Annotated in this window: 60 protein-coding genes and 4 tRNA genes (1 of these 64 only partly in view); 7 read left to right on the top strand and 57 right to left on the bottom strand. The window is 57.4% G+C overall.

Annotation, left to right across the window (positions count from 1 at the left end; translation table 11 throughout):
• Positions 1-262: the start of a sugar nucleotide-binding protein gene (locus JFT58_RS19850; protein WP_054896955.1), read on the bottom strand. The gene continues 623 nt to the left of window position 1, outside the view; the window shows 262 of its 885 coding nt (coding positions 1-262); its start codon is at positions 260-262; the stop codon falls past the left edge of the window.
• Between the two features lie 166 nt (positions 263-428).
• Between JFT58_RS19850 and JFT58_RS19845 the strand changes: the two genes are divergently transcribed.
• Entirely contained in the window at positions 429-4,676 is a 4,248-nt protein-coding gene (locus JFT58_RS19845) for a DEAD/DEAH box helicase (protein WP_054896943.1), read from the top strand.
• 107 nt (positions 4,677-4,783) lie between these two features.
• On the opposite strand, the gene JFT58_RS19840 is transcribed toward JFT58_RS19845, so the two are convergent.
• The gene (locus JFT58_RS19840; protein WP_054896944.1) at positions 4,784-6,871 is read right to left on the bottom strand and encodes a mechanosensitive ion channel family protein; all 2,088 of its coding nucleotides are present in this window, start codon (positions 6,869-6,871) and stop codon (positions 4,784-4,786) included.
• A gap of 188 nt (positions 6,872-7,059) precedes the next feature.
• Here JFT58_RS19840 and JFT58_RS19835 point away from each other — a divergent pair, with 188 nt between their 5' ends.
• Genes JFT58_RS19835 through JFT58_RS19820 form a run of 4 tightly spaced genes read left to right on the top strand, consistent with a single transcriptional unit; the run spans position 7,060 to position 10,973 of the window.
• On the top strand, positions 7,060-7,986 hold the full coding sequence (locus JFT58_RS19835; RefSeq protein ID WP_054896945.1) for a DUF72 domain-containing protein: 927 nt from the start codon (positions 7,060-7,062) through the stop codon (positions 7,984-7,986).
• The gene (locus JFT58_RS19830) at positions 7,983-8,759 is read left to right on the top strand and encodes an endonuclease/exonuclease/phosphatase family protein (protein WP_032895083.1); all 777 of its coding nucleotides are present in this window, start codon (positions 7,983-7,985) and stop codon (positions 8,757-8,759) included. The genes JFT58_RS19835 and JFT58_RS19830 overlap by 4 nt, the downstream gene beginning before the upstream one ends.
• Complete coding sequence (gene clsB, locus JFT58_RS19825; RefSeq protein ID WP_054896946.1) at positions 8,756-10,018, top strand: cardiolipin synthase ClsB; 1,263 nt, start codon at positions 8,756-8,758, stop codon at positions 10,016-10,018. The genes JFT58_RS19830 and clsB overlap by 4 nt, the downstream gene beginning before the upstream one ends.
• The gene (locus JFT58_RS19820; RefSeq protein ID WP_054896947.1) at positions 10,008-10,973 is read left to right on the top strand and encodes a lysylphosphatidylglycerol synthase domain-containing protein; all 966 of its coding nucleotides are present in this window, start codon (positions 10,008-10,010) and stop codon (positions 10,971-10,973) included. The genes clsB and JFT58_RS19820 overlap by 11 nt, the downstream gene beginning before the upstream one ends.
• Positions 10,974-11,085: 112 nt before the next feature.
• Here the strand turns inward: JFT58_RS19820 and JFT58_RS19815 are convergent, their stop codons facing one another.
• The 3 genes from JFT58_RS19815 to JFT58_RS19805 form a co-directional block, all read right to left on the bottom strand.
• Positions 11,086-11,841: an alpha/beta hydrolase family protein gene (locus JFT58_RS19815; RefSeq protein WP_019818878.1), complete on the bottom strand. Its 756-nt coding sequence runs from the start codon at positions 11,839-11,841 to the stop codon at positions 11,086-11,088.
• Positions 11,831-12,940 (bottom strand): DUF3182 family protein, encoded by a 1,110-nt coding sequence (locus tag JFT58_RS19810; protein ID WP_054896948.1) that lies wholly within the window; start codon positions 12,938-12,940, stop codon positions 11,831-11,833. Before JFT58_RS19810 ends, JFT58_RS19815 begins: the two co-directional genes overlap by 11 nt.
• A 169-nt stretch (positions 12,941-13,109) precedes the next feature.
• Positions 13,110-14,081 (bottom strand): GlxA family transcriptional regulator, encoded by a 972-nt coding sequence (locus JFT58_RS19805; RefSeq protein WP_054896949.1) that lies wholly within the window; start codon positions 14,079-14,081, stop codon positions 13,110-13,112.
• A gap of 96 nt (positions 14,082-14,177) precedes the next feature.
• Here JFT58_RS19805 and JFT58_RS19800 point away from each other — a divergent pair, with 96 nt between their 5' ends.
• On the top strand, positions 14,178-14,741 hold the full coding sequence (locus JFT58_RS19800) for a cysteine hydrolase family protein (RefSeq protein ID WP_054896950.1): 564 nt from the start codon (positions 14,178-14,180) through the stop codon (positions 14,739-14,741).
• A 21-nt stretch (positions 14,742-14,762) separates the two neighbouring features.
• Here the strand turns inward: JFT58_RS19800 and tam are convergent, their stop codons facing one another.
• The 3 genes from tam to JFT58_RS19785 form a co-directional block, all read right to left on the bottom strand.
• Positions 14,763-15,524 carry a trans-aconitate 2-methyltransferase gene (gene tam / locus JFT58_RS19795; RefSeq protein WP_054896951.1) on the bottom strand — a complete coding sequence of 254 codons (762 nt, stop codon included), beginning with the start codon at positions 15,522-15,524 and terminating at the stop codon, positions 14,763-14,765.
• A 186-nt stretch (positions 15,525-15,710) separates the two neighbouring features.
• Positions 15,711-16,226: a single-stranded DNA-binding protein gene (locus tag JFT58_RS19790; protein WP_003232445.1), complete on the bottom strand. Its 516-nt coding sequence runs from the start codon at positions 16,224-16,226 to the stop codon at positions 15,711-15,713.
• 9 nt (positions 16,227-16,235) lie between these two features.
• The gene (locus JFT58_RS19785) at positions 16,236-17,630 is read right to left on the bottom strand and encodes an MFS transporter (RefSeq protein WP_014720149.1); all 1,395 of its coding nucleotides are present in this window, start codon (positions 17,628-17,630) and stop codon (positions 16,236-16,238) included.
• A 178-nt stretch (positions 17,631-17,808) separates the two neighbouring features.
• Here JFT58_RS19785 and uvrA point away from each other — a divergent pair, with 178 nt between their 5' ends.
• Positions 17,809-20,643 (top strand): excinuclease ABC subunit UvrA, encoded by a 2,835-nt coding sequence (uvrA, locus tag JFT58_RS19780; protein WP_054896952.1) that lies wholly within the window; start codon positions 17,809-17,811, stop codon positions 20,641-20,643.
• A 67-nt stretch (positions 20,644-20,710) separates the two neighbouring features.
• Here uvrA and bfr read toward each other — a convergent pair whose 3' ends face one another.
• The 49 genes from bfr to birA all read right to left on the bottom strand — a co-directional run bounded on the left by bfr (position 20,711) and on the right by birA (position 56,114).
• Positions 20,711-21,175 carry a bacterioferritin gene (bfr, locus tag JFT58_RS19775; RefSeq protein ID WP_003176400.1) on the bottom strand — a complete coding sequence of 155 codons (465 nt, stop codon included), beginning with the start codon at positions 21,173-21,175 and terminating at the stop codon, positions 20,711-20,713.
• Between the two features lie 155 nt (positions 21,176-21,330).
• The gene (locus tag JFT58_RS19770; RefSeq protein ID WP_044269390.1) at positions 21,331-22,779 is read right to left on the bottom strand and encodes a catalase; all 1,449 of its coding nucleotides are present in this window, start codon (positions 22,777-22,779) and stop codon (positions 21,331-21,333) included.
• Positions 22,780-23,016: 237 nt separating this feature from the next.
• Positions 23,017-23,403, bottom strand: coding sequence for a 50S ribosomal protein L17 (rplQ, locus tag JFT58_RS19765; RefSeq protein ID WP_003176402.1), 387 nt, complete (start codon positions 23,401-23,403; stop codon positions 23,017-23,019).
• A gap of 41 nt (positions 23,404-23,444) precedes the next feature.
• Entirely contained in the window at positions 23,445-24,446 is a 1,002-nt protein-coding gene (locus JFT58_RS19760) for a DNA-directed RNA polymerase subunit alpha (RefSeq protein WP_003176403.1), read from the bottom strand.
• Positions 24,447-24,468: 22 nt separating this feature from the next.
• On the bottom strand, positions 24,469-25,089 hold the full coding sequence (gene rpsD / locus JFT58_RS19755) for a 30S ribosomal protein S4 (RefSeq protein WP_003176404.1): 621 nt from the start codon (positions 25,087-25,089) through the stop codon (positions 24,469-24,471).
• An 18-nt stretch (positions 25,090-25,107) separates the two neighbouring features.
• A complete protein-coding gene (rpsK, locus tag JFT58_RS19750) occupies positions 25,108-25,497 on the bottom strand; it encodes a 30S ribosomal protein S11 (protein ID WP_002555466.1) in 390 nt (129 codons plus the stop codon).
• Between the two features lie 30 nt (positions 25,498-25,527).
• Complete coding sequence (rpsM, locus tag JFT58_RS19745) at positions 25,528-25,884, bottom strand: 30S ribosomal protein S13 (RefSeq protein ID WP_003194635.1); 357 nt, start codon at positions 25,882-25,884, stop codon at positions 25,528-25,530.
• A gap of 129 nt (positions 25,885-26,013) precedes the next feature.
• Positions 26,014-26,130: a 50S ribosomal protein L36 gene (rpmJ, locus tag JFT58_RS19740; RefSeq protein WP_002555468.1), complete on the bottom strand. Its 117-nt coding sequence runs from the start codon at positions 26,128-26,130 to the stop codon at positions 26,014-26,016.
• A 28-nt stretch (positions 26,131-26,158) separates the two neighbouring features.
• Entirely contained in the window at positions 26,159-27,487 is a 1,329-nt protein-coding gene (gene secY, locus JFT58_RS19735; RefSeq protein WP_003194637.1) for a preprotein translocase subunit SecY, read from the bottom strand.
• Positions 27,488-27,925, bottom strand: coding sequence for a 50S ribosomal protein L15 (gene rplO, locus JFT58_RS19730; protein WP_003176407.1), 438 nt, complete (start codon positions 27,923-27,925; stop codon positions 27,488-27,490).
• A gap of 3 nt (positions 27,926-27,928) precedes the next feature.
• On the bottom strand, positions 27,929-28,105 hold the full coding sequence (rpmD, locus tag JFT58_RS19725; RefSeq protein ID WP_003176408.1) for a 50S ribosomal protein L30: 177 nt from the start codon (positions 28,103-28,105) through the stop codon (positions 27,929-27,931).
• A gap of 2 nt (positions 28,106-28,107) precedes the next feature.
• The gene (rpsE, locus tag JFT58_RS19720) at positions 28,108-28,608 is read right to left on the bottom strand and encodes a 30S ribosomal protein S5 (protein WP_003176409.1); all 501 of its coding nucleotides are present in this window, start codon (positions 28,606-28,608) and stop codon (positions 28,108-28,110) included.
• 3 nt (positions 28,609-28,611) lie between these two features.
• The gene (gene rplR, locus JFT58_RS19715) at positions 28,612-28,962 is read right to left on the bottom strand and encodes a 50S ribosomal protein L18 (protein WP_003186037.1); all 351 of its coding nucleotides are present in this window, start codon (positions 28,960-28,962) and stop codon (positions 28,612-28,614) included.
• Positions 28,963-28,972: 10 nt separating this feature from the next.
• The gene (gene rplF, locus JFT58_RS19710; RefSeq protein WP_003194640.1) at positions 28,973-29,506 is read right to left on the bottom strand and encodes a 50S ribosomal protein L6; all 534 of its coding nucleotides are present in this window, start codon (positions 29,504-29,506) and stop codon (positions 28,973-28,975) included.
• Between the two features lie 12 nt (positions 29,507-29,518).
• A complete protein-coding gene (gene rpsH / locus JFT58_RS19705; protein ID WP_003176413.1) occupies positions 29,519-29,911 on the bottom strand; it encodes a 30S ribosomal protein S8 in 393 nt (130 codons plus the stop codon).
• Between the two features lie 208 nt (positions 29,912-30,119).
• A complete protein-coding gene (rpsN, locus tag JFT58_RS19700; protein WP_003176414.1) occupies positions 30,120-30,425 on the bottom strand; it encodes a 30S ribosomal protein S14 in 306 nt (101 codons plus the stop codon).
• A 13-nt stretch (positions 30,426-30,438) separates the two neighbouring features.
• The gene (rplE, locus tag JFT58_RS19695) at positions 30,439-30,978 is read right to left on the bottom strand and encodes a 50S ribosomal protein L5 (RefSeq protein WP_003194642.1); all 540 of its coding nucleotides are present in this window, start codon (positions 30,976-30,978) and stop codon (positions 30,439-30,441) included.
• Positions 30,979-31,000: 22 nt separating this feature from the next.
• The gene (rplX, locus tag JFT58_RS19690; RefSeq protein ID WP_003176416.1) at positions 31,001-31,315 is read right to left on the bottom strand and encodes a 50S ribosomal protein L24; all 315 of its coding nucleotides are present in this window, start codon (positions 31,313-31,315) and stop codon (positions 31,001-31,003) included.
• Positions 31,316-31,326: 11 nt separating this feature from the next.
• A complete protein-coding gene (rplN, locus tag JFT58_RS19685; protein WP_002555479.1) occupies positions 31,327-31,695 on the bottom strand; it encodes a 50S ribosomal protein L14 in 369 nt (122 codons plus the stop codon).
• Between the two features lie 23 nt (positions 31,696-31,718).
• Positions 31,719-31,985 carry a 30S ribosomal protein S17 gene (gene rpsQ, locus JFT58_RS19680; RefSeq protein ID WP_003194644.1) on the bottom strand — a complete coding sequence of 89 codons (267 nt, stop codon included), beginning with the start codon at positions 31,983-31,985 and terminating at the stop codon, positions 31,719-31,721.
• 2 nt (positions 31,986-31,987) lie between these two features.
• Positions 31,988-32,179, bottom strand: coding sequence for a 50S ribosomal protein L29 (gene rpmC, locus JFT58_RS19675; RefSeq protein WP_002555481.1), 192 nt, complete (start codon positions 32,177-32,179; stop codon positions 31,988-31,990).
• Positions 32,179-32,592, bottom strand: coding sequence for a 50S ribosomal protein L16 (rplP, locus tag JFT58_RS19670; RefSeq protein ID WP_003176421.1), 414 nt, complete (start codon positions 32,590-32,592; stop codon positions 32,179-32,181). Before rplP ends, rpmC begins: the two co-directional genes overlap by 1 nt.
• Positions 32,593-32,604: 12 nt before the next feature.
• Positions 32,605-33,291 (bottom strand): 30S ribosomal protein S3, encoded by a 687-nt coding sequence (gene rpsC / locus JFT58_RS19665; RefSeq protein WP_003176422.1) that lies wholly within the window; start codon positions 33,289-33,291, stop codon positions 32,605-32,607.
• 13 nt (positions 33,292-33,304) lie between these two features.
• Positions 33,305-33,637 carry a 50S ribosomal protein L22 gene (gene rplV / locus JFT58_RS19660; protein WP_003103908.1) on the bottom strand — a complete coding sequence of 111 codons (333 nt, stop codon included), beginning with the start codon at positions 33,635-33,637 and terminating at the stop codon, positions 33,305-33,307.
• Between the two features lie 11 nt (positions 33,638-33,648).
• Positions 33,649-33,924: a 30S ribosomal protein S19 gene (gene rpsS / locus JFT58_RS19655; protein ID WP_002555486.1), complete on the bottom strand. Its 276-nt coding sequence runs from the start codon at positions 33,922-33,924 to the stop codon at positions 33,649-33,651.
• A gap of 16 nt (positions 33,925-33,940) precedes the next feature.
• Positions 33,941-34,765 (bottom strand): 50S ribosomal protein L2, encoded by an 825-nt coding sequence (gene rplB, locus JFT58_RS19650; protein WP_003186055.1) that lies wholly within the window; start codon positions 34,763-34,765, stop codon positions 33,941-33,943.
• A gap of 14 nt (positions 34,766-34,779) precedes the next feature.
• Positions 34,780-35,079: a 50S ribosomal protein L23 gene (gene rplW, locus JFT58_RS19645; protein WP_002555488.1), complete on the bottom strand. Its 300-nt coding sequence runs from the start codon at positions 35,077-35,079 to the stop codon at positions 34,780-34,782.
• Positions 35,076-35,678, bottom strand: a complete 603-nt coding sequence (rplD, locus tag JFT58_RS19640; RefSeq protein WP_003176424.1) for a 50S ribosomal protein L4 — start codon at positions 35,676-35,678, stop codon at positions 35,076-35,078. Before rplD ends, rplW begins: the two co-directional genes overlap by 4 nt.
• Before the next feature lie 12 nt (positions 35,679-35,690).
• Entirely contained in the window at positions 35,691-36,326 is a 636-nt protein-coding gene (gene rplC, locus JFT58_RS19635) for a 50S ribosomal protein L3 (RefSeq protein ID WP_003194649.1), read from the bottom strand.
• A gap of 81 nt (positions 36,327-36,407) precedes the next feature.
• Positions 36,408-36,719, bottom strand: coding sequence for a 30S ribosomal protein S10 (gene rpsJ / locus JFT58_RS19630; protein ID WP_003186070.1), 312 nt, complete (start codon positions 36,717-36,719; stop codon positions 36,408-36,410).
• Between the two features lie 158 nt (positions 36,720-36,877).
• The gene (tuf, locus tag JFT58_RS19625) at positions 36,878-38,071 is read right to left on the bottom strand and encodes an elongation factor Tu (protein WP_005791980.1); all 1,194 of its coding nucleotides are present in this window, start codon (positions 38,069-38,071) and stop codon (positions 36,878-36,880) included.
• Positions 38,072-38,101: 30 nt separating this feature from the next.
• A complete protein-coding gene (gene fusA / locus JFT58_RS19620; protein ID WP_003194651.1) occupies positions 38,102-40,207 on the bottom strand; it encodes an elongation factor G in 2,106 nt (701 codons plus the stop codon).
• Positions 40,208-40,237: 30 nt separating this feature from the next.
• Complete coding sequence (gene rpsG / locus JFT58_RS19615; protein WP_002555493.1) at positions 40,238-40,708, bottom strand: 30S ribosomal protein S7; 471 nt, start codon at positions 40,706-40,708, stop codon at positions 40,238-40,240.
• Positions 40,709-40,826: 118 nt separating this feature from the next.
• Positions 40,827-41,198: a 30S ribosomal protein S12 gene (rpsL, locus tag JFT58_RS19610; protein ID WP_002555494.1), complete on the bottom strand. Its 372-nt coding sequence runs from the start codon at positions 41,196-41,198 to the stop codon at positions 40,827-40,829.
• Positions 41,199-41,414: 216 nt separating this feature from the next.
• Positions 41,415-45,614, bottom strand: a complete 4,200-nt coding sequence (rpoC, locus tag JFT58_RS19605; RefSeq protein WP_003194653.1) for a DNA-directed RNA polymerase subunit beta' — start codon at positions 45,612-45,614, stop codon at positions 41,415-41,417.
• Between the two features lie 64 nt (positions 45,615-45,678).
• Positions 45,679-49,752 carry a DNA-directed RNA polymerase subunit beta gene (gene rpoB / locus JFT58_RS19600; RefSeq protein ID WP_010206926.1) on the bottom strand — a complete coding sequence of 1,358 codons (4,074 nt, stop codon included), beginning with the start codon at positions 49,750-49,752 and terminating at the stop codon, positions 45,679-45,681.
• Positions 49,753-49,971: 219 nt separating this feature from the next.
• Positions 49,972-50,337, bottom strand: coding sequence for a 50S ribosomal protein L7/L12 (gene rplL, locus JFT58_RS19595; RefSeq protein WP_020302454.1), 366 nt, complete (start codon positions 50,335-50,337; stop codon positions 49,972-49,974).
• 78 nt (positions 50,338-50,415) lie between these two features.
• Complete coding sequence (gene rplJ / locus JFT58_RS19590; RefSeq protein ID WP_003232405.1) at positions 50,416-50,916, bottom strand: 50S ribosomal protein L10; 501 nt, start codon at positions 50,914-50,916, stop codon at positions 50,416-50,418.
• A 199-nt stretch (positions 50,917-51,115) separates the two neighbouring features.
• Entirely contained in the window at positions 51,116-51,811 is a 696-nt protein-coding gene (gene rplA, locus JFT58_RS19585) for a 50S ribosomal protein L1 (protein WP_003176434.1), read from the bottom strand.
• Positions 51,811-52,242 carry a 50S ribosomal protein L11 gene (gene rplK / locus JFT58_RS19580; RefSeq protein ID WP_003176435.1) on the bottom strand — a complete coding sequence of 144 codons (432 nt, stop codon included), beginning with the start codon at positions 52,240-52,242 and terminating at the stop codon, positions 51,811-51,813. The genes rplA and rplK overlap by 1 nt, the downstream gene beginning before the upstream one ends.
• Positions 52,243-52,358: 116 nt before the next feature.
• A complete protein-coding gene (gene nusG, locus JFT58_RS19575; RefSeq protein ID WP_003176436.1) occupies positions 52,359-52,892 on the bottom strand; it encodes a transcription termination/antitermination protein NusG in 534 nt (177 codons plus the stop codon).
• A 9-nt stretch (positions 52,893-52,901) separates the two neighbouring features.
• On the bottom strand, positions 52,902-53,270 hold the full coding sequence (gene secE, locus JFT58_RS19570; RefSeq protein WP_003194658.1) for a preprotein translocase subunit SecE: 369 nt from the start codon (positions 53,268-53,270) through the stop codon (positions 52,902-52,904).
• A gap of 45 nt (positions 53,271-53,315) precedes the next feature.
• Positions 53,316-53,391: transfer RNA gene (locus JFT58_RS19565), tRNA-Trp, on the bottom strand.
• Between the two features lie 143 nt (positions 53,392-53,534).
• Positions 53,535-53,610, bottom strand: a tRNA-Thr gene (locus JFT58_RS19560).
• Positions 53,611-53,636: 26 nt separating this feature from the next.
• Positions 53,637-53,710 (bottom strand) — tRNA-Gly (locus tag JFT58_RS19555).
• 24 nt (positions 53,711-53,734) lie between these two features.
• A tRNA-Tyr gene (locus JFT58_RS19550) sits at positions 53,735-53,819 on the bottom strand.
• A gap of 142 nt (positions 53,820-53,961) precedes the next feature.
• On the bottom strand, positions 53,962-54,408 hold the full coding sequence (locus JFT58_RS19545) for a hypothetical protein (protein WP_054896953.1): 447 nt from the start codon (positions 54,406-54,408) through the stop codon (positions 53,962-53,964).
• A gap of 7 nt (positions 54,409-54,415) precedes the next feature.
• Positions 54,416-55,165 carry a pantothenate kinase gene (locus JFT58_RS19540; protein ID WP_054896954.1) on the bottom strand — a complete coding sequence of 250 codons (750 nt, stop codon included), beginning with the start codon at positions 55,163-55,165 and terminating at the stop codon, positions 54,416-54,418.
• Positions 55,155-56,114, bottom strand: coding sequence for a bifunctional biotin--[acetyl-CoA-carboxylase] ligase/biotin operon repressor BirA (birA, locus tag JFT58_RS19535; RefSeq protein WP_054896956.1), 960 nt, complete (start codon positions 56,112-56,114; stop codon positions 55,155-55,157). The genes JFT58_RS19540 and birA overlap by 11 nt, the downstream gene beginning before the upstream one ends.
• Between the last annotated feature and the right edge of the window lie 223 nt (positions 56,115-56,337).

The following is a 56,337-nucleotide window of genomic DNA, read 5'->3' as shown; positions in this document are numbered from 1 at the left end:
CGGCCAGGCGTTCGATGGCGAACTCCTGGGCGGCCAAGCGGGTTTCGCTCACGGCTTCGGCCTGGAACCAGTCGAAATAGTAGGCGAGGTTGATCAAGGCATCGGGACGGGTGTCGTCGAGCAATTGGGTGAGGCTTGCGGCATCCCAGCCGTCTTGGGGCGGTTTGGGGGCGAGGAAACCGATGTCTTCCTCCGCACCGAGGCGAATCAGCGCCTGCCCGAGGGCATTCCCGCCGCCCAGTAACATAAGGCGCATTCGCATAGATTGAGCAGGCCCGGTCTGTTTGGAACGATGGTTATTATCGACAGGCATGTGCGCCTTGCCGTAGGTAGTTGCCAGAATCGTTGCATTTTGCGGGTTTGTAGCGCAACCGTCACGGATAAAGTGCGGGGTTGCAACTTGGCCCCGCCGGTTGCATATAGGGTGAATGAACCTTCCCGAATCAACGGACAAGGGTTTGCACGGCTTTCACCCCGCCGTCAGCACTTGGTTCCGTAGTACCTTTCCTTCGGTGACCAACGCCCAGGCCCAGGCGTGGCCGTTGATCCGCCAGCGCCGCTCGACGCTGATCGCCGCGCCCACCGGCTCCGGCAAGACGCTGACGGCGCTCCTGGCAGTGCTGGACGACCTGGTGCACCAAGGCCTGGCCAACGGCGGCGAACTGCCGGACCAAACCCTGGTGGTGTATGTGTCGCCGCTCAAGGCGCTATCCAACGATATCCAGATCAACCTGCAAAACCCGCTGGCCGGCATTACCGAACATCTAGAGAAGCGGGGGCTGCCGCCGCTGGTAATCCGCACCGCTGTGCGCACCGGCGACACCCCGCAAAAAGACCGCGCCCAGATGCGCAAACGCGCACCGCATATCCTGGTAACCACTCCTGAATCGCTCTACGTGCTGCTTGGCTCGGATTCCGGCCGGCACATGCTCGCCAGCACACGTACGGTGATCGTCGATGAGATCCACGCCATCGCCGCTGGCAAGCGCGGCAGCCACTTGGCCTTGAGCCTGGAGCGCCTGCAAGGGCTGTGTGCCGAGCCATTGACCCGTATCGGCTTGTCGGCCACGCAAAAACCCATCGAAGCCGTCGCACGCTTTTTAGTTGGCACCGAACGTGATTGCGCCATTGTGGATATCGGCCACGCCCGCCCCCGTGACCTGGCGATCGAAGTGCCGCTGGTGCCGCTCTCGGCGGTGATGGCCAACGACGTGTGGGAGTTGGTCTACGATCGCCTCGCGCAATTGGCCCGTGAACACCGCACCACCCTGGTATTCGTCAACACCCGACGCCTGGCCGAACGCCTGGCCCGGCACTTGAGCGAGCGCCTGGGCAAGACCGCCGTGGCCGCTCACCACGGCAGTCTGGCCAAGGAGATGCGCCTGGATGCCGAACAGCGCCTCAAGGCCGGCGAACTGCAAGTGTTGATCGCCACGGCGTCCCTGGAGCTGGGGATTGATATCGGCGAAGTGGACCTGGTGTGCCAGATCGGCTCACCCGGTTCCATCAACGGCTTCCTGCAACGGGTCGGCCGTTCAGGGCACCAGGTCGGTGGCACGCCCAAGGGGCGCCTGTTTGCCACCACCCGCGACGACCTGATCGAGTGCGCCGCGCTGCTCGACTGCGTGCGCCGTGGCGAGCTGGATACCTTGCATATTCCGGTGGCACCGCTCGATGTACTGGCCCAGCAGATCATCGCCGAGGTCAGCGCCCAGGAATGGCCGGAACAGGCGCTGCTGGCGCTTATCCACCGCGCCGCGCCTTACGCCGAACTGGATGAACGCCACTACCAGGCCCTTTTGCAGATGCTCAGCGAGGGCTACAACGGCCGCCAGGGCATGCGCAGCGCCTACCTGCACCGCGACGCTGTGGCCCACACCCTGCGTGGCCGCCGTGGCGCCAGGCTCACGGCGGTAACCAGCGGCGGCACGATCCCCGACAACGCCGACTACAGCGTGTTGCTGGAGCCGCAAAGCCTGAATATCGGCAGCGTCAACGAAGACTTTGCGGTGGAAAGCATCGCCGGGGATATCTTCCAGCTCGGCAATACCTCCTATCGCATCCTGCGTGTCGAAGCCGGCAAGGTGCGGGTCGAAGACGCCCAGGGCCAACCCCCGACCATTCCGTTCTGGTTGGGTGAAGCGCCCGGGCGCAGCAACGAGTTATCGGTGGCCGTGGCCCGCTTGCAAGGGCAATTGGACAGCTTGCTCGGCGCCACGCCCGGCGACCTGCAACCGGCCCTCGACTGGCTTACCGGCACCCTGGGTCTCAATGTCGCCAGCGCCGACCAACTGTTGGATTACCTCGCCCGGTCGCGCCAGGCCCTGAGCGCCTTGCCGTCCCAGGACACATTGATCATGGAACGGTTTTTCGATGCGTCCGGCGGCACCCAACTGATCATCCACACGCCGTTTGGCAGCCGCATCAACCGCGCCTGGGGCCTGGCCTTGCGCAAGCGCTTTTGCCGTACCTTCAATTTCGAGTTGCAAGCGGCGGCCAGTGAAAATGCCATCGTGCTGTCGTTGTCCACCAGTCACAGCTTCGCGCTGGATGAGGTGTGGCGTTACCTCAACAGCAACAGTGCCGAGCACATCCTGATCCAGGCCGTGCTGGATGCGCCACTGTTCGGTGTGCGCTGGCGCTGGAATGCCGGCGTGGCCCTGGCGCTGCCGCGTTATACCGGCGGGCGCAAGGTGGCGCCGCAGATCCAGCGCATGAAGAGCGAAGACCTGATCGCCAGCGTATTTCCCGACCAGATCGCCTGCCTGGAAAACCTCTCCGGCGAACGCGAGATCCCCAACCACCCGCTGGTGGAGCAAACCCTCGACGACTGCCTGCACGAGGCCATGGACAGCGACGCCTGGCTGGCGCTGCTGCGGCGCATGGAACGCGGCGACGTGCGGTTGATCAGCCGCGACCTGCCCGCGCCCTCGCCCATGGCCGCAGAAATCCTCAGCGCTAAACCCTATACCTTCCTCGACGACGCCCCCCTGGAAGAGCGCCGCACCCAGGCCGTGCTCAACCGACGCTGGAGCGACCCGCAGAGCACCGACGACTTGGGCGCCCTGGATGCCGACGCCATCGCCGGTGTACGCGAAGAAGCCTGGCCGGCGCCCAATGGCCTGGATGAAATGCATGAAGCGTTGATGAGCCTGGCGTGCATCGCAGCGGGCGAAGTTACGCCGCAATGGGCCCAATGGTTGCAGGCCTTGCGCAAGGCCGGGCGGACCTATCAGTTGCCCAACGGAATGTGGGTCGCCGTAGAGCGCTTGAATTGTTTGCAGGCGCTGTATCCCAACGATCTGCCGTTGCTGCCGGGGTTCGATGAGCCCTGGTCCTTTGATGAAGCGCTGGTGGAAGTGCTACGTGCGCGCCTGAGTGGTTTTGGCCCACTGACCCTGGTCGAGATCGCAGCGCCCCTGGCATTACCGGTGGTGGCGCTTACCCAGGCCCTGGCACGCCTGGAACAAGAAGGCTATGTGCTGCGAGGTCACTTCAGCCCCGGCGTGGGTGAAGAACAATGGTGCGAACGTCATTTGCTGGCGCGCATTCATCGCAACACGGTCAAGCGCCTGCGCCGGGAAATCGAGCCGGTGGCATTGCAGGATTTCATGCGCTTTCTGTTCGATTGGCAACACCTGTCCGACAGCACCCGCGGCCAGGGCAGCGCCGTGTTGCCGCAAATCGTCGGCCAGTTCGAAGGCTATGCCGCTGCCACGTCAGCCTGGGACACAGACCTGCTCAGCGCCCGCATCAAGGATTACTCATCGACCTGGCTCGATGACCTGTGCCGCAGCGGCAAGCTGGTCTGGACGCGCCTGAGCAACAAGGCCGGCGCCATGGCATTGCGCAGCACCCCGGTGGTTTTGCTCCCCCGTAGCCAGGTAGCGTTGTGGAGCGGGCTGACCGAGCCTACCGACAGCACCACCTTGTCGCCCAAGACGCAGAAGGTCCACCTGGCCCTGCGCGAGCATGGCGCGCTGTTTTTCGATGAACTGGTACACGAGGCCCATTTGCTGCGCAGCGAGCTGGAGACAGCCTTGCAGGAATTGGTAGGCGCCGGCTTGGTGAATGCTGACAGCTTCGCCGGCCTGCGCGCCTTGACCACCCCCGCGAGCAAACGCCAGGCGCGCAGCAGTCGACGTGGGCGCGGGGCGTTTGTCGGCGGTATGGACGACGCCGGGCGTTGGGCCTTGGTTCGCCGCTCGGCGACCGCCGCCGGCGCGCATACGGCCGAGACCCTGGAGCATGTGGCGATGACCCTGCTGCGCCGCTATGGCGTGGTGTTCTGGCGGCTGCTGGAGCGCGAGGCGGATTGGTTACCGAGTTGGCGCGAATTGCTGCGCACCTTCCATCGGTTGGAGGCGCGAGGCGAGATCCGTGGCGGGCGGTTTGTCAGTGGGTTGGCGGGAGAGCAGTTTGCATTGCCGGAGGCGATACCGTTGCTGCGCGAGGTGCGGCGGCGGCCCCATGATGGGAGTTTAATTGCGGTGTGTGGGGCGGATCCGTTGAATCTTGTCGGCACGCTGTTACCGGGAGCCAAGGTGCCAGCGGTAAGCGGTAATCGGGTTGTGTACCGTGATGGGGTGCCGGCGGCGGTGATGGTAGGGGGCAAGCAGCAGGTTTTGTTGGAGATGGATCAGCAAGCGGTGCAGGAGAAGTTGATCAGGCGCTGACCTTGAGGGCCTCATCGGGAGCAAGCCCCCTCCCACACTTGAAACGTGCTCACAAATCTCAATGTGGGAGGGGCTTGCTCCCGATGGGGCCAGAACAGCCACCTTCATCATTGAGACCTGGGCTGCTCCGTCAACACCGCATCCTGCTCATGCTCCTGCGCCACACGCTTAGGCAACAACACCTGCTGTGGATAAGTTTGCGCAAAATGCACCTCATCACAGTTATCCACAAGCTTTTTCAAGCGCTGATTAAACGCACGGCTGACAGCGTATTGGCCACCCGAAACCGTGCGGAACTGCGCCGTGAGCACCACGCCATTGAGGTCCATCTTGTCCACCCCGAACACCTCCAACGGCCCTTGCAGGTTGTACTTGAGGAACACATCGTCGCGAATCGACTGGCCGGCCTCGCGGATCAGCTCCACGGCCCTGTCCACGTCAGTGTCGTAGGTGAACTGCACCGAGAAGAAGGCATAGGCGAATTGACGGGACTGGTTGGTGACCGCCTTGATCTGCCCGAACGGCACCGAATGCACAAACCCCTTGCCATCACGCAGGCGCAGGGTGCGGATGGTCAGGCCCTCCACGGTGCCGGCGTGACCAGAGTCGAGCACCACCCAATCGCCGATGGACAGGGTGTCTTCGATAATGATGAACAGGCCAGTAATCACGTCCTGCACCAGTTGCTGGGAACCGAAACCGATCGCCAGTCCCACCACCCCGGCGCCCGCCAGCAACGGCGCGACATTGATGCCCAGATTGGCCATGGTGGTGATCGCGCAGATCACCACCAGGATGATCTTCACTGCATTGCGCAGCAGCGGCAGGATGGTTTTGACCCGGGTACTGGGCTGGCGACTGGAGCGCTTATTCACGGGTGGTTTGAGGGCTTCCTGGATCGCGGTGTCGAGCACCACCCAGAACAGCCAGGTCACCAACAGGATCAGGCCGATACTGCTGAGGGAATCACTGATGGCCCGGCCCACCGAGTTGCGCTGGGCGAACTCGAACAGCGAAACGCCCCAGATACGCCCGAGTATCTCGATAAACGCGATGGCCATGACGATACGCAAAATTGCGTGCAGCAAACTCAGGAAGCGTTCCTTGTAGGCACTGCTGCGCTGGATCGATACCTGGCTGCGGGACTTGAACAGGTGTTGCAGCACGGTGCTGAGAAACACCGTGCCGATCAGTAACAAGGTGGTGAGCAGCGCGCAGCGCAGGGCCTCTTGGTTGTCGTCACCGGCGCCAATCAGGTTGACCACCGACACCAGCACCATCAACAGAATCGGCCAGTACCAGAGCCCGGAAAACACCCGCAGCGACTGTTGCAATGCTGGATGTTTGAGACGCTGGGCCAACGGCCGATTGCGGATCAAATGGGCCACCGGCCGCCGCAGGCGTACCACCAGCACGCCAAAGATGACCGCGGCAAACAGGCCGGTAAACACGGCGATGCTGCTGGTGATATTGCCGCCCAACTGACGAGCGATTTGCGGGCTGGTCAGCGCATCGCTGAGGGCCGCGAGAAAGCCGATCAGGAACAGCGGCTTGGGGCAATAGTCACGGATGATCTGCACGGCAGGCCGCTTGTGCCCGACGTTGAACATGACAATGACGCACAGCAACAGCGAGGTGGAAAAGATGCCACTGCTGGTGGCGTAGGCAAAACACAGTGCCAGGGCTCGGCCGACAGACGCAGGTAAAAAGTGACTGACATAAAGGGTCAGCGGCAGGCAGATCAGCGCTGGAATCGTGTAGGGAACTACATAGCCCAGCAAGCCTTGCAGCCGTTGGCGCCGCGCGAGGAATGGGCGGCGGCTCGAGCGTTGCACAACCAGGCGCCCAAGTATCGTCAAGACCGCAAAGGCACCGACCCACACCCCAGACAACAGCAGGAAATCGCCCGCCACGCTCCACGGCGAGCGTGCGGCTGTCTGGTCTACCAGGCGCCCTACTTCGTCCGCGGCGCGATCAGCACGCAGGCGCCAGGCGTCGATGAGGTTCTGGTCGAGGTCGAGCTTGTTCTGCACGTCGTCGATGCTGGAACTGATGGCCCCGAGCAACCCGCCCTCCACCAGCAGCTCCGGCTTGGCCGGTGTGTCGGCAGCAGGCGCAGAGGCCGCGGCCTGCAATGCGCCATTGCCGCAGAGCAGCAGCGCGCCGAGCAGTAATGCAGTCTTTAAATTCAGCAAAACAGCAAGCTCCTTCAGCAGGGTCTGTAAGGAACTGACGAGCTGGGGCCTTTATCGTTCCCTGCATTTGCAATGCCCCTCCCGCATTTCACCCCTATTACCGCCTGTAGGAATGTGGAAACTTTCAGCCAAATAGCGCAGTCATCCCATAACGGAGGTCACCTCACCCACCATCCACGGGAGTAAACATGGCGGCGATTCACATCGGCATTTCCGGCTGGCGCTACACGCCCTGGCGCGGGGACTTTTACCCCGAAGGGCTGACCCAGAAACGCGAGTTGCAGTTTGCGTCACGCGCCGTCAACAGCATCGAAATCAACGGCTCGTTCTACGCGCTGCAGACCCCCAAGCGCTACGCCGAGTGGTATGCCGATACGCCCGAAGGTTTCCTGTTCAGTGTCAAGGCGCCCCGTTTCATCACGCATATCCTGCGCCTGCGGGACGTGCACAAGCCGATGGCGAATTTCTTCGCTTCCGGCGTGCTGGAACTCAAAGAAAAACTCGGCCCCATCCTCTGGCAGTTTCCGCCCAGCTTCAAATTCGACGCCACGCTGTTCGAAACCTTTTTGGCTGAATTACCTACCGATACCCAGCAGGCAGCCGCCCTCGCCCGCCAGCATGAGCCACGCCTGAACGGCAAGGCGAGCATGAAGGCCTATGCCAAGAAGCCTTTGCGCCATGCCGTGGAGATTCGCAACAAGACTTTTGCCGTGCCGGAGTTCATCCAACTGCTGGATAAGCACGGTGTGGCGCTGGTGGTCGCGGACACCGCCGGCAAGTGGCCGTACGTGGAAGACGTGACCGCCAACTTCATGTACCTGCGCTTGCACGGCGACAAGCAGTTATACGCCAGCGGTTATAGCGCCGAAGCGCTCCAGCGCTGGGGTGACCGCATTGAGCGCTGGGCCCAGGGCAAGCAACCTGCCGATGCACACCTCGTCGACCCGCACCACACACCCCGCAGGCGTAAACACCGTGACGTGTTCTGCTTTTTCGACAACGACATCAAAGTTCGCGCCCCCTTCGATGCACGCCAATTGCTGCAACGTTTCGGGCTGGACCAACACCTGCTCACCGAACCTGGCCGGCTGCCGGAACCAGGAGTATTGCCATGACGCATCCAGAGCTGATCCCCACCCCGCCGACCACCGCCATCACCCGTTTCACGGTGCTGACGGTTAATATCCACAAGGGTTTCACCGCACTGAATCGCCGTTTCATCTTGCCCGAGCTGCGTGAAGCGGTGCGCAGCGTGGGCGCAGACATGGTGTTCTTGCAGGAGATCCATGGCACTCACGAACGCCATCCCCAGCGCTACAGCGACTGGCCAAAAATGCCGCAGTATGAATTCCTGGCCGACAGCATTTGGCCGCAGTTTGCCTATGGGCGCAATGCGGTGTACCCCCATGGCGATCATGGCAATGCACTGCTGTCGAAATTCCAGATCATCCGCTACGACAACCTCGATATTTCGCAAAGCGGCCATGAAAACCGCGGCCTGCTGCATTGCGTGCTGCGTCTGCCGGGCAGCGGTCAGCAGGTGCACGCGATCTGCATCCACCTGGGCTTGCGCGAGGTGCATCGCCAACAACAATTGCGCTTGCTGGAACAACGTATCAGCGAGATACCCGCCGATGCGCCGTTGGTGGTCGCTGGCGATTTCAACGACTGGCGGCAAAAAGCCGACCTGAGCCAAAGCGGCCTGCAGGAAGTGTTCATGCACACCCTCGGCAAACCGGCGCGCACCTTCCCGGCACGCCTGCCGTTGCTGCCGCTGGACCGCATTTATGTGCGCAACCTGACGGTGCACAACCCTCGCGTGCTCACCACTCGCCCCTGGTCCCATTTATCAGACCATGTGCCGCTGTCGGTGGAGGTTGAGCTATGAACGTTGCGGTAGACCATATCGCCACAGACCAACCGCCAGATGACAGCAAGGCGCGAGATCTGGATTACGGCTGGCAGAGCGGCACCCAGGTGGTGTTGCTGGAGAACGGCGAGGCGTACTTTCCTGCCGTGTTCGAGGCATTGCGCAGCGCCGAGCGCGAGATCCTGCTGGAGACCTTCATCCTTTTTGAAGACAAGGTCGGCTTTGAGCTGCACAGCATCCTCATCGAGGCGGCCAAGCGTGGGGTAAAGGTGGTGGTCAGCCTCGACGGTTTTGGTTGCGGCGAGCTGAGCCCGGGCTTCCTGCGGGAGTTGGCCGAAGCCGGGGTGATGGTGCAAATGTTCGACCCGGCGCCCAAGACCTTCGGCATACGCACTAACTGGTTTCGCCGCCTGCACCGCAAGATTGTGGTGGTGGATGCCCGCGTGGCGTTTATCGGCGGGATCAATTTTTCTGCTGACCATTTGGCGGATTTCGGCCCCGAAGCCAAGCAGGATTACGCCGTGCAGGTGATCGGCCCGGCCGTGGCCGACCTGCACCATTTCGCCCTTGCCCAAAGTGGCCGCCAGGTGCGCAGCCGTCGCGGTTGGCGGCGGCGCCAGCAGCGGCCTTCACCCTGGACGAACGAGCCAGGCGACGGCCTGGTACGCCTGATCTACCGCGACAATATCCAGCATCGTGACGACATCGAAGACGCGTATATCCATGCGTTGAGCCAGGCCCGGCAGCGGGTGGTGATCGCCAACGCGTACTTCTTCCCCGGCTATCGCCTGCTTCGCGAGATCCGTAACGCGGCGCGCCGTGGCGTGCAGGTGCAATTGATCATGCAGGGCCAGCCCGACGTGCTGTTGGCAAAACTTGCCGCGCGCATGCTCTATGACTATCTGCTCAAGGATGGCGTGGTGATTCACGAATACTGCCAACGCCCACTGCACGGCAAGGTGGCGCTGGTGGATGACGAATGGAGCACCGTCGGTTCGAGCAACCTGGACCCACTCAGCCTGGCATTAAACCTGGAGGCCAATGTGCTGATTCGCGACCGGGCTTTCAATCAGCAGCTCTACGAACGCCTGGAAGCCCTCGCCCACAATCATTGCCAGACCATGCCGGAAAAGCGCAAGCCACGCCTGTGGCTCTGGCGCTTGACCGTGGGTTTCCTGGTGTTTCATGTGATGCGCCATTTCCCGGTACTGGCCAGTTGGTTGCCGGCCCACAAACCGCGCTTGAAACCTTTTGAGGCCACGCCCCATGACGTCTGAAGCCCGCCCCCAAACGCAAGCCTCTGGGTTCAAGCGCTGGAAGAAACCGCTGACGATTGCGTTCTTCGTGCTGCTGATCGTGTTGTTTACCCTGCTCGCCCGGCGCATCGACTGGAGCGAAGTGTTCCAGACCCTGAGCGAGTTCAAGCTACGCACATTGTTCATCGCCGGCGCGCTGACGCTGTGCAGTTTTATCGTCTATGCCTGCTTCGATTTGATCGGCCGCACCTACATTCGCCAGCCGTTGCGTTGGAAGCAGATATTACCGGTGGGCATCATCAGCTACGCGTTCAACCTCAACCTCAGCGCCTGGGTCGGCGGCATCGCCATGCGGTATCGGCTGTATTCACGCCTGGGCGTGAGCACCAGCAATATCGCCAAGATCCTCGGCCTGAGCCTGGCCACCAATTGGTTCGGCTATATGGCGTTGGCCGGGGTGGTATTCAGCAGCGGGTTGGTGACCCTGCCGCCAGGCTGGAAGCTCAGCAGCGGCGCCTTGCAAGGCGTCGGGGTGTTATTGGTGATCGCGAGCCTGGGCTACCTGGCGGCGTGCCGGTTTTCGAAAAAGCGTGCGTGGTCGATTCGCGGTATCGAGATCAACTTGCCGTCGTTGCGCATGGCCTGTTTGCAGTTGGCCCTGGGTGCGTTGAACTGGTCATTGATGGCCGCGGTGATCTTTACCTTGCTGCCGGCCAAACTGGATTACCCACTGGTGCTGGGCGTGCTGTTGATCAGTGCGATTGCCGGGGTGGTCACCCATATCCCCGCCGGGTTGGGGGTGTTGGAGGCGGTGTTCATTGCGCTGTTGCAACATGAGGCGTCGCGGGGGAGTTTGCTGGCGGGGCTGATCGCGTATCGGGCGATTTACTTTATCTGCCCGTTGTTGATTGCACTGGTGATGTATTTGGGGGTGGAGGCCAAGGCCAAGGCGTTGCGAGTGAAGAAGACAGCCTGATGAGGCGGTGGTGACTGTTGAATCGCTATCGCGGGCAAGCCCGGCTCCCACAGGGGAATGCATTCCAAGGTGGTGCCAGGCTTGCCCGCGATAGCGATCACAAGGGCAACGACTATCGGGCCTGAATGATGCTCAACCGCTCCCCCACCACCATCTCGGTAATCCAGTCCACCAGGATCGAGGTGTACGCCTGCTGCGACACCGGGTCGCTCAGGGAATGGTCGGCGCCGTCGATGATGCGGTGGGTCAGCGAATGGGTCTGCTGGCACGCTGCGCGGTAACTCATGATGGTGGCGTGGGGCACATGGTCGTCGGTTTCCGATTCGACAATCAGCACATCGCCGGTAAATTGCGCGCAGGCATGCAGTGCGCGGTTGGTTTCGGCGTGCACGAGGGTGCCGCGGTAATCCATCAGGTCGGCTTTATCCAAGTCGCGCTTGGGCTTGAGCCATTCCTGGTCGCGGTACAGCGCCGGCACTCGCAGCGCCAGCCAACGTACCGGGCGCAATGAGGTGAGGATCGCCGCGAGGTACCCGCCATAACTGGTGCCCACCACTGCCACCGCCGAGGTGTCGATAGCCGGGTGGGACAGCAGGCGATCGTAAGCGGCCAACAGGTCGCGCAGGTTGTCTTCGCGGGTGACGCGGGACAAGGGGATGCCGGTGCCAGCATGGCCACGCAGGTCGAAGGTCAGGCATACACATCCAAGGCCTGCGATGCCTTTGGCCCGTTCCAGGTCGCGCTCTTGGCTGCCGCCCCAGCCGTGCACGAACAACACGCCGGGCACTTTGGACTTGGGACTGAGGAATGTCCCGCTCATCTGTTCGTCGTCTATATCGATGGTGATGCTCTCGCTTCTAGCCGTCATAAGTCTTGACCGTCACATACTTGAGTAGAAAGTCGCTGTTTTCGGCCGGGCCTCGGTATACCTCGATGGCATCCGCCGGCAGCGCCTGGTCTACATAGGTTTCTACCGAGGACACACGGATGGCCTTGAGGCCCGGATGGTTGATAAAACTCTGCAACGCCGCGACTTCCGCGCTGCTGGCCCCGCCCATGCGCCAGGATTGTTCGAGCACACCACTGCGGCGCTGGCCTGTGCTGTCCAGGCCTTGGGCGATGTCGTAGTTGCGGCGCGAGGCGAAGAAGCCTGGGTAGGCCTCATTCGCAGCACGGTCGAAAACCAGCGCCTGTTCGATGGCCTCACGCACGTCTTCAGGCAGATCCAGTTTGAGCAGGGCAGCGTAATCACCGGGGACGACCAGCAGATCGGAACCGCCGTAGACCTCTTCCCCCTGCCCGTCTTGCGTCAGGTGCTGCTCGCCGCAGTAGCTGAAGAGGTGATCGCCGATAAAGCTCTGGCCCACACTGTGGGTGACCACCGCGTGCAGGTCTTGTTCCAGCACCACACCTTCATTGAACATTCGGGCCGCTTCCGGGCGCGCCACTATCGCGTCGAACTCATCCAGGCTGTGGATAACTTCCTGCCCCCGCCCTGCACAGGCATTTACGGGTTTCAGACGAATCGGGCCGCTGTAGAGCAAGCGGGTCGCGGCAGGCCGTGCATCCTCAAGGGAGAACACACTTACACCGTCCAACACCACGTCACGCACACGCTCACAGAATGACGGCGACCAGCCTTCGGGCGCCTTCGACTCGGGACTCAGCAGCCCGTGACTGATGGCTTTGGTGCAGATGAACGCGTGATCGACATAGCCGCCCCACAGATCTTGTGGCCCCTTGATATTGAGCTGGCGCGCTTGGGCCGGCCCGACCAGGGTTTGCGTGGGCAGCAGATACAATTCCCGACCCGCATGCAGGACCGGGTCGTAACTGCCACCGAACTTGAGCCCCAGGATCTGCGCGAGCCAGCGTGCGAGGGCTCGGTTGGTTTCTATTTCATGCAGAGGTGCCCCCTCTCGCATGGAGTGGGCGACCACCAACTTCTTGCGACTTATGGGGGTCATGCGGTCCCCTTTTCTATCAACCTTTGTGTAGCAGTGAGGTTGCATGGATCAGGCCAACGCGGGGATTGAGGGGAGAGCTGTTAAATCAATCAGTTGCGCAAAAAGTGATGGCCGTTAGCCTGTTTTATTTTGCACGACCCGGGGCGAACCCTGCGGCGTTCTGCACGATTCAAACCCCGAAGCGGTTGCGGTAATCACTGGGGGACAGGCCGGTGATTTTCTTGAAGATGGCGCGAAAGGCGCTGGGGTCTTGATAGCCCACGGTCCAGGCAATGTGATCGATGGTGCCATTGGTGAACTCCAGCATCTGCCGCGCCTTGCCGACTCGCAGATGCTGACAGTACTCGGTGGGTTTCAATCCGGTGGCGTTGCGAAAGCGTCGCAAGAACGTGCGCTCCTCCAGGTTCGCCTCCTGCGCCATCGCCGCCACGGACACATCCACCGCACCACTGGCCTGCAGCCAATGCTGGACCTTGAGGACCGCACCATCACCATGCCTGAGAATCGGCGCAAAGTTGCTACCGCACTGGCTGGCACTGGCGCTGTGCTCGATCACCAGAAAGCGCGCAGTGTCAGCTGCAATGCTCGGACCCATAAGCCGATCGACCAGGCGCAGGCCCAGCTCCGACCAGGCCATCAGCCCAGCGGAGGTGATCAGGTCGCCGTCATCGACAATAGGTTTATCCGCTTCCAGTCGCACCGCCGGGTAACAGGCCGCAAAAGACTTCGCGGAGGACCAGTGGGTGGTGGCACTGCGGCCATCCAACAGGCCGCTGCGCGCCAGCATGATCGAGCCGATGCACACGCCGCCCAGCACGGTGCCGCCCGCATGTTGCAGGCGCAGCCATTGCAGCAGCGCAGGCGGCGCCTGGTCTTCGGTGAACTCTGCAATCGAGGGCGGCACCAACACGGCCATCATCGGTTGCTCGGGGCCTGGGTGGCTTTCGAACGTGCGCGCGGGCGTGCCGTGGGCATCTACCTGCCAGTGGCTGACCCGCAGCAGCGGTAATTGCGCAGATTCATGCTCGGCGGCGATGCGGTTAGCGACCCCGAACAGGTCGGTCAGCCCGTGGACTGCGGCGAGTTGCGCGCCCTGGTAGATCAACACACCCAGCTCGACAGTGCTGCGTTGCGCGGCCATTGTCAGTTTTCCCCCTGTTATTGTCGGTGCAGCCAATTCTCGGTGTGATCGCCAGCTAAGATACTAGGCCCATCAACCCATCACGAGGCAACACACATGGCCAAGCAGGCGCTCATCCTAATCGATATCCAGAACGACTACTTCCCCAAGGGCAAGTGGCCGCTCGACGGCGTGGAAGCCGCAGCGGACAAGGCGGCGCAGGTGCTCCAGGCGTTTCGACAAGTAGGCGATGCGGTGATTCATGTACGGCATGAGTTCGCTGGCGACGACGCACCGTTCTTCACACCGGGCTCCGAAGGCGCGCATTTGCATGCCAAGGTGCTCAACGAGGGCGATGAACCGGTGGTGCTCAAACACTTCGTGAATGCGTTTCGCCAAACCAACCTGCGCGAACTGCTGGAACAGCGCAGCATCACCGAGGTGGTGGTGGTGGGTAGCATGAGCCATATGTGCGTTGACGCCGTGGTGCGGGCGGCAGCGGACTTGGGCTACAAGGTTACGGTGATCCATGACGCCTGCGCGACCCGCGACCAGGAATTCAACGGCCAGGTGATTCCGGCGGCACAGGTGCACGGGGCGTACATGGCCTCCCTGGCATTTGGCTATGCGGGTGTAGTGTCGGCAGAGGAATATCTGAAAGCCCAAGCAGCGGCTGCGTGACCGCCACCTGGGCTGATCGCTTTAGCGTGTGGCAATGATGAACAGCCGCGGAAAGGGCAACAACACCGTGCCATCGGCCAGGGCTGGATAAGCCTGGGTAATTCGCGCCTGGTATTGCTGCAGGAAGGCGGCTTTTTCATCGTCCGTCAACGGCGCAAGAAAAGGCCGCAATGCCGAAGCCTTGAACCACTCCACCACCGCCGCGTGGTCCGCCAAGGGGTGTTGATAGGTGGTGCGCCACACGTCCACGGTACTGCAATGCTTGCTCAGCAGTTCGTAGTAGTAACTGGCGGTGTGCCGTTCATTGTGTTTGACCGCCCCTATCTTTGCCGACCATGGGCCATCGGCCGCGACTTCTCGGGCCAGGCGATGAGCGGGCTCGTCAAGGTTGTCCGGGGTTTGCACCGCCAGCGTACCGCCTGGGTTCAGTTGGTGGACCAAATGCGGGTAGAGCGTGGCGTGGTCGGGCAGCCATTGCAGCGAGGCATTGGCCAGAATCACATCCAAGCGTTGCGCAGGATGCCAGGCGCCGATGTCCGCCAGCTCGAAGTTCAACCTGGGCAGGCGCTTGCGGGCGTCTGCCAACATGTCATCGGAGCTGTCCATGCCAGTGACGTGCGCTTGGGGGAAACGCTCGGCCAGCACTTCAGTGGAGTTTCCCGGCCCGCACCCCAGGTCGACTGCGGTGCCCACGTCGGTGTTGGGAATTGCCGCAACCAGGTCACGGACGGGGCGAGTGCGCTGCTGTTCGAACATCGTGTACTGCTTGGCGGACCAGGTCATCACAGCCTTCCTTCTTTGTTAGAGGTGGCGCCAGCCTAAATCTTGTGAGCCATGAGAACAAATGCTGGGGTTGGTGTGCTGCCTGTACAAAGGCACCCCGCGCGCGACGCCTGCCACGTCGACCATAAAAAACCCCCGATGCTTTCGCTATCGGGGGTTTTGTTTGTTCAGGGTCGGTCTTGGACCTTAGAACGGGATATCGTCATCAAAGCTGTCGAAATCCGGAGCCGGTTGCGGAGCAGCCTGTTGTGGTGCTGGGCGCGACTCACGCTGTGGCTGCTGGCTTGGCTGCGGACGCGACTGCTGTGGGCGCGGTGCCGAGTTGGACATGCCGCCCTGGCCCTGTTGGTCGCCCTGTGGACGGCCGCCCAGCAGTTGCATGGTGCCTTGCATGTCGACCACGATTTCGGTGGTGTAACGCTTGATGCCGTCTTTTTCCCACTCGCGGGTTTGCAGTTTGCCTTCGATGTACACCTGCGAACCTTTGCGCAGGTATTCACCGGCGATCTCCGCAACCTTGCCGAACATCGACACGCGGTGCCATTCGGTCTTCTCGACCTTCTGGCCGGTCTGCTTGTCGGTCCACTGTTCGCTGGTCGCCAGGCTCAGGTTGGTCACGGCGTTACCGTTAGGCAAGTAGCGAACTTCGGGATCCTGGCCGCAAGTACCGACCAATATGACTTTGTTAACCCCACGGGCCATAACGTTCTCCTAGGCTGGGCGCGCTGTCGGCACTGGGTTGACCAGTTGCTCGAGCGTCGCGCGATCCAATAATTCGGTGTCCAATTTGATGTAAATGGCCGCCTCTTCAGCGACCACGACTGCATCCGTTACCCCTACGACAGCCTTCAGGCGCTCTACCAGGCCGGCTTCGCGGATCGCCTCGGGCGATAGCGGCAAACGCAGACTGGTGACGTAGGGAGGTTCGCGCATGGTAACAGCAAAGACCAGCCAAAGTGCAGCCAGCCCGGCGCATCCGAGGAACACAACCGACAAACCGCCATGCTGGAACATCCAGCCGCCCATGATGCCGCCCAACGCGGAACCCAGGAACTGGCTGGTGGAATACACCCCCATGGCCGTGCCCTTGCCGCCTGCCGGTGAAACTTTACTGATCAGTGACGGCAACGACGCTTCGAGCAGGTTGAAGGCGGTGAAAAACACCACCGTACCGATCACCAATGCTCGCAGGCTGTCGCCGAACTGCCAGAAGAATAGTTCAGTGAGCATCAATGTCGCGACGGCGCCGAGTAAAACTCGTTTCATTTTGCGTTTCTTCTCGCCATAGATGATGAACGGGATCATGGCGAAGAACGAAATCAACAGCGCAGTGAGGTAGACCCACCAGTGCTGCTCCTTGGGCAGGCCGGCTTTTTCCACCAGGGCCAGGGGCAAGGCGACGAAGCTGCACATCAGCATGGCGTGTAATACGAAGATACCTAAATCCAGGCGCAGCAGGTCCGGGTGCTTGAGCGTGGGAAGCAACGCCTTGCGTGCGACGCCCGATTCACGATGCTGCAGGGTACCGGTGGAGCGCGGCACCATAAAGGCAACGATCAGGATGCCAAACAACGCCATGCCGCCCGTGGCCAGGAACAGCCCATGCAAGCCGAACGCGCGCGTGAGCAAGGGCCCGACCACCATGGCCACGGCAAACGACAGGCCGATGGTCATGCCGATCATCGCCATGGCCTTGGTGCGGTGTTGTTCGCGGGTCAGGTCCGACAGCAGCGCCATCACGGCGGCGGAAATCGCACCGGCGCCCTGCAGGATGCGGCCGGCGATCACGCCCCAGATCGAATCGGATTGGGCCGCTAGCACACTGCCAAGGGCGAATACGATCAGCCCGAGATAGATCACCGGGCGACGGCCAATGCGGTCGGAAATAATCCCGAACGGGATCTGGAAAATCGCCTGGGTCAGGCCATAGGCACCAATCGCCAGGCCGATCAAGGCGGGGGTCGCACCTGCGAGATCCATCCCATAGGTGGCCAGCACTGGCAACACCATAAACATGCCCAGCATACGGAAGGCGAACACCAAGGCCAGCCCGCTTGCCGCTCGGGTCTCGCCGCTACTCATGCGTTCGCTGTGGGGATCGTGCATGGAAAAACCTCGTGTGAACCGGCGGCGATTCTACCAGTCCCATCGATTGAGAGGGTATATGCGGCGCTTTGCCGCGCAGCTTTCATGTGAGGCTGCAGGCGGCGTTTTGACAGTGTATATTCATCCAGTCTTTAGCCGTATACTCCGGCATCATTTACGCCCGCCGTGCGAGGCCATCTTGGACAAGATCCTGATTCGTGGGGCTAGAACCCACAACCTGAAGAACATCGACCTGACCCTGCCCCGGGACAAACTGATCGTCATCACCGGCTTGTCCGGCTCCGGCAAATCGTCCCTGGCGTTCGACACGCTGTATGCCGAAGGTCAGCGTCGCTATGTGGAATCGCTGTCGGCCTACGCCAGGCAGTTCCTGTCGATGATGGAAAAGCCCGATGTCGACACCATTGAAGGCCTGTCGCCGGCTATTTCCATCGAGCAGAAATCCACGTCCCACAACCCGCGCTCCACCGTGGGTACCATTACCGAGATCTACGACTACCTGCGCCTGCTCTACGCACGCGTGGGTATCCCCCGCTGCCCGGACCACGATATCCCCCTGGAAGCCCAGACCGTCAGCCAGATGGTCGACCTGGTGCTGGCCCAGCCCGAAGGCGCCAAGCTGATGCTGCTGGCGCCTGTCATTCGCGAGCGCAAGGGCGAACACCTGTCGGTCTTCGAAGAGCTGCGTGCCCAGGGTTTTGTACGTGCGCGCATCAACGGCAAGCTCTATGAGCTGGACGAAGCGCCGAAGCTGGACAAGCAGAAAAAGCACTCCATTGATGTGGTGGTCGACCGATTCAAGGTGCGCGCCGACTTGCAGCAGCGGTTGGCGGAATCGTTCGAAACCGCGCTGAAGCTGGCCGATGGCATTGCCCTGGTAGCGCCGATGGATAACGAGCCGGGCGAAGAGATCATCTTCTCCGCACGCTTCGCCTGCCCGATCTGTGGCCATGCCATCAGCGAGCTCGAACCCAAACTGTTTTCCTTCAACAACCCGGCCGGCGCCTGCCCGACTTGCGACGGCCTGGGTGTGAAGCAGTTTTTCGACATCAAGCGCCTGGTCAATGGCGAACTGACCTTGGCCGAGGGTGCAATACGCGGATGGGACAGACGTAACGTCTACTACTTCCAGATGCTTGGGTCGTTGGCCTCCCACTACAAGTTCAGCCTGGAAGTACCGTTCAACCAACTCACGGCAGACCAGCAGAAGGTCATTCTAAATGGCAGCGGTTCGCAGAATGTCGACTTCAAATACCTGAACGATCGCGGCGATATCGTCAAGCGCTCGCACCCGTTCGAAGGCATCGTGCCGAACCTGGAACGCCGTTACCGCGAAACCGAATCGGCGAGCGTGCGCGAGGAGCTGGCGAAGTTCCTCAGCACACAGCCATGCCCGGATTGCCGTGGCACGCGCCTGCGCCGTGAAGCCCGGCATGTATGGGTGGGCGAGAAGACCCTGCCGGCAGTAACCAACCTGCCGATCGGCGATGCCTGTGAATACTTTGGCGTGCTGAAGCTGACCGGTCGTCGTGGAGAGATTGCCGACAAGATCCTCAAGGAGATTCGCGAGCGATTGCAGTTCCTGGTCAACGTGGGCCTGGACTATCTGTCGCTGGACCGCAGTGCCGATACCCTGTCTGGCGGTGAGGCACAGCGCATTCGCCTGGCCAGCCAGATCGGCGCCGGCCTGGTGGGCGTGCTGTATATCCTCGACGAACCCTCGATTGGCTTGCACCAACGGGATAACGACCGCCTGCTGGGCACGCTGAAACACCTGCGCGATATCGGCAATACCGTGATCGTGGTCGAGCATGATGAAGACGCTATCCGCCTGGCGGACTACGTGGTCGATATCGGCCCCGGCGCGGGCGTGCATGGTGGCCATATCGTTGCTGAAGGCACGCCTGCCGAGGTGATGGCACATCCTGATTCACTGACCGGCAAATACTTGTCTGGCCGTGTGAAGATTGAAGTACCCGCCAAGCGAACGCCGCGTAACAAGAAGATGGCGCTGCATCTCAAGGGCGCGCGCGGGAACAACCTGCGCAATGTCGACCTGGAGATTCCGCTGGGCCTGCTGACCTGCGTGACCGGTGTTTCCGGTTCGGGCAAGTCGACGCTGATCAACAACACCCTGTTCCCACTGAGTGCCACCGCCCTGAATGGCGCGACCACCCTGGAAGCGGCGGCTCACGACAGCATCAAGGGCCTGGAGCATCTGGACAAGGTGGTCGACATCGACCAGAGCCCGATTGGGCGTACGCCTCGCTCCAACCCAGCCACCTACACCGGGCTGTTTACCCCTATCCGTGAGTTGTTCGCTGGCGTGCCAGAGTCGCGCTCACGGGGTTATGGGCCGGGCCGCTTCTCGTTCAACGTCAAGGGCGGCCGCTGTGAAGCGTGCCAGGGCGATGGCCTGATCAAGGTGGAAATGCACTTCCTGCCGGACATCTACGTGCCGTGCGATGTGTGCAAGAGCAAGCGCTACAACCGCGAGACCCTGGAGATCAAGTACAAGGGCAAGAGCATCCACGAGACCTTGGAAATGACGATCGAGGAAGCTCGCGAGTTCTTCGACGCAGTGCCGGCGCTGGCGCGCAAGCTGCAGACGCTGATGGATGTGGGCCTGTCGTACATCAAGCTGGGGCAGTCAGCGACCACGCTGTCGGGTGGCGAGGCGCAGCGGGTCAAGCTGTCTCGCGAGCTGTCCAAGCGTGATACCGGCAAAACCTTGTATATCCTCGATGAGCCGACCACTGGCCTGCACTTCGCGGATATCCAGCAGTTGCTGGACGTACTGCACCGCTTGCGGGACCACGGCAATACCGTGGTGGTGATCGAGCACAACCTTGATGTGATCAAGACTGCCGACTGGCTGGTAGACCTGGGGCCAGAAGGTGGTTCTAAGGGTGGCCAGATCATCGCAGTGGGCACTCCGGAGCAGGTTTCCGAAATGCCTCAATCGCACACCGGTTACTACTTGAAACCGTTGCTGGAACGCGACAGGGCCTGATTTTTTCATCGCCCAATAAAAAGCCCCTGCCACTTTGCGGTGACGGGGGCTTTTTTATAGCCGGGAATCAGAACTGCGATTGCAGGTAATTTTCCAGGCCGATCAACTTGATCAGGCCCAACTGCTTTTCCAGCCAGTAGGTGTGATCTTCTTCGGTGTCATTCAACTGCACCCGCAATATTTCCCGGGTGACATAGTCGTTGTGCTGTTCGCAAAGCTCAATGCCCTTGCAGAGTGCGGCACGGACCTTGTACTCAAGGCGAAGATCGGCAGCGAGCATGTCAGGCACTGTGGTACCCACGTCCAGATCATCAGGACGCATACGCGGCGTGCCTTCGAGCATCAGAATGCGGCGCATCAGGGCGTCAGCGTGCTGTGCCTCTTCTTCCATTTCGTGGTTGATACGCTCATAGAGCTCGGTAAAGCCCCAGTCTTCGTACATACGCGAATGGATGAAATATTGGTCACGAGCTGCCAGTTCGCCCGTCAGCAACGTGTTGAGGTAATCGATTACGTCGGGGTGACCTTGCATCGCCCTACATCTCCCTGCTTGAAAGACTGTAGTTTGAACCATGCTGACTTGAAGGTCACGGGACAAACGGCAGAAAAGTGAAGATTTCCGGAGAAAAGTAGCTGAAATAACGCAAAAACCGCCCAAATGAGGGCGGTTCTGCTTATCGTTTAGAGTCAGTTAAGCGATACACCCAATGCCTTTGCAATTGCTTCTCCATAAGCCGGGTCGGCCTTATAGAAGTGCTGCAGTTGACGCTGGACCACATCGCTGGAAACCCCAGCCATTGCGCCCGCGATGTTATTGGTGAGCAACGCTTTTTGCTCATCATTCATCAGACGGAACAGCGCACCGGCGTGGCTGTAGTAGTCCGTATCTTCGCGGTGATCGTAACGATCGGCGGCACCGCTCAGGGCCAGTGCTGGCTCTGCATATTGCGGGGCTTGTTTTGGTGCGTCGGCATAGCTGTTTGGCTCGTAGTTCGGAGCCGCCCCACCATTGCTGCCGAAAGCCATGGAACCGTCACGCTGGTAGCTGTTAACCGGGCTACGTGGCGCGTTCACCGGCAGTTGCTGGTGGTTAGTGCCGACACGGTAGCGGTGAGCATCTGCGTAGGCGAACACCCTACCTTGGAGCATACGGTCTGGGGACAGGCCAACGCCTGGGACCATGTTGCTTGGGCCAAATGCAGCCTGCTCAACTTCTGCGAAGTAGTTTTGCGGATTACGGTTGAGCTCCAGCTCACCCACTTCAATCAACGGGAACTCTTTTTGCGACCAGGTCTTGGTCACATCAAACGGGTTCTCGTAATGGGCATTCGCCTGTGCCTCGGTCATGATCTGGATGCACACGCGCCATTTGGGGAAGTCACCGCGCTCGATTGCACCAAACAGATCGCGCTGGGCGTAGTCAGGATCGGTACCCGCCAAGCGGGCAGCCTCGGCCGGCGCCAGGTTCTTGATGCCTTGCTTGGTCTTGTAGTGCCACTTCACCCAATGACGCTCGCCCTGGGCATTGATCAGACTGTAAGTGTGGCTGCCGAAACCATGCATGTGGCGATAGCCGTCCGGGATGCCACGGTCCGAAAACAGAATGGTGACCTGATGCAGCGCCTCTGGTGAGTGCGACCAGAAGTCCCACATCATCTGCGCGCTTTTCAGGTTGCTCTGCGGCAGGCGTTTCTGGGTGTGGATAAAGTCCGGGAACTTCAGCGGATCACGGATAAAGAACACAGGGGTGTTGTTACCGACGATGTCCCAGTTACCTTCCTCGGTGTAGAACTTCAAGGCGAAACCACGTGGATCGCGCTCAGTGTCGGCCGAACCGCGCTCTCCACCTACCGTGGAGAAACGCAGGAACGTAGGGGTCTGCTTGCCAACGGACTCGAACAATTTGGCGCTGGTGTATTGGGTAATGTCTTTTGTCACCGTGAAGGTCCCGAAGGCACCCGAACCTTTGGCGTGCACGCGACGCTCAGGGATGTTTTCACGGTTGAAGTGAGCGAGCTTCTCGATCAGGTGAAAATCGTCGAGCAGCAAGGGGCCACGAGGGCCGGCGGAACGTGAGTTCTGATTGTCCGCAACGGGCGCGCCGCTGGCGGTGGTAAGGACTTTATTCTGGCTCATGCGCATCTTCCTCAGGTCGGGCTTGAAACTGCCGGCTAATCGGCTTGGAGGGAGTATTGACCATCCACATGACACCTACAAATTCATTAAATTGTAGGCTTCAATAGAAAATAACTACCAACATGCCCGACGCTCATAGTGAAGCGTGTCGCCTGAAGATTCTTGTACGCAACGCGCTTTTGTTACGCGCACAAAAAACCGGGCACTAGGCCCGGTTCTTCGTTGCAGCTTGTCGTATTACTCGGCGCTTACAGCTTCGCCGGCAGTAGCACGATCAACCAACTCGACGTACGCCATAGGCGCGTTGTCGCCAGCGCGGAAACCGCACTTGAGGATGCGCAGGTAGCCGCCCTCACGGGTAGCGTAACGCTTGCCCAGGTCGTTGAAGAGCTTACCAACGATAGCTTTCGAACGAGTACGGTCGAAAGCCAGACGGCGGTTAGCCAGGCTGTCTGTCTTGGCCAAAGTGATCAGCGGCTCAGCAACGCGACGCAGTTCTTTAGCTTTCGGCAGTGTAGTTTTGATCAGCTCGTGCTCGAACAGCGACACCGCCATGTTTTGGAACATGGCCTTGCGGTGCGAGCTGGTACGGCTCAGGTGACGACCACTTTTACGATGACGCATGGTTCATTCCTTACCAAACTCACGTTCGGTGATTACGACGATCAGGCAGTCGCCTTGTCGTCCTTCTTAAGACTTGCAGGCGGCCAGTTGTCGAGGCGCATGCCGAGGGACAGACCGCGGGAGGCCAGAACGTCCTTGATTTCAGTCAAGGATTTCTTGCCCAGGTTCGGAGTCTTCAACAGTTCTACTTCGGTGCGCTGGATCAGGTCACCGATGTAGTAAATGTTTTCCGCCTTAAGGCAGTTAGCCGAACGTACAGTCAGTTCCAGATCGTCAACCGGGCGAAGCAGGATCGGATCGATCTCGTCTTCCTGCTCGATTACCACTGGTTCGCTGTCACCTTTGAGGTCGACGAACGCAGCCAACTGCTGTTGCAGAATGGTTGCAGCGCGGCGGATAGCCTCTTCAGGATCCAGGGTACCGTTGGTTTCCAGATCAATAACCAGCTTGTCCAGGTTAGTACGCTGCTCGACACGGGCGTTTTCCACCACGTATGCGATACGGCGAACCGGGCTGAACGAAGAGTCAAGCTGCAAGCGACCAATGCTGCGGCTTTCGTCTTCATCGCTCTGACGCGAGTCGGCCGGTTCATAACCACGACCACGAGCTACAGTGAGCTTCATGTTCAGGGCGCCGTTAGACGCCAGGTTAGCGATTACGTGATCGGGGTTAACGATCTCGACATCATGATCCAGCTGAATATCGGCAGCGGTAACCACCCCCGAACCCTTCTTCGACAAGGTCAGCGTAACTTCGTCACGGCCGTGCAGCTTGATAGCCAGACCTTTAAGGTTCAACAGGATTTCAATTACGTCTTCCTGTACACCTTCGATGGCGCTGTACTCGTGGAGCACACCGTCAATCTCGGCCTCGACTACTGCACAGCCGGGCATTGAGGACAACAGGATGCGGCGCAGCGCGTTGCCCAGGGTGTGGCCAAAACCACGCTCGAGAGGCTCGAGAGTAATTTTGGCGCGGGTTGGACTGACAACCTGCACATCAATGTGGCGGGGTGTCAGGAACTCATTTACCGAAATCTGCATGGATGCACCTATTTTCTAGCCCTTACTTGGAGTAGAGCTCGACAATCAGGCTTTCGTTGATGTCGGCGGACAGATCACTGCGAGCAGGAACGTTCTTGAAAACGCCCGACTTCTTCTCAGTGTCTACTTCTACCCATTCTACGCGGCCACGTTGGGCACACAGATCGAGAGCTTGGACAATGCGAAGTTGGTTTTTTGCTTTCTCGCGAACTGCGACCACGTCACCAGCACGAACCTGGTAGGACGGAACGTTTACGGTCTGACCGTTAACGCTGATCGACTTGTGCGATACCAGCTGACGGGATTCGGCACGAGTCGAACCAAAGCCCATACGGTATACAACGTTGTCCAAACGGCATTCGAGCAGTTGCAGCAGGTTTTCACCGGTTGCACCTTTCTTGCCAGCAGCTTCTTTGTAGTAGCCGCTGAACTGACGCTCGAGAACGCCGTAGATACGACGGACCTTCTGCTTTTCACGCAGTTGGGTGCCGTAGTCGGACTGGCGACCGCGGCGTTGGCCGTGGATACCAGGTGCTGCTTCAATGTTGCACTTCGATTCGATCGCGCGCACGCCGCTCTTCAGGAAGAGATCGGTGCCTTCGCGACGAGCGAGTTTGCATTTTGGACCAATGTAACGAGCCATTCTTTACAATCTCCTGGATTACACGCGGCGCTTCTTCGGCGGACGGCACCCGTTGTGCGGGATTGGCGTCACGTCGGTGATGCTGGCGATCTTATAGCCACAGCCGTTCAAAGCACGGACAGCAGACTCACGACCTGGACCTGGACCTTTGACGTTAACGTCGAGGTTTTTCAGGCCATATTCCAGCGCAGCTTGACCAGCACGTTCAGCAGCTACTTGAGCAGCAAACGGGGTGGACTTGCGGGAACCGCGGAAACCCGAACCACCGGAGGTAGCCCAAGAAAGCGCGTTACCTTGACGGTCGGTGATGGTCACGATGGTGTTGTTAAAAGATGCATGGATGTGGGCGATGCCATCAACCACTGTCTTTTTAACTTTTTTACGAGGACGAGCAGCAGGTTTTGCCATGATAATTTTCCTGTCGATTCGCTGGGGCGATTACTTGCGGATCGGCTTACGCGGACCTTTACGGGTACGCGCGTTAGTCTTGGTACGCTGACCGCGTACTGGAAGACCACGACGATGACGCAGACCGCGATAGCAACCGAGGTCCATCAAACGCTTGATTTTCATGTTGATTTCGCGACGCAGGTCACCTTCAGTGGTGAACTTCGCCACTTCGCCACGCAGCTGTTCAATCTGCTCGTCGCTCAGATCCTTGATCTTAGCGGCTGGGTTTACCCCAGCAACTGCGCAAATTTTCTGCGCAGTAGTGCGACCAACACCATAGATGTAGGTCAGCGAGATAACAGTGTGCTTGTTATCTGGAATGTTAACGCCTGCAATACGGGCCATTCAGTGGGACTCCAATTGACAGCTACCTACGCCCCGGAAGCCAAGAAATAGGGCGCGAGATAATATCGCTGTAATAACAAATAATCAACCCGGCAGCGCACTAGCTGCCGGGCTTCAAGCGGATCACACTCAGCCTTGGCGCTGTTTGTGACGCGGTTCCGCGCTGCAAATTACTCGAACAACACCTTCGCGGCGAATAATCTTGCAGTTACGGCACAGCTTTTTCACCGATGCACGAACTTTCATCACCAACTCCTCGAACCTTATGGGGTACTCAGCGCAACATGCCGCTGCCGTAGCCCTTCAGGTTGGCTTTCTTCATCAGGGATTCGTACTGGTGCGAAACGAGGTGCGATTGTACTTGGGACATGAAGTCCATCACAACCACGACCACGATCAGCAACGAGGTCCCGCCAAGGTAGAACGGAACGTTTGCTGCAACCACCAGGAACTGGGGCAACAAGCACACGGCCGTCATATATAGAGCACCGAACAGGGTCAAACGGGTCAGAACGCCATCAATGTAGCGTGCCGACTGCTCACCTGGACGGATGCCCGGAATAAAGGCACCGGACTTCTTCAGGTTTTCCGCTACGTCTTTCGGATTGAACATCAACGCCGTATAGAAGAAGCAGAAGAAAATAATCCCTGCACTAAACAGCAGAATATTCAACGGCTGACCAGGAGCGATCGACTGAGAGAGGTCCTGCAGCCAGCCCATATTTTCAGACTGACCAAACCAGGTACCCAACGAAGCCGGAAACAGCAAGATGCTGCTCGCGAAAATTGCCGGAATAACACCGGCCATATTCACTTTCAGCGGCAAGTGGCTGGTCTGCGCAGCAAAGACCTTACGGCCCTGCTGACGCTTGGCGTAGTGAACAGCAATACGACGCTGGCCACGCTCAATGAACACCACAAAACCGATAATCGCTACTGCCAGCAAACCGATGGCAACCAAGGCGAAGATATTGATATCACCCTGACGCGCAGACTCGAAAGACTGCCCGATTGCTCTCGGAAGACCGGCGACGATACCTGCGAAAATCAACATCGAGATACCGTTGCCAACACCACGCTCAGTAATCTGCTCACCCAGCCACATCATGAACATCGCACCAGCCACAAACGTGGATACCGCGACGAAATGGAAGCCAAAGTCACCAGTGAACGCAACGCCCTGCCCTGCCAGGCCAACGGACATGCCGATAGCTTGAACCAGGGCGAGGACGACAGTGCCGTAGCGGGTGTACTGGCTAATCTTGCGACGGCCAGCTTCACCTTCCTTCTTCAACTGCTCCAGCTGCGGGCTGACGGCTGTCATCAGCTGCATGATGATCGATGCCGAGATATACGGCATGATCCCCAGTGCAAAGATGCTCATCCGCTCCAGCGCGCCGCCGGAAAACATGTTGAACAAGCTAAGAATGGTCCCCTCATTCTGTCGAAACAGGTCTGCGAGTCGGTCCGGGTTGATACCTGGAACCGGGATGTGTGCGCCTATTCGGTAGACGATAATCGCCAGGAACAGAAAACGCAGACGAGCCCAAAGTTCAGACATACCGCCTTTGCCGAGCGCTGAGAGAGCACCTTGCTTAGCCATTTATTCCTCGAACTTGCCGCCAGCTGCTTCGATAGCCGAACGCGCACCTTTGGTGGCGCCGATTCCCTTGCCGATAGTGACAGCGCGAGTCACTTCACCGGACAGCATGATTTTCACACGCTGTACGTTGACGTTGATCACGTTGGCATCTTTCAGGGTCTGCACAGTAACGATGTCGCCTTCCACTTTAGCCAGCTCGGACAGACGCACTTCTGCGCGATCCATAGCTTTCAGGGACACGAAACCGAACTTAGGCAGGCGACGATGCAGCGGCTGTTGACCGCCTTCAAAGCCTGGAGCAATGGTGCCACCGGAGCGGGAGGTTTGACCCTTGTGGCCACGGCCACCGGTCTTACCCAAACCACTACCGATACCACGGCCCGGACGATGCTTTTCGCGACGGGAACCCGGCGCTGGACTCAGATCATTGAGTTTCATCGATTAACCCTCTACACGCAGCATGTAGTAAGCCTTGTTGATCATCCCGCGATTCTCGGGAGTATCCTGGACTTCTACAGTGTGACCGATGCGACGCAGACCCAAACCTTTAACGCACAATTTGTGGTTAGGGATGCGGCCGGTCATGCTTTTGATCAGCGTTACTTTAACGGTAGCCATGATCAGAAGATCTCCTTGACAGTCAGGCCACGCTTGGCAGCGATGGACTCAGGAGATTGCATAGCCTTCAGACCCTTGAAAGTGGCGTGAACCACGTTTACCGGGTTAGTCGAGCCGTAGCACTTGGCCAGAACGTTCTGAACGCCAGCAACTTCGAGGACAGCACGCATAGCGCCGCCAGCGATGATACCGGTACCTTCAGAAGCAGGCTGCATGTACACCTTCGAAGCGCCGTGAGCGGACTTCATTGCGTACTGCAGAGTGGTGCCGTTCAGATCAACTTGGATCATGTTGCGACGAGCAGCTTCCATTGCCTTCTGGATCGCAGCAGGCACTTCACGTGACTTGCCACGGCCGAAGCCAACACGCCCTTTACCATCACCCACCACGGTCAACGCGGTGAAAGTGAAGATACGGCCGCCTTTAACGGTTTTGGCTACGCGGTTAACTTGAACCAGCTTCTCAATGTAGCCTTCGTCGCGCTTTTGGTCGTTATTTGACATAACTTAGAACTCCAGCCCAGCTTCACGAGCAGCATCAGCCAGCGCTTTCACGCGGCCATGGTACTTGAAGCCAGAGCGGTCGAAAGCCACTTGCGAGACGCCAGCGGCCTTAGCACGCGTAGCGACCAGCTGGCCAACCTTTGTGGCCGCGTCGATGTTGCCAGTGGCACCATCACGCAGTTCTTTATCCAAAGTCGAGGCGCTTGCCAGGACTTTGTTGCCGTCGGCCGAGATGACCTGGGCGTAGATGTGCTGCGACGAGCGGAACACGCAGAGACGCACGACTTCGAGTTCGTGCATTTTCAGGCGTGCTTTGCGAGCGCGACGCAGTCGAGTAACTTTTTTGTCGGTCATTTGCTATGCCCTACTTCTTCTTGGCTTCTTTACGACGGACGACTTCGTCCGCGTAGCGCACACCTTTGCCTTTGTACGGCTCTGGTGGACGGAAGTCGCGGATCTCAGCGGCCACTTGACCTACCAGCTGCTTGTCGATGCCCTTGATCAGGATATCGGTCTGGCTAGGAGTCTCAGCAGTGATGCCCGCTGGCAGTTCGTAATCCACTGGGTGCGAGAAGCCAAGGGCAAGGTTCAAAACCGTGCCTTTTGCTTGCGCTTTGTAACCAACACCGACCAGCTGGAGCTTACGCTCGAAGCCTTGGCTTACGCCTTGGACCATGTTGTTTACCAACGCACGCGTGGTACCGGCCATTGCGCGAGTTTGTTGATCGCCATTGCGAGCAGCGAAACGCAGCTCACCAGCTTCTTCAACGATCTCAACGGACGAATGGATGTTCAGTTCAAGAGTACCCTTGGCACCCTTCACCGAAAGCTGTTGGCCTGCGAATTTGACTTCGACACCGGCTGGCAGCTTAACGGGGTTCTTAGCGACGCGAGACATGCTTATCCCCCCTTAGAACACAGTGCAAAGAACTTCGCCGCCGACACCGGCAGCGCGCGCAGCACGATCCGTCATCACACCTTTGTTGGTGGAGACGATAGACACGCCCAGACCGCCACGAACTTTCGGCAGATCTTCAGCGGACTTGTACTGACGCAGGCCTGGACGGCTAACGCGCTTCACTTCCTCGATGACCGAACGGCCTTCGAAGTACTTCAGCTCGATGGACAGCAGTGGTTTGATTTCGCTGCTGATCTGATAACCCGCAATGTAGCCTTCGTCTTTCAGGACTTTGGCAACAGCTACCTTCAACTTGGAAGATGGCATGCTTACGACGGACTTTTCAGCCATCTGGGCATTACGGATACGAGTTAGCATGTCCGCTAACGGGTCCTGCATACTCATGGGCTAGACGCTCCTAATACAAAAAAATTAGCCTTGCGGCTACATATGTCGCCGAGAATCTCCGAGCACAAAAAACACGGGCTCAGGCGAGCCGCGTATTTTAGACATACTCCAGAAATGAAACAAGCCCCAAAAGGGGCTTGATCCAGATTCAAGGTCACCGGCGGTCAGTATCTTGCGATTCCGACCACCTGGACGTTGAAAGTACTTACCAGCTGGCTTTAACCAGACCTGGTACGTCACCACGCATTGCCGCTTCACGCAGTTTGTTACGGCCGAGGCCGAACTTGCGGTAAACGCCGTGTGGACGACCGGTCAGGCGGCAGCGGTTACGCATGCGCGAAGCGCTTGCGTCACGTGGCTGCTTCTGCAGAGCAACTGTAGCTTCCCAACGCGCTTCTGGACTTGCGTTCAGATCAACGATGATTGCTTTCAGTGCTGCACGCTTCTTGGCGTACTTGGCAACCGTGAGCTGACGCTTCAGCTCGCGGTTTTTCATGCTCATCTTGGCCATGGTCCTACTCCAATCAGTTGCGGAACGGGAATTTGAACGCACGCAGCAGAGCGCGGCCTTCATCATCGTTCTTGGCAGTGGTGGTCAGGGTGATGTCCAGACCGCGGAGAGCATCGATCTTGTCGTAGTCGATTTCCGGGAAGATGATCTGCTCTTTCACGCCCATGCTGTAGTTACCACGACCATCGAAGGACTTGGCATTCAGGCCGCGGAAGTCGCGGACCCGAGGCAGGGAGATCGACAGCAGACGATCCAGGAATTCGTACATACGCTCACGGCGCAGAGTCACTTTGACGCCGATCGGCCAACCTTCACGGACTTTAAAGCCAGCGATGGATTTCCGAGCGTAAGTCACAACGACTTTTTGACCGGTGATCTTTTCCAGGTCAGCAACAGCGTGCTCGATGACTTTTTTGTCGCCGATCGCTTCGCCCAGACCCATGTTCAGGGTGATTTTGGTGACGCGCGGAACTTCCATCACGTTCCCGAGCTTAAGTTCTTCCTTAAGCTTAGGGGCGATTTCCTTCCGGTAAATCTCTTGTAGTCGTGCCATGGTCTAATCTACCTAGCAGTGTTCAAGCATCAACCGCTTTTTGGGTCGACTTGAAGACACGAATTTTCTTACCGTCTTCTACTTTGAAACCAACGCGGTCAGCCTTGTTGGTTTCGCCGTTGAAGATGGCGACGTTAGAAGCATCCAGCGGAGCTTCTTTCTCGACGATACCGCCCTGCACGCCCGACATCGGGTTAGGCTTGGTATGACGCTTGACCAGGTTCAGACCACCGATAACCAGACGGTTATTAGCGAGAACCTTAAGCACCTTACCGCGCTTACCTTTGTCTTTGCCGGCGATCACGATGATCTCGTCGTCACGACGAATCTTTTGCATGTCGGATCTCCTTACAGCACTTCTGGGGCGAGCGAGACGATCTTCATGAACTTCTCAGTACGAAGTTCACGGGTCACTGGCCCAAAGATACGGGTGCCGATCGGCTCTTGCTTGTTGTTCAGAAGAACAGCAGCGTTGCCATCAAAGCGGATAATGGAGCCATCAGCACGACGTACGCCGTGACGAGTGCGGACTACAACAGCAGTCATCACTTGGCCTTTTTTCACCTTACCGCGAGGAATTGCTTCCTTCACGGTAACTTTGATGATGTCACCGATACCAGCGTAACGACGATGGGAGCCACCCAGCACCTTGATGCACATAACACGGCGAGCGCCGCTGTTATCGGCCACATCGAGCATGGATTGAGTCTGAATCATATAATTTCTCCGACCCCTAGTCCTTAGACTTCCACAGCGCGTTCGAGAACATCAACCAGTGCCCAAGACTTGGTCTTGGCCATCGGACGAGTTTCACGAATAGTGACTTTGTCGCCGATGTGGCACTGATTGGTTTCGTCGTGCGCGTGCAGCTTAGTCGAACGCTTAACATATTTACCGTAGATCGGGTGCTTAACGCGACGCTCGATCAAAACGGTGATGGTTTTGTCCATCTTGTCGCTGACAACACGGCCAGTCAGCGTACGGACAGTCTTTTCGGCTTCAGCCATGATCACTTACCTGCCTGCTGGTTGAGCACAGTCTTCACGCGAGCGATGTCACGCTTAACTTGCGAGAGCAGATGAGACTGCCCCAACTGGCCAGTTGCTTTCTGCATACGCAGATTGAACTGGTCGCGCAGCAGGCCGAGCAGTTGCTCGTTCAGCTGCTGTGCGGATTTTTCACGAAGTTCATTCGCTTTCATCACATCACCGTCCGTTTAACAAAGGAGGTGGCGAGCGGCAGCTTTGCAGCAGCCAGGGCGAAAGCCTCACGCGCCAGCTCTTCAGAAACACCCTCGATTTCATACAGGACTTTGCCTGGCTGAATCTGGGCTACCCAGTATTCCACGTTACCCTTACCTTTACCCATCCGAACCTCGAGAGGTTTTTTGGAGATCGGCTTGTCCGGGAATACACGGATCCAGATCTTGCCGCCACGTTTTACGTGACGGGTCAGAGCACGACGCGCTGACTCGATCTGACGAGCGGTGAGACGACCACGAGCTACAGACTTCAGCGCGAACTCGCCGAAGCTGACTTTGCTACCGCGCTGAGCCAGACCACGGTTGTGGCCTGTCATCTGCTTGCGGAACTTCGTACGCTTAGGTTGCAACATTTGGCGTACCCCTTACTTAGCAGCTTTTTTACGAGGCGCTGGTGCTTGTGGTTTCAGTTCTTCTTGGCGACCACCAATTACTTCGCCTTTGAAGATCCAAACCTTTACACCGATCACACCGTAAGTGGTGTGAGCTTCGTAGTTGGCATAGTCGATGTCGGCACGCAGGGTGTGCAGTGGCACACGACCTTCGCGATACCATTCAGTACGTGCGATTTCAGCACCGCCGAGACGACCGCTCACTTGGATTTTGATGCCTTTGGCACCAATGCGCATGGCGTTCTGTACGGCGCGCTTCATAGCGCGACGGAACATTACGCGACGCTCCAGCTGCTGAGCTACGCTCTGCGCAACCAGCATACCGTCGAGCTCCGGCTTGCGGATCTCTTCGATATTGATGTGCACAGGCACACCCATTTGCTTGGTCAGGTCCTGACGCAGTTTCTCAACATCTTCACCTTTCTTCCCGATAACGATACCTGGACGAGCGGTGTGGATGGTGATACGTGCAGTTTGCGCCGGACGATGGATATCGATACGGCTTACGGACGCGCTTTTTAGTTTGTCTTGGAGATACTCACGCACCTTCAGATCAGCGAACAAGTAGTCCGCATAAGTCCGACCGTCTGCGTACCAGACGGAGGTGTGCTCCTTGACGATTCCCAGGCGAATGCCAATGGGATGTACTTTCTGACCCATCTCTTCGACTCCGTTACTTGTCAGCAACCTTGACAGTGATATGGCAAGACCGCTTGACGATGCGATCAGCACGGCCTTTGGCACGTGGCATGATGCGCTTCAGCGAACGCCCTTCGTTGACGAAAACGGTGCTGACCTTCAGGTCATCAACGTCTGCGCCTTCGTTATGCTCGGCGTTGGCTACGGCCGACTCCAGCACTTTCTTCATGATCTCGGCGGCTTTCTTACTGCTGAAAGCCAACAGGTTGAGCGCTTCGCCCACCTTCTTCCCGCGGATCTGGTCGGCGACCAAGCGGGCTTTCTGGGCGGAGATTCGAGCGCCCGACAACTTAGCGGCTACTTCCATTTCCTAACCCCTTAACGCTTGGCTTTCTTGTCTGCCACGTGCCCACGATAAGTGCGGGTACCGGCAAACTCGCCCAGTTTGTGGCCGACCATGTCTTCGTTAACGAGAACTGGGACGTGTTGACGACCGTTGTGTACTGCGATGGTCAGACCGACCATTTGTGGCAGGATCATCGAACGACGCGACCAGGTCTTAACTGGTTTGCGATCGTTCTTTTCCGCCGCCACTTCGATCTTCTTCAGTAGGTGAAGATCAATAAAAGGACCTTTTTTCAGAGAACGTGGCACTGTCGTATCCCTCTATTTACTTGCGACGACGGACGATCATTTTGTCGGTACGCTTATTACCACGAGTCTTCGCGCCCTTAGTCGGGAAGCCCCATGGCGATACCGGATGACGACCACCAGAGGTACGACCTTCACCACCACCGTGTGGGTGGTCAACCGGGTTCATGGCAACACCACGAACGGTTGGGCGAACGCCACGCCAGCGTTTGGCACCAGCTTTACCCAACGAACGCAGGCTGTGCTCGGAGTTCGAGACTTCGCCCAGGGTCGCACGGCATTCAGCCAGTACTTTACGCATCTCACCAGAACGCAGACGCAGGGTCACGTAGACACCTTCACGAGCGATCAACTGAGCCGAAGCACCAGCGGAACGAGCGATCTGTGCGCCTTTACCTGGCTTCAATTCGATGCCGTGTACGGTGCTACCAACTGGAATGTTACGCAGTTGCAGAGCGTTGCCCGGCTTGATCGGTGCCAGAGCACCTGCGATCAGCTGGTCGCCAGCACTCACGCCTTTAGGGGCGATGATGTAGCGACGCTCGCCATCTGCGTACAGCAGCAGAGCGATGTGAGCAGTACGGTTTGGATCGTATTCGATACGCTCGACAGTGGCAGCGATGCCATCTTTGTCGTTGCGACGGAAGTCGACCAGACGATAATGCTGCTTATGGCCACCACCGATGTGACGAGTGGTAATACGACCATTGTTGTTACGACCACCAGACTTCGATTTTTTCTCGAGCAGCGGTGCGTGAGGAGCGCCTTTATGCAGCTCCTGGTTGACCACCTTGACCACAAAACGGCGGCCAGGGGAAGTCGGTTTGCATTTAACGATTGCCATGATGCACCCCTTCCTTACTCAGCACTGCTGCTGAAATCGAGATCTTGGCCTGGCTGAAGGGAGATAACTGCCTTCTTCCAGTCATTACGCTTGCCCAGACCGCGAGCAGTGCGCTTGCTCTTACCCAGAACATTCAGGGTAGTAACACGCTCTACTTTCACGCTGAACAGGCTTTCGACGGCCTTCTTGATTTCCAGCTTGGTTGCGTCAGTTGCAACCTTGAAAACGAACTGGCCTTTCTTGTCAGCCAGAACCGTAGCCTTTTCGGAAACGTGCGGGCCAAGCAGAACTTTAAATACGCGTTCCTGGTTCATCCCAGCAGCTCCTCGAATTTCTTCACGGCCGACACGGTGATCAACACCTTGTCGTATGCGATCAGACTAACTGGATCGGAACCTTGCACGTCACGTACATCAACGTGTGGCAGGTTGCGAGCAGCCAGGTACAGGTTCTGATCAACAGCTTCGGACACGATCAAAACGTCGGTCAGGCTCATGTTGTTCAGTTTGCCCAGCAGATCTTTGGTTTTTGGACTTTCAACAGCGAAGTCCTGAACCACGACCAGACGATCAGTACGCACGAGTTCAGCAAGGATGGAGCGCAGTGCTGCGCGGTACATCTTCTTGTTGAGCTTCTGAGAGTGATCCTGTGGACGAGCTGCGAAAGTGGTACCGCCGCCACGCCAGATTGGGCTACGGATAGTACCGGCACGAGCACGGCCAGTGCCTTTCTGACGCCAAGGGCGCTTACCGCCACCACGTACGTCGGAACGGGTCTTTTGCTGCTTGCTACCTTGACGGCCGCCGGCCATGTAGGCCACGACTGCTTGGTGAACGAGCGTCTCGTTGAATTCGCCGCCAAATGTCAGTTCGGAAACTTCGATCGCTTGAGCGTCATTTACATTTAATTGCATGTCAGCTTCCCCTTAACCGCGAGCCTTGGCCGCTGGACGTACAACCAGGTTGCCGCCAGTAGCGCCAGGAACAGCACCCTTGACCAACAACAGATTGCGTTCAGCGTCGACGCGCACTACTTCGAGGGACTGCACGGTCACGCGCTCAGCGCCCATATGACCGGACATTTTTTTGCCCTTGAATACACGACCAGGAGTCTGGCACTGGCCAATAGAGCCCGGGACGCGGTGGGAAACGGAGTTACCGTGAGTGTTGTCTTGACCACGGAAATTCCAACGCTTGATCGTACCCTGGAAGCCTTTACCCTTGGACTGACCGGTTACATCAACCAGTTGACCAGCGGCGAAGATTTCAGCGTTGATCAGATCGCCAGCCTGGTAGTCGCCGTCTTCAAGACGGAACTCCATGACAGTACGACCAGCTGCAACGTTTGCTTTAGCGAAGTGACCTGCTTGAGCAGCAGTCACGCGCGAAGCACGACGCTCGCCGACAGTGACTTGCACTGCACGATAGCCATCGGTTTCTTCAGTTTTGAACTGGGTGACGCGATTCGGTTCGATCTCAATGACCGTGACCGGAATGGAGACACCTTCTTCGGTGAAAATACGGGTCATACCGCATTTACGACCGACTACACCAATAGTCATGTTGTAAACCTCATGAGTGTACGGGGCTTTCACCCGCTATGGCCGCCCATTTCAGAGCGTTACACGACTAAGACCCAAGTCTTAGCCGAGGCTGATCTGTACTTCCACACCGGCCGCCAGATCGAGCTTCATAAGTGCATCAACGGTTTTATCCGTTGGCTGGACGATGTCCAGTACGCGCTTATGAGTACGGATCTCGTACTGGTCACGCGCGTCTTTGTTGACGTGCGGGGAGACCAGAACGGTGAACCGCTCTTTACGGGTAGGCAGTGGAATTGGACCACGCACTTGAGCACCAGTACGTTTCGCGGTTTCCACGATTTCCTGGGTGGATTGGTCGATCAGGCGATGGTCAAAAGCCTTCAACCTGATACGGATTTGCTGATTTTGCATTGGATTTCAGACTCCGGCTGCTATTCCCACCGGGCGCAATACGCCCGTTAAAAGGAGGCGCAATTCTATAGACGCCCTAGATAGGTGTCAACCCAATAAAAAAGGCCCCCGCTAAGCGGGGGCCTTTTCAAAACATCAGAGCTCACTCAAAAGAGAGATTACTCGATGATTTTAGCTACAACGCCAGCACCAACGGTACGGCCGCCTTCACGGATAGCGAAGCGCAGACCGTCTTCCATTGCGATGGTTTTGATCAGGGTAACAGTCATTTGAATGTTATCGCCTGGCATTACCATTTCAACGCCTTCTGGCAATTCGCAGTTACCGGTCACGTCAGTAGTACGGAAGTAGAACTGTGGACGGTAGCCTTTGAAGAACGGAGTATGACGGCCGCCTTCTTCTTTGCTCAGAACGTAAACTTCTGCGGTGAACTTGGTGTGCGGCTTGACCGAACCCGGCTTAACCAGAACCTGGCCACGCTCAACGTCGTCACGCTTGGTACCACGCAGCAGAACGCCGCAGTTCTCGCCAGCACGACCTTCGTCGAGCAGTTTGCGGAACATTTCAACACCGGTGCAGGTGGTGACAGTAGTGTCACGCAGACCAACGATTTCCAGTGGATCCTGAACGCGAACGATACCGCGCTCGATACGACCAGTCACAACAGTACCGCGACCGGAGATCGAGAATACGTCTTCGATTGGCATCAGGAACGGCTTGTCGGTCAGACGAACTGGTTCTGGGATGTAGCTGTCCAGAGTTTCAACCAGTTTACGAACGGCAGTGGTGCCCATTTCGTTTTCGTCGTTGCCTTCCAGAGCCATACGAGCAGAACCGATGATGATCGGAGTGTCGTCGCCCGGGAAGTCGTAAGTGCTCAGCAGATCGCGCACTTCCATCTCAACCAGTTCCAGCAGCTCAGCGTCGTCTACCAGGTCAGCCTTGTTCAGGAAAACCACGATGTACGGAACGCCAACCTGGCGGGACAGCAGGATGTGCTCACGGGTTTGTGGCATCGGACCATCAGCGGCCGAGCAAACCAGGATAGCGCCGTCCATCTGGGCAGCACCAGTGATCATGTTCTTCACGTAGTCAGCGTGACCTGGGCAGTCAACGTGAGCGTAGTGACGAATAGTCGAGTTGTACTCAACGTGCGCGGTGTTGATGGTGATACCACGAGCTTTTTCTTCTGGTGCGCTGTCGATCTTGTCGAAGTCAACACGAGCCGAACCGAAAACTTCGGAGCAGACGCGAGTCAGAGCAGCGGTCAGAGTGGTTTTACCGTGGTCAACGTGGCCGATGGTGCCAACGTTTACGTGCGGTAGGGAACGATCAAATTTTTCTTTAGCCACGACAATTAACTCCTTGCCTAAAGGACTGAATCAGCCTTGTTTTTTGGATACAGTTTCAGCGATGTGCGCCGGAGCTGTGTTGTATTTTTTGAATTCCATAGAGTAGCTTGCGCGACCCTGGGACATGGAGCGAACGTCGGTCGCATAACCGAACATCTCACCCAACGGAACCTCGGCGCGAATCACTTTGCCGGAAACCGTGTCTTCCATACCCAAGATCATGCCGCGACGACGGTTAAGGTCGCCCATGACATCACCCATATAGTCTTCAGGTGTAACAACTTCTACCGCCATGATTGGCTCAAGCAACTCACCACCGCCCTTCTGGGCCAGTTGCTTGGTTGCCATGGAAGCAGCCACCTTAAACGCCATCTCGTTGGAGTCGACGTCGTGGTAAGAACCGTCAAAAACGGTTGCTTTCAGGCCGATCAGCGGATAGCCGGCAACAACACCGTTCTTCATCTGCTCTTCGATACCCTTCTGGATAGCAGGGATGTATTCCTTAGGAACAACACCACCTACTACTTCGTTCACGAATTGCAGACCTTCCTGACCTTCGTCAGCAGGAGCAAAACGGATCCAGCAGTGACCGAACTGACCACGACCGCCGGATTGACGAACGAACTTGCCTTCGATTTCACAGTTCTTCGTGATGCGCTCACGATAGGAAACCTGAGGCTTACCGATGTTGGCTTCGACGTTGAACTCACGGCGCATCCGGTCAACCAGGATGTCCAAGTGCAGCTCGCCCATGCCGGAGATGATCGTTTGACCAGTCTCTTCATCAGTCTTGACGCGGAAAGATGGATCTTCCTGAGCAAGCTTGCCCAGAGCGATACCCATTTTTTCCTGGTCATCCTTGGTCTTAGGCTCTACGGCAACCGAAATAACCGGCTCCGGGAAGTCCATGCGAACCAGGATGATTGGCTTGGCAGCGTCGCACAAAGTCTCACCAGTGGTGACGTCCTTCATGCCGATCAGGGCCGCGATGTCACCAGCGCGTACTTCCTTGATCTCTTCACGGGCGTTTGCGTGCATTTGCACCATACGACCCACGCGCTCTTTCTTGCCTTTAACCGAGTTGATCACGCCGTCGCCGGAGGCCAACACGCCCGAGTAAACGCGAACGAAGGTCAAAGTACCCACGAATGGGTCGGTAGCGATCTTGAACGCCAGAGCCGAGAACGGCTCGTTGTCATCGGCGTGACGCTCCATTTCTTCTTCCTCGTTATCAGGGTTGGAACCCTTGATAGCAGGAATGTCGGTTGGAGCAGGCAGGTAGTCGATAACGGCGTCGAGAACCAGGGGAACACCCTTGTTCTTGAACGAGGAACCGCAAACAGCCAAGACGATCTCACCAGCGATAGTACGCTGACGCAGAGCGGCCTTGATTTCCACGTTGGTGAGCTCTTCACCTTCGAGGTATTTGTTCATCAGCTCTTCGCTGGCTTCGGCAGCAGCCTCAACCATGTTGTTGCGCCACTCGTCAGCCAGTTCCTGAAGTTCTTCAGGGATAGGCTTACGAACAGGAACCATACCCTTGTCGGAATCATTCCAGTAAACAGCTTCCATGTTGATCAGATCGATCTGACCCTGGAAGTTGTCTTCGGAACCGATAGCCAACTGGATAGGCACCGGAGTGTGACCCAGACGCTGCTTGATCTGACCGATCACGCGCAGGAAGTTGGCACCAGCACGGTCCATCTTGTTTACATAAACAAGACGTGGAACACCGTACTTGTTGGCTTGACGCCATACGGTTTCCGACTGAGGCTCAACACCCGAGGTGCCGCAGAACACAACGACAGCGCCGTCGAGTACGCGCAGGGAACGTTCAACTTCAATGGTGAAGTCTACGTGGCCCGGGGTATCGATTACGTTGAAGCGATGCTCGTCTTTGTACTGCTTCTCGGAACCTTTCCAGAAGGCGGTAATAGCAGCAGAAGTAATGGTAATACCACGCTCCTGCTCCTGAACCATCCAGTCCGTGGTCGCGGCGCCGTCATGCACCTCGCCCATTTTGTGACTTTTGCCGGTGTAAAACAGTACGCGCTCGGTGGTGGTGGTTTTACCAGCATCCACGTGAGCGACGATACCGATGTTACGGTAGCGGCTAATCGGAGTAGTACGAGCCATAAAGCCCTCGCAAAATTAGTGAAGCTAAAATTAGAAGCGGTAGTGCGAGAAAGCTTTGTTGGCTTCAGCCATACGGTGCACGTCTTCACGCTTCTTAACAGCAGCACCTTTACCTTCAGCAGCGTCCAACAGTTCGCCGGCCAAACGCAGAGCCATAGACTTCTCGCCGCGCTTACGGGCGAAGTCTACCAACCAGCGCATTGCCAGAGCGTTACGACGGGACGGGCGAACTTCAACCGGAACCTGGTAAGTAGCACCGCCTACACGGCGCGACTTCACTTCGACCAGCGGAGCGATGGCGTCGAGAGCTTTCTCGAAGATTTCCAGGGGGTCGCTGTTCTTGCGTTCTTTAACCTTTTCCAGCGCGCCATAAACGATACGCTCGGCAACGGCTTTCTTGCCGCTTTCCATCACGTGGTTCATGAACTTGGCCAGGATTTGGCTTCCGTATTTTGGATCGTCAAGCACTTCGCGCTTGGCTGCTACGCGTCTTCTTGGCATGGATAAGCCCTCAAACGGTCTTCAGGTTCGCTCGGAATCGGTGCCCTTTCGGGACGCCTCCGACCTTACTCTTATCGACTCAGAAAATAAGATGATTCAGGTTTACAAAAAGCCGCTACTACTTAGGCTTCTTGGTACCGTACTTCGAACGACCCTGGTTACGACCTTTAACGCCGGAAGTATCCAAGGAACCGCGTACGGTGTGATAACGAACACCTGGCAAGTCTTTTACACGACCGCCGCGGATCAGTACCACGCTGTGCTCTTGCAGGTTGTGGCCTTCACCGCCGATGTACGAGGAAACCTCGAAACCGTTGGTCAGACGCACACGGCATACTTTACGCAGTGCCGAGTTAGGTTTTTTCGGCGTGGTGGTATACACACGGGTGCATACGCCACGACGTTGCGGGCAGTTCTGCAGCGCAGGTACGTCGGATTTCTCGACGATACGCTTACGCGGCTGACGTACCAGCTGGTTGATAGTTGCCATCTACTAGCTCCACTGTTGTCTTGCGACGCTATTGTCTTGCAAGAAAAGCAAAATGGCAGGAACGAATTCCCGCCAAATTTAGGGGTACAAGAGTCTAAAGAGGATCTTGTCCCCAGTCAAGGCAAGGCCCCGACCTCCCCTCGCGTCGAACCGGGGCAAAAATGCCTCGATCCGACGAACGGGAGTGCCAGGGCCCAGACTCATCTATCGCAGAACTCAGTTACCGCTTGAGTTCAGCGCTTCGGTCAGTGCAGCTTCCACTTCACTGGCGCTTACGCGCAGCGGCTTGTCAGCATCACGGCGACGCTTACGCTCGCTGTGGTAAGCCAAACCGGTACCTGCCGGGATCAGACGACCCACGACTACGTTTTCTTTCAGGCCGCGCAGGTAATCGCGCTTGCCGGTTACCGCTGCTTCGGTCAGTACGCGAGTGGTCTCTTGGAAGGAGGCCGCCGAGATGAACGACTCAGTGGACAACGACGCCTTGGTGATACCCAGCAGCACGCGAGTGAACTTGGAGACAAACTTCTCTTCGTTCGCCAGGCGCTCGTTTTCTACCAGTACGTGAGTCAGTTCCATCTGGTCGCCCTTGATGAAACTGGAATCGCCGGATTCAGCGATTTCAACTTTACGCAGCATCTGACGCAGGATGGTCTCGATGTGCTTGTCGTTGATCTTCACGCCTTGCAGACGGTAAACGTCCTGGATCTCGTTAACGATGTACTTGGCCAGCGCACTCACACCCAGCAGACGCAGGATGTCGTGTGGATCGCTCGGACCGTCGGAGATAACTTCGCCGCGGTTTACCTGTTCGCCTTCGAACACGTTCAGGTGACGCCACTTCGGAATCAGCTCTTCATACGGATCGCTACCGTCGTTCGGGGTAATAACCAGACGGCGCTTGCCTTTGGTTTCTTTACCGAACGCGATGGTGCCGCTGACTTCAGCCAGAATCGACGCTTCTTTCGGACGACGAGCTTCGAACAAGTCGGCAACACGCGGCAGACCACCGGTGATGTCACGGGTCTTCGAAGTTTCTTGCGGGATACGCGCGATAACATCACCGATCGCGATCTTCGCACCATCCGCTACACCGACCAGGGCGTTGGCTGGCAGGAAGTACTGAGCGATTACGTCAGTGCCTGGCAGCAACAGATCCTTGCCGTTGTCATCGACCATCTTCACGGCAGGACGGATGTCCTTACCAGCAGCTGGACGATCTTTGGCGTCGAGTACTTCAATGTTGGTCATACCGGTCAATTCGTCAGTCTGACGCTTGATCGTGATGCCTTCTTCCATGCCCACGTAGGTCACGGTACCTTTCATTTCGGTAACGATTGGGTGAGTGTGCGGATCCCACTTGGCCACGATTGCGCCAGCGTCGACCTTGTCACCTTCTTTAACCGAAATCACAGCACCGTACGGCAGCTTGTAACGCTCACGCTCACGACCGTAGTCATCAGCGATGGCCAGCTCACCGGAACGGGACACAGCAACCAGGTGACCATCCACTCGCTCAACGTGCTTGAGGTTATGCAGGCGGACGGTACCGCCATTCTTCACCTGAACGCTGTCGGCTGCGGAGGTCCGGCTTGCCGCACCACCGATGTGGAACGTACGCATGGTGAGCTGGGTACCCGGCTCACCGATGGACTGGGCAGCGATAACGCCGACCGCTTCACCGATGTTCACCTGGTGACCACGAGCCAAGTCACGGCCATAGCACTTGGCGCAGATGCCGTAGCGGGTTTCGCAACTGATCGGCGAGCGAACGATCACTTCGTCGATGCTGTTGAGTTCGATGAACTCGACCCACTTCTCGTCAACCAGGGTGCCGGCAGGAACGATAACTTCCTCGGTACCTGGCTTGAATACGTCACGGGCAATAACACGACCCAATACGCGCTCACCCAGCGGCTCTACAACGTCACCGCCTTCAATGTGCGGCGTCATCAGCAGGCCGTGCTCGGTGCCGCAATCGATCTCGGTTACAACCAGATCTTGTGCAACGTCTACCAGACGACGAGTCAGGTAACCGGAGTTAGCGGTTTTCAACGCGGTATCCGCAAGACCCTTACGAGCACCGTGAGTGGAGATGAAGTACTGAAGTACGCTCAAACCTTCACGGAAGTTCGCAGTGATCGGCGTTTCGATGATGGAACCGTCCGGCTTGGCCATCAGGCCACGCATACCGGCGAGCTGACGGATCTGCGCAGCAGAACCCCGTGCGCCCGAGTCGGCCATCATGTACATCGAGTTGAAGGACTCTTGGTCAACTTCGTCGCCGTGACGGTCGATGACTTTCTCTTTCGAGAGGTTGGCCATCATCGCCTTGGACACTTCGTCGTTGGCCTTGGACCAAAGGTCGATCACTTTGTTGTACTTCTCGCCCTGGGTTACCAGGCCGGAGGCGTACTGGCTCTCGATCTCTTTCACTTCGTCAGTGGCAGCACTGATGATGCGAGCTTTTTCATCCGGGATAACGAAGTCGTTAACACCGATGGAAACGCCGGAGATAGTCGAGTAAGCGAAACCTGTGTACATCAACTGGTCAGCGAAGATAACGGTCTCTTTCAAACCAACCACGCGGTAGCACTGGTTGATCAGCTTGGAGATCGCCTTTTTCTTCATCGGCAGGTTGACGACGTCGTACGACAGGCCTTTTGGCACAACCTGATACAACAGCGCACGGCCGACAGTAGTGTCGACGATACGGGTGTTGCTCACGCTGCCGCCGTCACGGTCGTTGACGGTTTCGTGGATCCGCACCTTGACCTTGGCGTGCAGTGCGGCTTCGCCAGCACGGAACACACGGTCAACTTCTTGCAGGTCAGCGAACACACGACCTTCGCCTTTGGCGTTGATCGCTTCACGAGTCATGTAGTACAGACCCAATACAACGTCCTGCGACGGAACGATGATTGGCTCGCCGTTGGCTGGCGACAGGATGTTGTTGGTCGACATCATCAACGCACGCGCTTCCAACTGGGCTTCCAGTGTCAGCGGTACGTGCACGGCCATTTGGTCGCCGTCGAAGTCGGCGTTGTACGCAGCACAGACCAGAGGGTGCAGCTGGATAGCCTTACCTTCGATCAGTACAGGTTCAAACGCCTGGATACCCAGACGGTGAAGGGTCGGTGCACGGTTGAGGAGAACCGGGTGTTCGCGGATCACTTCAGCGAGAACGTCCCAAACCTCTGGCAGTTCGCGCTCGACCATTTTCTTGGCCGCTTTGATGGTGGTCGCAAGACCGCGCATTTCAAGCTTGCCGAAGATGAACGGCTTGAACAGCTCGAGTGCCATCTTCTTAGGCAGACCGCACTGGTGCAGACGCAGGGTCGGGCCTACGGTAATTACCGAACGACCGGAGTAGTCAACACGCTTACCGAGCAAGTTCTGACGGAAACGGCCTTGCTTACCCTTGATCATGTCAGCCAAGGATTTCAGAGGACGCTTGTTCGAACCGGTGATAGCGCGGCCACGACGACCGTTGTCGAGCAGGGCATCAACCGCTTCTTGCAACATACGCTTTTCGTTGCGCACGATGATGTCCGGAGCGGACAGATCAAGCAGGCGCTTCAAGCGGTTGTTACGGTTGATCACGCGGCGGTACAGGTCGTTGAGGTCGGACGTCGCGAAACGACCACCGTCCAACGGTACCAGCGGACGCAGGTCTGGCGGCAGAACCGGCAGAACGGTCAGCACCATCCACTCTGGCAAGTTGCCGGAACCCTGGAAGGCTTCCATCAACTTCAGACGCTTGGACAGTTTCTTGATCTTGGTTTCGGAGTTGGTTTGCGGAATCTCTTCGCGCAGACGACCAATCTCGTGCTCCAGGTCGATAGCGTGCAGCAGTTCGCGGACAGCTTCGGCACCCATGCGGGCATCGAAATCGTCGCCGAACTCTTCCAGCGCTTCGAAGTACTGCTCGTCGTTCAGCAGCTGACCTTTTTCAAGGGTGGTCATGCCTGGGTCGATAACGACATAGCTCTCGAAGTAGAGAACACGTTCGATATCACGCAGGGTCATGTCCATCAGCAAGCCGATACGGGACGGCAGCGATTTCAGGAACCAGATGTGGGCAACCGGCGAAGCCAGTTCGATGTGCGCCATGCGCTCACGACGAACCTTGGCCAGTGCGACTTCAACGCCACACTTCTCACAGATCACACCCCGGTGCTTCAAGCGCTTGTACTTACCGCACAGGCACTCGTAATCCTTTACCGGGCCAAAGATCTTGGCGCAGAACAGGCCGTCACGCTCAGGTTTGAACGTACGGTAGTTGATGGTTTCCGGCTTTTTAACTTCACCGAACGACCACGAACGGATCATCTCAGGCGATGCCAATCCAATACGGATGGCGTCGAACTCTTCGACTTGACCCTGGTTTTTCAGCAAATTCAGTAGGTCTTTCAAGGCCTTTCCTCCTGGCGGAGCAGAGAGCGGGCTAAACAGCCCCGCTCTCGATTCGCGTCACGTGTTATTCGGTTTCCAGATCGATATCGATGCCGAGGGAACGAATTTCTTTGATCAACACGTTGAAGGACTCGGGCATGCCCGGCTCCATACGGTGATCGCCGTCCACGATGTTTTTGTACATCTTGGTACGACCGTTCACATCGTCCGACTTCACTGTGAGCATTTCTTGCAGAGTGTATGCAGCACCGTATGCTTCCAGTGCCCAGACCTCCATCTCCCCGAAACGCTGACCACCGAACTGAGCCTTACCACCCAGCGGCTGCTGGGTAACCAGGCTGTACGAACCGGTAGAACGAGCGTGCATCTTGTCGTCTACCAAGTGGTTCAGCTTCAGCATGTACATGTAGCCAACAGTAACCGGGCGCTCGAACTTGTTGCCGGTACGGCCGTCGAACAGCTGCATCTGGCCGCTTTCTGGCAGGTCTGCCAGTTTCAGCATGGCCTTGATTTCGCTTTCCTTGGCACCGTCGAACACCGGGGTAGCCATTGGAACGCCGCCGCGCAGGTTCTTCGCCAGATCCAGGATTTCCTGGTCGGAGAAGGTGTCCAGCTCTTCGTTGCGACCGCCGATCTCGTTGTAGATCTCGTGCAGGAACTTACGCAGGTCTGCGACTTTGCGCTGCTCTTCGATCATGCGGTTGATCTTCTCGCCCAGACCTTTGGCCGCGAGGCCCAGGTGGGTTTCAAGGATCTGACCAACGTTCATACGCGAAGGTACGCCCAACGGGTTGAGGACGACGTCGACCGGGGTGCCATTGGCATCGTGCGGCATGTCTTCAACCGGCATGATCACAGAGACCACACCCTTGTTACCGTGACGACCGGCCATCTTGTCGCCCGGTTGGATGCGGCGACGGATTGCCAGGTAAACCTTGACGATTTTCAGCACGCCTGGAGCCAGGTCATCGCCCTGCTGCAGTTTGCGCTTCTTGTCTTCGAACTTGTCGTCCAGCAGACGGCGGCGATCAACGATATAGGCCTGGGCCTTCTCGAGCTGCTCGTTCAGAGCATCTTCAGCCATGCGCAGTTTGAACCACTGCCCGTGCTCAAGACCGTCGAGGATTTCGTCGGTGATGTCCTGACCTTTCTTCAGGCCTGCGCCGCCTTCAGCCTTGTGGCCTACCAGAGCGGAACGCAGACGTTCGAAGGTCGCGCCTTCAACGATACGGAACTCTTCGTTCAGGTCCTTGCGGATCTCGTCGAGCTGAGTCTTCTCGATGGACAGTGCACGAGCATCACGCTCAACGCCGTCACGGGTGAAGACCTGTACGTCGATGACCGTACCCTTGGTACCGGTAGGTACACGCAGGGAGGTGTCTTTAACGTCGCTGGCTTTTTCACCGAAGATGGCACGCAGCAGCTTCTCTTCAGGCGTCAGTTGGGTCTCGCCTTTCGGAGTGACCTTACCGACCAGGATGTCGCCAGCGCCAACTTCAGCACCTACATAAACGATACCGGCTTCGTCCAGCTTGTTCAGTGCAGCTTCACCCACGTTCGGGATGTCTGCAGTGATTTCCTCAGGCCCAAGCTTGGTATCACGCGCCACACAGGTCAGTTCCTGGATGTGGATCGTGGTGAAGCGGTCTTCTTGAACAACACGCTCGGACAGGCAGATGGAGTCTTCGAAGTTGAAGCCGTTCCATGCCATGAACGCGATGCGCATGTTCTGACCCAGAGCCAGTTCACCCATGTCGGTGGACGGGCCGTCGGCCATGATGTCGCTACGCTGAACGCGATCACCCTTGCTCACCAGCGGACGCTGGTTGATGCAGGTGTTCTGGTTCGAACGGGTGTATTTGGTCAGGTTGTAGATGTCGACACCGGCTTCGCCAGTTTCTACTTCGTCATCGGCAACACGAACCACGATACGGCTGGCATCAACGGAGTCGATCACGCCGCCACGACGAGCCACGACGCAAACGCCGGAGTCACGTGCTACGTTGCGCTCCATGCCGGTACCTACCAGCGGCTTGTCAGCACGCAGGGTCGGTACAGCTTGACGCTGCATGTTGGAACCCATCAACGCACGGTTGGCGTCATCGTGTTCCAGGAACGGGATCAGCGACGCTGCAACCGAAACTACCTGCTTCGGAGAAACGTCCATCAAGGTGACGTCTTCCGGCGCCTTGACGGTGAACTCGTTCAAGTGACGAACAGCTACCAGCTCGTCGACCAGGACTTTCTTGTCGTTCATCGTGGCCGAAGCCTGAGCGATCACGTGATCAGCTTCTTCGATGGCGGACAGGAATACGATCTCGTCGGTGACCAGGGCGTCTTTCACCACACGGTATGGGCTTTCGAGGAAGCCGTACTGGTTGGTGCGCGCATAGGCAGCCAGGGAGTTGATCAGACCGATGTTCGGACCTTCCGGCGTTTCGATCGGGCATACACGACCGTAATGCGTCGGGTGTACGTCACGGACTTCAAAGCCAGCACGCTCACGGGTCAGACCGCCCGGGCCCAGTGCAGAAACACGGCGCTTGTGGGTGATCTCGGAGAGCGGGTTGTTCTGGTCCATGAACTGCGAAAGCTGGCTGGAACCGAAGAACTCTTTCACCGCCGCAGCCACTGGCTTGGCGTTGATCAGGTCTTGCGGCATCAGGCCTTCGCTTTCAGCCATCGACAGACGCTCTTTGACCGCACGCTCAACACGCACCAGGCCAACGCGGAACTGGTTCTCGGCCATTTCGCCTACGCAGCGAACACGACGGTTACCCAGGTGGTCGATGTCATCGACGATGCCTTTGCCGTTACGGATGTCGACCAAAGTCTTCAATACCGCGACGATGTCTTCCTTGCACAGCACGCCCGAACCTTCGATCTCGGTACGACCGATACGACGGTTGAACTTCATCCGGCCGACCGCAGACAGGTCATAACGCTCAGGGCTGAAGAACAGGTTGTTGAACAGGGTTTCGGCAGCGTCTTTGGTTGGCGGCTCACCAGGACGCATCATGCGATAGATTTCGACCAGCGCTTCCAATTGGTTGCTGGTGGAGTCGATCTTCAGTGTGTCGGAGATGAACGGACCGCAGTCGATATCGTTGGTGTACAGGGTCTCGATGCGAACAACCTGGGCCTTGGCGATTTTGGCCAGGATCTCGGTGTTCAGCTCGGTGTTGCACTCAGCCAGGATTTCGCCTGTAGCCGGGTGAACGATGACCTTGGCGGTAGTGCGACCCAGAACGTAGTCCAGAGGCACTTCCAGCTCTTTGATACCGGCTTTTTCGATCTGGTTGATGTGGCGCGCAGTGATACGACGGCCAGCCTCAACGATGACCTTGCCTTTTTCATCCTGGATGTCCAGGACGGCAATTTCACCACGCAGACGCGAAGCGATCAGCTCCAGCTTGAGGGTTTCATCCTTCAGGCTGAATACGTTGGTGGTATAAAAAGCGTCCAGCACTTGCTCAGTGGTATAGCCGAGTGCGCGCAGCAGTACCGAGGCCGGCAGCTTGCGACGACGGTCGATACGTACGAACACGCAGTCTTTCGGGTCGAACTCGAAGTCCAACCACGAACCGCGGTACGGAATGATCCGCGCGGAGTACAGGAGTTTGCCGGAGCTGTGCGTCTTGCCGCGGTCGTGGTCGAAGAACACGCCCGGGGAACGGTGCAGCTGGGAAACGATTACACGCTCGGTACCGTTGATTACGAAGGTACCGTTCTCGGTCATCAATGGGATTTCGCCCATGTAGACTTCTTGCTCTTTGATGTCCTTGATCGCTTTGTTCGACGATTCTTTGTCGAAAATGATCAAACGGACTTTTACCCGCAAAGGTACGGCGTACGTAACGCCACGTAACACGCATTCTTTGACATCAAATGCCGGTTCGCCCAGGCGATAACCGACGTACTCCAGCGCAGCATTGCCGGAGTAGCTGATGATCGGGAAAACGGATTTGAAGGCCGCATGCAGGCCCACGTCGCGGAACTGATCTTTGGTCGCTCCCGCCTGCAAGAATTCACGATACGAATCCAGCTGGATAGCCAGAAGGTACGGGACATCCATGACGTCCGGCAACTTGCTAAAGTCCTTGCGGATACGTTTTTTCTCAGTATATGAGTAAGCCATCAGCGTTCCCCAGCTTGGTCACCTGCTTGTTTGGCCCCTCCGACGGGAGCAGCCAGAAAATCTTGCAAACCCCATGGTTTGCACCACCGCTTCGGGTGGCTACAGCGCGTTAATGGCGGCGACCGAGTCGACAGCCAAGAACGGAAAAAGGCCGGTGGCAAGAGCCACCAGCCATCAGCCTTCAGCTTAACGCTTGGGCTGGAGACGCAAGGTCGATGCTTACTTCAGCTCGACTTTAGCGCCTGCTTCTTCCAGAGTAGCTTTGGCTTTGTCAGCTGCGTCTTTAGTAACAGCTTCCAGAACCATGGCAGGAGCGCCGTCAACTACAGCCTTGGCTTCTTTCAGGCCCAGACCGGTCAGTTCACGTACTGCCTTGATCACGTTTACTTTCTTCTCGCCAGCTTCGGTCAGCATGACGTTGAATTCGGTTTGCTCTTCAACAACGGCAGCAGCAGCAGCTGGACCGGCGGAAGCAGCGGCAGCGGAAACGCCGAATTTTTCTTCGAAAGCTTTGATCAGCTCAACAACCTGCAGAACCGACATTTCAGCTACGGCGTTGAGGATATCGTCTTGGGAGATAGACATTGCTGTATTTCCTGAATTGGGGGACGGCCTACGCGGCCATCGAAATAAACAAAAATACGCGAGAGAGGTTGCTCAGCCTTAGGCTGCGGCAGCTTCTTTTTGCTCGCGAACTGCAGCCAGAGTACGAGCCAGCTTGCTGGTAGCGCCTTGAATCACGCTCATCAGCTGCGAAATGGCTTCGTCGCGGGTCGGCAGTGTTGCCAGTACGTCGATTTGGTTAGCTGCGAGGAACTTGCCCTCGAACGCAGCTGCCTTGATCTCGAACTTATCCTGACTCTTGGCGAATTCCTTGAACAAACGGGCAGCAGCGCCTGGATGATCTTTAGAGAACGCGATCAGAGTCGGGCCAGTGAACACGTCGTTGAGAACACTGTATTCAGTGTCAGCAACGGCGCGCTTGAGCAGGGTGTTACGTACAACACGTACGTATACGCCAGCTTCACGAGCCTCTTTACGGAGTCCGGTCATAGCGCCTACTGTCACACCACGGGCATCAGCCACGACAGCGGACAGAGCAGCTTTGGCAGCCTCGTTGACTTCAGCGACGATGGCCTTCTTGTCTTCGAGATTAATTGCCACGGGTTTAACTCCTGCTTGTTACCGTTTCATCTGGCCTAGGCCTGATGTCGTTTTGGTGTCTGATTCGGTAAGGAACCGGGAGCACCATCTGCGTAGGCTTGTTGGTTTAAGACTTGCGTCGCCTACGGTCTTGGATAGCCCCCGCCAGGCAGGGACCCCAATCTTTCAATTGGCGCAATTACTTGCGCCAATTTATGTCTTATACGTCCAGCGAGCCTTGGTCGATGACCAGGCCTGGGCCCATAGTGGTGCTCAGGGTAACGCGCTTGACGTAGATACCTTTCGAGGAAGCAGGCTTGATACGCTTCAGATCAGCGATCAGGGCTTCAACGTTTTCCTTCAGCTTGACGGCATCGAAGCCGACTTTGCCAACGGAGGTGTGAATGATGCCGTTTTTGTCGGTGCGATAACGAACCTGACCAGCCTTGGCGTTTTTAACCGCGGTAGCTACGTCTGGAGTTACGGTGCCGACTTTAGGGTTAGGCATCAGGCCACGTGGACCGAGGATCTGACCCAACTGACCTACAACGCGCATTGCATCCGGGGAAGCAATTACGACGTCATAGTTCAGGTCGCCGCCTTTCATTTCGGCAGCCAGGTCATCCATGCCAACGCGATCAGCACCAGCGGCCAGAGCAGCTTCAGCAGCTGGGCCTTGGGTGAAGACGGCAACACGTACAGTCTTGCCAGTACCGTGTGGCAGCACAGTAGCGCTACGAACGACCTGGTCGGATTTACGTGGGTCAACGCCCAGGTTCACAGCAACGTCAACAGACTCGCTGAACTTGACAGTCGACAGCTCGGTCAGCAGGGCAGCAGCGTCTACGAAGTTGTAGGACTTGCCCGCTTCGATTTTGCCGGCGATAGCCTTTTGGCGCTTGGTCAGCTTAGCCATTACACACCCTCCACGTTAAGGCCCATGCTACGAGCAGAACCGGCGATGGTACGCACGGCTGCATCCATATCAGCTGCAGTCAGATCCGCGTTTTTGGTTTTCGCGATTTCTTCCAGCTGAGCACGGGTTACGGTGCCAACCTTAACGGTGTTAGGACGAGCGGAACCGCTGGTCAGACCGGCAGCTTTCTTCAGCAAAACCGAAGCCGGGGTCGACTTGGTTTCGAAGGTGAAGCTACGGTCGCTGTATACAGTGATGATCACTGGAGTCGGCAGACCTGGCTCAAGACCCTGAGTACGGGCGTTGAAGGCCTTGCAGAATTCCATGATGTTCACGCCGTGCTGACCCAGAGCTGGACCGACGGGTGGGCTAGGGTTGGCCTGAGCGGCCTTCACTTGCAGCTTGATGTAAGCGGTAATCTTCTTGGCCATGAGGCACTCCAATTACGGGTTCAAACGCCTCGAAAGGCTCCCCGGTTACTTGCGCGTTTATCCCAGTGACGACAAAACCCCACAGCCTAGGCTGCGGGGTTGGGATGCTTGTCCTGCTAGACCTTTTCGACCTGGCTGAACTCCAACTCTACCGGGGTAGAGCGACCGAAAATGAGCACCGCCACTTGGATCCGGCTCTTTTCGTAGTTAACTTCTTCGACCGTACCGTTGAAATCAGCGAACGGACCGTCTGTAACGCGAACAACCTCACCCGGCTCGAACAATGTCTTCGGCTTGGGCTTGTCACTACCGTCAGCAACACGACGCAGAATTGCTTCCGCCTCTTTGTCGGTGATCGGAGCAGGCTTATCGGCAGTACCACCAATGAAGCCCATGACGCGAGGGGTATCCTTGACCAAGTGCCAAGTACCTTCGTTCATATCCATCTGTACCAGCACGTAGCCAGGGAAGAACTTGCGTTCGCTTTTGCGCTTCTGCCCATTCCGCATTTCAACCACTTCTTCAGTGGGAACCAGAATTTCGCCGAAGCCATCTTCCATGCCTGCCAGCTTTACGCGCTCCAGCAAAGAGCGCATAACATGCTTCTCGTAACCCGAGTAAGCATGCACAACGTACCAACGCTTAGCCACGGGACACCCTTAGCCAACAATCAAGGAAACAAGCCAGCCGAGCAGGGAGTCAAGCCCCCACAACAGCAACGCCATAACCAGAACAACAGCCACGACAATCAATGTGGTCTGAGTGGTTTCTTGGCGAGTCGGCCAAACGACTTTACGGATTTCGGTGCGGGCTTCCTTAACCAGTACCGCGAAGGACTTGCCTTTGGCAGTCTGCAGGCCTACAAAGGCAGCTACAGCAGCGAGGGCAAGCAAAGCGAGTACACGGTACAGGATCGGCGAAGCAGAATAGTACTGATTGCCAACAACGCCTACGACCACCAAGGCGACTACAGCGAGCCACTTTACCAGATCGAAACGAGAGCTTTGAGCTTCAGCCTTAGGAGTCATCTATGAAGATCCTGTGAAAAGAAAGCCAGACACACCACGTGAATCTGGCAGGTCAGGAGGGAATCGAACCCCCAACCTACGGTTTTGGAGACCGTCGCTCTGCCAATTGAGCTACTGACCTAAAACAAAATCAGGCCGACCATTATGCAGGCCTGAAAAAGACTTTACAACAACCAACCCCACAAGACCTGAAACATCGAACAACATTCAAGCCGAGGCAGCTGTTAAAACAAAGGCAGATATTTTCATATCTGCCTTGTCATATGGAGCTCTTGAGCGGATTTGAACCGCTGACCTCACCCTTACCAAGGGTGTGCTCTACCAACTGAGCTACAAGAGCGAAACACCTTGCACAACCTGCAAACTTGGAGCGGGTAGCGGGAATCGAACCCGCATCATCAGCTTGGAAGGCTGAGGTTCTACCACTAAACTATACCCGCGGAGCTTGCAGCTCACGCTAAAAATGGTGGAGGGGGAAGGATTCGAACCTTCGAAGTCGTAGACGTCAGATTTACAGTCTGATCCCTTTGGCCGCTCGGGAACCCCTCCTAAGCGAGCCGGCATTTTACATCACGCCGACCTTCTGTCAAGCATTTTCTCATTTAAATTATGAGGTTAGCTGCATTGACGGTAGCTTTGCACTGTAGCCCTTAAAGGTCTTCACTGCGAAGCGGGCGCCATTCTATGCAAACTATTCGAGAGTTGCAATGCCTTCGCACAGCATTATTTTATGTTTTAACTCATTGAATTCATTAGCAAGGCTTTCAAAGGGGAGATCGTCAGCCAGGCGACGGCTCTCAGGGGCCACACGCAACCAATAACCCGAGGCGCTCTGTGCATTCAGCAACTGGACCGTGACCTTTATATCCAGGCTCGTGAGCCTCTGCTCAAGAGAAGAGGCTTGGCGTCGATCCGAGAAACCGCCGATGTACAAGCAGGTATTCTGCGCCTCCGCCGACCTCGCTCGATCACGCCGAGCCACCGCATCTGCCGACTCACTCAAGAGGCGAATATCTTGCTGCGCTCCTCGATGGAGATTCAAGGGCGTGACATCCTTGGCCCGCAATGGCGCCTCTTGCTGATGCCAGACGTAATAAAAAACATTGAGAACCAGTAAAAGTAAAAACAGCCAGCGCATAATTACCTCAAGACAAAGGACACGCCATCGCCAGACCAACAAACACCAGGTCCGGGACCAGCCGAGCCTGAGGCGCAGCATCCCTGACGAGGTCGGCATCGCCTCCAGTGAGAAAGACCGTGAAGTCCTCACCCCAATAGCCTCGCGCCAACTCGAGCTGAGTGAGCACGAAACCTCTAAGCATGAGCGTACAACCACGCTCGACGGCCTCTACGGTCGTGCGACCTGGAGAGAGACGCTCCAGCGCCCGCTCAGCGGCCGCGTCGTCGTAGCGTATCTTGCGAGTATGGGTTCGCAGTTGATTACGCATAAGCGGCATACCCGGACAAATAAAACCACCCAGGTGCTCACCGTCCGGACCGATAAAATCTGCGGTCGCCGCCGTACCAAAATCGAGTACCAGGCATGCACCTGACGCCAACTTGAACGCGCCTAGCATGGCCAGCCATCGATCCATTCCTAGGCGCTGGAAGTCTTCGTAGCCGTTGCGCACTCCGCTCATTTCTCGAGCAGAGGTGGCACAGGAAACAGCAACGCCAAATGCCCCTACCAACGCGGCTATCAACTTATCGGTCTCCTCAAGCGCGCGAACACTCACCAACCGACAACGCGTGAGCAATAGACCAGGCAAAGCCACCAAACTGTCGATAAGCGCAATATCCGAACCTGCGATGCCTTCGGCGCGGACACTTGCATCACTCGACTCAAGAACACGCCACTTGATAAAGCTATTTCCACAGTCGAGCTCAAGAATCATCACGCAACCTCAGGCTTAGCTCACCACCGCTGTATATTTTCTCAACGCCACCGACATCCAAACGCAACGCGCCCTGACAATCCACACCGAGCACAACCCCATCAATCTGATTGACGCCCGCAATAAGCGACACACTCTTCCCTTGCCACGCGTGATGCTGCTCCCATTCTGCTTGCAGCCCGGCAAAACCGGCAGCCTTGTGTCGGTCTAGGTAGGCTTGTAGTTGCAAGCCCAGTCGCGCCACCAGGTGATTGCGATCAACAGAAGAGCCCGTCTCGAGCTGCATCGAGGTCCACTGCTGATCAACCTCTCCAGCCTTCTGCATATTCACATTGATACCTATCCCTAGCACAACGTGACAGATATCTGCGGGATCTCCCACCAACTCAAGCAAGATGCCTGAGACTTTCTTGTGCCTAACCAGGACGTCGTTTGGCCACTTCAAAGCTGCGCCCTCCACGCCCGACTCACGCAGAGCCTGCAGGACTGCCAGCCCCACCACCAGACTCAGCCCTTCCAGTTGCCGCAGGCCGCCCTCAACACGCAATACAAGGCTGTAGTAAACGTTTTGCGCAAATGGACTGACCCATTTGCGGCCTCGTCGCCCCCTACCAGCCGTCTGCTGCTCCGCTAGCACAATAAAAGGAGCCGCACTGCCCGCATCGACAAGACGTAAAGCCTCAGCATTAGTGGAGTCAATGGAGTCGAAAATGTGAACGGGCCAAGTCAAGGAAGCCGCCCTCTGAGAAATTTCCTGCGCATTCAAAAACATCAATGGCGCAGCCAATCTATATCCGCGCCCCCGGATCTTATGAATGGGGAGATTCAATTCTGCCTCAAGATGCTGAAGCTGCTTCCACACGGCACTGCGACTGACGCCTAGGGCGGCACCAAGCGCTTCTCCAGAATGAAAGCGACCATCTTTCAGAAGTTTCAACAACGTCAGCATGCACATATCGCCACAGAATGAGGCACGCATGATAGCCATGCGCAGGGTCATTGCATAGAAAGGCTGGATATCAGTCATGATCGACGCCCCACCAGATTTTCGAGCGCCCAAAACAAAACCCCAACTGCTTTCGCAATTGGGGTTTTGGAATTTAATCTTGACGATGACCTACTCTCACATGGGGAAACCCCACACTACCATCGGCGATGCATCGTTTCACTGC

Source organism: Pseudomonas sp. MF6767 (assembly GCF_016405475.1).
GTDB lineage: Bacteria > Pseudomonadota > Gammaproteobacteria > Pseudomonadales > Pseudomonadaceae > Aquipseudomonas > Aquipseudomonas paracarnis.
The sequence above is the reverse complement of the archived record's forward strand: the minus strand, read 5'-3'. Positions and strand labels throughout refer to the sequence as shown.

Bases quoted from the DNA above. Each gene is read 5' to 3' on its own strand.
- JFT58_RS19845 (WP_054896943.1), top strand. From the start codon at position 429: ATGAACCTTCCCGAATCAACGGACAAGGGTTTGCACGGCTTTCACCCC.
- JFT58_RS19835 (WP_054896945.1), top strand. From the start codon at position 7,060: ATGGCGGCGATTCACATCGGCATTTCCGGCTGGCGCTACACGCCCTGG.
- JFT58_RS19830 (WP_032895083.1), top strand. From the start codon at position 7,983: ATGACGCATCCAGAGCTGATCCCCACCCCGCCGACCACCGCCATCACC.
- clsB (WP_054896946.1), top strand. From the start codon at position 8,756: ATGAACGTTGCGGTAGACCATATCGCCACAGACCAACCGCCAGATGAC.
- JFT58_RS19820 (WP_054896947.1), top strand. From the start codon at position 10,008: ATGACGTCTGAAGCCCGCCCCCAAACGCAAGCCTCTGGGTTCAAGCGC.
- JFT58_RS19815 (WP_019818878.1), bottom strand. From the start codon at position 11,841: ATGACGGCTAGAAGCGAGAGCATCACCATCGATATAGACGACGAACAG.
- JFT58_RS19810 (WP_054896948.1), bottom strand. From the start codon at position 12,940: ATGACCCCCATAAGTCGCAAGAAGTTGGTGGTCGCCCACTCCATGCGA.
- JFT58_RS19805 (WP_054896949.1), bottom strand. From the start codon at position 14,081: ATGGCCGCGCAACGCAGCACTGTCGAGCTGGGTGTGTTGATCTACCAG.
- JFT58_RS19800 (WP_054896950.1), top strand. From the start codon at position 14,178: ATGGCCAAGCAGGCGCTCATCCTAATCGATATCCAGAACGACTACTTC.
- tam (WP_054896951.1), bottom strand. From the start codon at position 15,524: ATGACCTGGTCCGCCAAGCAGTACACGATGTTCGAACAGCAGCGCACT.
- JFT58_RS19790 (WP_003232445.1), bottom strand. From the start codon at position 16,226: ATGGCCCGTGGGGTTAACAAAGTCATATTGGTCGGTACTTGCGGCCAG.
- JFT58_RS19785 (WP_014720149.1), bottom strand. From the start codon at position 17,630: ATGCACGATCCCCACAGCGAACGCATGAGTAGCGGCGAGACCCGAGCG.
- bfr (WP_003176400.1), bottom strand. From the start codon at position 21,175: ATGCAAGGTCACCCCGACGTAATCGATTACCTCAACACGTTGCTGACG.
- JFT58_RS19770 (WP_044269390.1), bottom strand. From the start codon at position 22,779: ATGAGCCAGAATAAAGTCCTTACCACCGCCAGCGGCGCGCCCGTTGCG.
- rplQ (WP_003176402.1), bottom strand. From the start codon at position 23,403: ATGCGTCATCGTAAAAGTGGTCGTCACCTGAGCCGTACCAGCTCGCAC.
- JFT58_RS19760 (WP_003176403.1), bottom strand. From the start codon at position 24,446: ATGCAGATTTCGGTAAATGAGTTCCTGACACCCCGCCACATTGATGTG.
- rpsD (WP_003176404.1), bottom strand. From the start codon at position 25,089: ATGGCTCGTTACATTGGTCCAAAATGCAAACTCGCTCGTCGCGAAGGC.
- rpsK (WP_002555466.1), bottom strand. From the start codon at position 25,497: ATGGCAAAACCTGCTGCTCGTCCTCGTAAAAAAGTTAAAAAGACAGTG.
- rpsM (WP_003194635.1), bottom strand. From the start codon at position 25,884: ATGGCCCGTATTGCAGGCGTTAACATTCCAGATAACAAGCACACTGTT.
- rpmJ (WP_002555468.1), bottom strand. From the start codon at position 26,130: ATGAAAGTTCGTGCATCGGTGAAAAAGCTGTGCCGTAACTGCAAGATT.
- secY (WP_003194637.1), bottom strand. From the start codon at position 27,487: ATGGCTAAGCAAGGTGCTCTCTCAGCGCTCGGCAAAGGCGGTATGTCT.
- rplO (WP_003176407.1), bottom strand. From the start codon at position 27,925: ATGAAACTCAATGATCTGAGTCCAGCGCCGGGTTCCCGTCGCGAAAAG.
- rpmD (WP_003176408.1), bottom strand. From the start codon at position 28,105: ATGGCTACCGTTAAAGTAACGCTGATCAAAAGCATGACCGGCCGCATC.
- rpsE (WP_003176409.1), bottom strand. From the start codon at position 28,608: ATGTCAAATAACGACCAAAAGCGCGACGAAGGCTACATTGAGAAGCTG.
- rplR (WP_003186037.1), bottom strand. From the start codon at position 28,962: ATGACCGACAAAAAAGTTACTCGACTGCGTCGCGCTCGCAAAGCACGC.
- rplF (WP_003194640.1), bottom strand. From the start codon at position 29,506: ATGTCTCGCGTCGCTAAGAACCCCGTTAAGCTGCCAGCCGGTGTCGAA.
- rpsH (WP_003176413.1), bottom strand. From the start codon at position 29,911: ATGAGTATGCAGGACCCGTTAGCGGACATGCTAACTCGTATCCGTAAT.
- rpsN (WP_003176414.1), bottom strand. From the start codon at position 30,425: ATGGCCAAGATGAGCATGAAAAACCGCGAGCTGAAGCGTCAGCTCACG.
- rplE (WP_003194642.1), bottom strand. From the start codon at position 30,978: ATGGCACGACTACAAGAGATTTACCGGAAGGAAATCGCCCCTAAGCTT.
- rplX (WP_003176416.1), bottom strand. From the start codon at position 31,315: ATGCAAAAGATTCGTCGTGACGACGAGATCATCGTGATCGCCGGCAAA.
- rplN (WP_002555479.1), bottom strand. From the start codon at position 31,695: ATGATTCAGACTCAATCCATGCTCGATGTGGCCGATAACAGCGGCGCT.
- rpsQ (WP_003194644.1), bottom strand. From the start codon at position 31,985: ATGGCTGAAGCCGAAAAGACTGTCCGTACGCTGACTGGCCGTGTTGTC.
- rpmC (WP_002555481.1), bottom strand. From the start codon at position 32,179: ATGAAAGCGAATGAACTTCGTGAAAAATCCGCACAGCAGCTGAACGAG.
- rplP (WP_003176421.1), bottom strand. From the start codon at position 32,592: ATGTTGCAACCTAAGCGTACGAAGTTCCGCAAGCAGATGACAGGCCAC.
- rpsC (WP_003176422.1), bottom strand. From the start codon at position 33,291: ATGGGTCAGAAAGTACATCCCATTGGCATTCGCCTGGGAATCGTCAAG.
- rplV (WP_003103908.1), bottom strand. From the start codon at position 33,637: ATGGAAGTAGCCGCTAAGTTGTCGGGCGCTCGAATCTCCGCCCAGAAA.
- rplB (WP_003186055.1), bottom strand. From the start codon at position 34,765: ATGGCAATCGTTAAATGCAAACCGACTTCCCCTGGCCGCCGTTTTGTG.
- rplW (WP_002555488.1), bottom strand. From the start codon at position 35,079: ATGAACCAGGAACGCGTATTTAAAGTTCTGCTTGGCCCGCACGTTTCC.
- rplD (WP_003176424.1), bottom strand. From the start codon at position 35,678: ATGCAATTAAATGTAAATGACGCTCAAGCGATCGAAGTTTCCGAACTG.
- rplC (WP_003194649.1), bottom strand. From the start codon at position 36,326: ATGACTATTGGTGTAGTCGGTCGTAAATGCGGTATGACCCGTATTTTC.
- rpsJ (WP_003186070.1), bottom strand. From the start codon at position 36,719: ATGCAAAATCAGCAAATCCGTATCAGGTTGAAGGCTTTTGACCATCGC.
- fusA (WP_003194651.1), bottom strand. From the start codon at position 40,207: ATGGCTCGTACTACTCCGATTAGCCGCTACCGTAACATCGGTATCGTC.
- rpsG (WP_002555493.1), bottom strand. From the start codon at position 40,708: ATGCCAAGAAGACGCGTAGCAGCCAAGCGCGAAGTGCTTGACGATCCA.
- rpsL (WP_002555494.1), bottom strand. From the start codon at position 41,198: ATGGCAACTATCAACCAGCTGGTACGTCAGCCGCGTAAGCGTATCGTC.
- rpoB (WP_010206926.1), bottom strand. From the start codon at position 49,752: ATGGCTTACTCATATACTGAGAAAAAACGTATCCGCAAGGACTTTAGC.
- rplL (WP_020302454.1), bottom strand. From the start codon at position 50,337: ATGTCTATCTCCCAAGACGATATCCTCAACGCCGTAGCTGAAATGTCG.
- rplA (WP_003176434.1), bottom strand. From the start codon at position 51,811: ATGGCTAAGCTGACCAAGCGCCAAAAGGCTATCGCCGGCAAAATCGAA.
- rplK (WP_003176435.1), bottom strand. From the start codon at position 52,242: ATGGCCAAGAAGATTACCGCTTACATCAAGCTGCAAGTGAAGGCCGCT.
- secE (WP_003194658.1), bottom strand. From the start codon at position 53,270: ATGACTCCTAAGGCTGAAGCTCAAAGCTCTCGTTTCGATCTGGTAAAG.
- JFT58_RS19545 (WP_054896953.1), bottom strand. From the start codon at position 54,408: ATGCGCTGGCTGTTTTTACTTTTACTGGTTCTCAATGTTTTTTATTAC.
- JFT58_RS19540 (WP_054896954.1), bottom strand. From the start codon at position 55,165: ATGATTCTTGAGCTCGACTGTGGAAATAGCTTTATCAAGTGGCGTGTT.
- birA (WP_054896956.1), bottom strand. From the start codon at position 56,114: ATGCTGACGTTGTTGAAACTTCTGAAAGATGGTCGCTTTCATTCTGGA.